The sequence below is a fragment of the Yinghuangia soli genome (genome assembly GCF_021502675.1).
Taxonomy (GTDB): domain Bacteria; phylum Actinomycetota; class Actinomycetes; order Streptomycetales; family Streptomycetaceae; genus Yinghuangia; species Yinghuangia soli.
In genome coordinates, this window is sequence record NZ_JAKFHA010000013.1 from 64,366 (window position 1) to 120,860 (window position 56,495).

54 protein-coding genes are annotated in these 56,495 nt (G+C 73.0%); 34 read left to right on the plus strand and 20 right to left on the minus strand.

From position 1 onward, the window contains the following. The first annotated feature begins 227 nt into the window (after positions 1-227). The 5 genes from LZ495_RS21745 to LZ495_RS21765 are packed head-to-tail and all read left to right on the plus strand — an operon-like array spanning position 228 to position 3,853. Positions 228-1,034, plus strand: a complete 807-nt coding sequence (locus tag LZ495_RS21745; protein WP_235054429.1) for an alpha/beta hydrolase — start codon at positions 228-230, stop codon at positions 1,032-1,034. After that, positions 1,031-1,612 (plus strand): hypothetical protein, encoded by a 582-nt coding sequence (locus LZ495_RS21750; protein WP_235054430.1) that lies wholly within the window; start codon positions 1,031-1,033, stop codon positions 1,610-1,612. The genes LZ495_RS21745 and LZ495_RS21750 overlap by 4 nt, the downstream gene beginning before the upstream one ends. Beyond that, positions 1,612-2,556 (plus strand): MsnO8 family LLM class oxidoreductase, encoded by a 945-nt coding sequence (locus LZ495_RS21755; protein WP_235054431.1) that lies wholly within the window; start codon positions 1,612-1,614, stop codon positions 2,554-2,556. Before LZ495_RS21750 ends, LZ495_RS21755 begins: the two co-directional genes overlap by 1 nt. Positions 2,557-2,606: 50 nt before the next feature. Next, positions 2,607-3,320: a hypothetical protein gene (locus LZ495_RS21760; RefSeq protein ID WP_235054432.1), complete on the plus strand. Its 714-nt coding sequence runs from the start codon at positions 2,607-2,609 to the stop codon at positions 3,318-3,320. Positions 3,321-3,376: 56 nt separating this feature from the next. Continuing rightward, positions 3,377-3,853, plus strand: a complete 477-nt coding sequence (locus LZ495_RS21765; protein ID WP_235054434.1) for a hypothetical protein — start codon at positions 3,377-3,379, stop codon at positions 3,851-3,853. A 12-nt stretch (positions 3,854-3,865) separates the two neighbouring features. Here the strand turns inward: LZ495_RS21765 and LZ495_RS21770 are convergent, their stop codons facing one another. The 5 genes from LZ495_RS21770 to LZ495_RS21785 form a co-directional block, all read right to left on the minus strand. Then, complete coding sequence (locus tag LZ495_RS21770) at positions 3,866-4,486, minus strand: nucleoside triphosphate pyrophosphatase (RefSeq protein WP_235054436.1); 621 nt, start codon at positions 4,484-4,486, stop codon at positions 3,866-3,868. A 161-nt stretch (positions 4,487-4,647) separates the two neighbouring features. Further along, entirely contained in the window at positions 4,648-5,124 is a 477-nt protein-coding gene (locus tag LZ495_RS21775) for a hypothetical protein (protein WP_235054437.1), read from the minus strand. A 142-nt stretch (positions 5,125-5,266) separates the two neighbouring features. Next, the gene (gene mmpB, locus LZ495_RS45330) at positions 5,267-5,386 is read right to left on the minus strand and encodes a morphogenic membrane protein MmpB (RefSeq protein ID WP_372498618.1); all 120 of its coding nucleotides are present in this window, start codon (positions 5,384-5,386) and stop codon (positions 5,267-5,269) included. A gap of 198 nt (positions 5,387-5,584) precedes the next feature. Next, complete coding sequence (locus LZ495_RS21780; protein ID WP_235054439.1) at positions 5,585-5,782, minus strand: acyl-CoA carboxylase subunit epsilon; 198 nt, start codon at positions 5,780-5,782, stop codon at positions 5,585-5,587. A gap of 74 nt (positions 5,783-5,856) precedes the next feature. After that, complete coding sequence (locus tag LZ495_RS21785) at positions 5,857-7,443, minus strand: acyl-CoA carboxylase subunit beta (RefSeq protein ID WP_235054441.1); 1,587 nt, start codon at positions 7,441-7,443, stop codon at positions 5,857-5,859. Positions 7,444-7,564: 121 nt separating this feature from the next. Between LZ495_RS21785 and LZ495_RS21790 the strand changes: the two genes are divergently transcribed. The 3 genes from LZ495_RS21790 to LZ495_RS21800 all read left to right on the plus strand — a co-directional run bounded on the left by LZ495_RS21790 (position 7,565) and on the right by LZ495_RS21800 (position 10,491). Next, positions 7,565-8,425, plus strand: coding sequence for a biotin--[acetyl-CoA-carboxylase] ligase (locus tag LZ495_RS21790; protein WP_235054442.1), 861 nt, complete (start codon positions 7,565-7,567; stop codon positions 8,423-8,425). 179 nt (positions 8,426-8,604) lie between these two features. Next, a complete protein-coding gene (locus LZ495_RS21795; RefSeq protein ID WP_235054444.1) occupies positions 8,605-9,147 on the plus strand; it encodes a PH domain-containing protein in 543 nt (180 codons plus the stop codon). A 30-nt stretch (positions 9,148-9,177) separates the two neighbouring features. Beyond that, on the plus strand, positions 9,178-10,491 hold the full coding sequence (locus LZ495_RS21800; RefSeq protein WP_235054446.1) for an adenylate/guanylate cyclase domain-containing protein: 1,314 nt from the start codon (positions 9,178-9,180) through the stop codon (positions 10,489-10,491). Positions 10,492-10,498: 7 nt separating this feature from the next. Here LZ495_RS21800 and LZ495_RS21805 read toward each other — a convergent pair whose 3' ends face one another. Further along, entirely contained in the window at positions 10,499-11,644 is a 1,146-nt protein-coding gene (locus LZ495_RS21805; RefSeq protein ID WP_235054447.1) for a hypothetical protein, read from the minus strand. Between the two features lie 205 nt (positions 11,645-11,849). Then, positions 11,850-12,314 (minus strand): SRPBCC family protein, encoded by a 465-nt coding sequence (locus tag LZ495_RS44945; RefSeq protein ID WP_235054448.1) that lies wholly within the window; start codon positions 12,312-12,314, stop codon positions 11,850-11,852. A gap of 698 nt (positions 12,315-13,012) precedes the next feature. On the opposite strand from LZ495_RS44945, the gene LZ495_RS44950 reads away from it, so the two are divergent. Next, positions 13,013-14,713: a sensor domain-containing diguanylate cyclase gene (locus LZ495_RS44950; protein ID WP_308268514.1), complete on the plus strand. Its 1,701-nt coding sequence runs from the start codon at positions 13,013-13,015 to the stop codon at positions 14,711-14,713. Positions 14,714-14,756: 43 nt separating this feature from the next. On the opposite strand, the gene fdhD is transcribed toward LZ495_RS44950, so the two are convergent. Beyond that, a complete protein-coding gene (gene fdhD / locus LZ495_RS21820; protein ID WP_235054449.1) occupies positions 14,757-15,581 on the minus strand; it encodes a formate dehydrogenase accessory sulfurtransferase FdhD in 825 nt (274 codons plus the stop codon). 194 nt (positions 15,582-15,775) lie between these two features. Here fdhD and hutH point away from each other — a divergent pair, with 194 nt between their 5' ends. Both hutH and LZ495_RS21830 read left to right on the plus strand, forming a co-directional pair. Further along, complete coding sequence (gene hutH, locus LZ495_RS21825) at positions 15,776-17,350, plus strand: histidine ammonia-lyase (RefSeq protein ID WP_235054450.1); 1,575 nt, start codon at positions 15,776-15,778, stop codon at positions 17,348-17,350. 47 nt (positions 17,351-17,397) lie between these two features. After that, complete coding sequence (locus LZ495_RS21830; RefSeq protein WP_235054451.1) at positions 17,398-18,453, plus strand: MurR/RpiR family transcriptional regulator; 1,056 nt, start codon at positions 17,398-17,400, stop codon at positions 18,451-18,453. Between the two features lie 36 nt (positions 18,454-18,489). Here LZ495_RS21830 and LZ495_RS21835 read toward each other — a convergent pair whose 3' ends face one another. After that, positions 18,490-18,873: a hypothetical protein gene (locus LZ495_RS21835; protein WP_235054452.1), complete on the minus strand. Its 384-nt coding sequence runs from the start codon at positions 18,871-18,873 to the stop codon at positions 18,490-18,492. A 256-nt stretch (positions 18,874-19,129) separates the two neighbouring features. Here LZ495_RS21835 and hutU point away from each other — a divergent pair, with 256 nt between their 5' ends. The 8 genes from hutU to LZ495_RS21875 all read left to right on the plus strand — a co-directional run bounded on the left by hutU (position 19,130) and on the right by LZ495_RS21875 (position 28,931). Further along, positions 19,130-20,809 carry a urocanate hydratase gene (hutU, locus tag LZ495_RS21840; RefSeq protein WP_235054453.1) on the plus strand — a complete coding sequence of 560 codons (1,680 nt, stop codon included), beginning with the start codon at positions 19,130-19,132 and terminating at the stop codon, positions 20,807-20,809. A gap of 11 nt (positions 20,810-20,820) precedes the next feature. Next, entirely contained in the window at positions 20,821-22,107 is a 1,287-nt protein-coding gene (locus LZ495_RS21845) for an allantoate amidohydrolase (RefSeq protein ID WP_235054636.1), read from the plus strand. Then, positions 22,104-23,441, plus strand: coding sequence for a formimidoylglutamate deiminase (locus LZ495_RS21850; RefSeq protein ID WP_372498619.1), 1,338 nt, complete (start codon positions 22,104-22,106; stop codon positions 23,439-23,441). Before LZ495_RS21845 ends, LZ495_RS21850 begins: the two co-directional genes overlap by 4 nt. A gap of 327 nt (positions 23,442-23,768) precedes the next feature. After that, on the plus strand, positions 23,769-24,947 hold the full coding sequence (hutI, locus tag LZ495_RS21855) for an imidazolonepropionase (RefSeq protein WP_235054454.1): 1,179 nt from the start codon (positions 23,769-23,771) through the stop codon (positions 24,945-24,947). A gap of 221 nt (positions 24,948-25,168) precedes the next feature. Then, on the plus strand, positions 25,169-26,362 hold the full coding sequence (locus LZ495_RS21860; protein WP_235054456.1) for an acyl-CoA dehydrogenase family protein: 1,194 nt from the start codon (positions 25,169-25,171) through the stop codon (positions 26,360-26,362). A gap of 242 nt (positions 26,363-26,604) precedes the next feature. Continuing rightward, entirely contained in the window at positions 26,605-27,585 is a 981-nt protein-coding gene (locus LZ495_RS21865; RefSeq protein WP_235054458.1) for a DUF998 domain-containing protein, read from the plus strand. Next, positions 27,582-28,379: an alpha/beta fold hydrolase gene (locus LZ495_RS21870; RefSeq protein WP_235054459.1), complete on the plus strand. Its 798-nt coding sequence runs from the start codon at positions 27,582-27,584 to the stop codon at positions 28,377-28,379. Before LZ495_RS21865 ends, LZ495_RS21870 begins: the two co-directional genes overlap by 4 nt. Positions 28,380-28,442: 63 nt before the next feature. Next, the gene (locus LZ495_RS21875; RefSeq protein ID WP_235054460.1) at positions 28,443-28,931 is read left to right on the plus strand and encodes a YflT domain-containing protein; all 489 of its coding nucleotides are present in this window, start codon (positions 28,443-28,445) and stop codon (positions 28,929-28,931) included. A gap of 15 nt (positions 28,932-28,946) precedes the next feature. Here the strand turns inward: LZ495_RS21875 and corA are convergent, their stop codons facing one another. Beyond that, entirely contained in the window at positions 28,947-30,035 is a 1,089-nt protein-coding gene (corA, locus tag LZ495_RS21880; RefSeq protein WP_235054462.1) for a magnesium/cobalt transporter CorA, read from the minus strand. A gap of 526 nt (positions 30,036-30,561) precedes the next feature. Between corA and LZ495_RS21885 the strand changes: the two genes are divergently transcribed. Further along, the gene (locus LZ495_RS21885) at positions 30,562-31,170 is read left to right on the plus strand and encodes a suppressor of fused domain protein (protein WP_235054463.1); all 609 of its coding nucleotides are present in this window, start codon (positions 30,562-30,564) and stop codon (positions 31,168-31,170) included. A gap of 84 nt (positions 31,171-31,254) precedes the next feature. Here LZ495_RS21885 and LZ495_RS21890 read toward each other — a convergent pair whose 3' ends face one another. Then, positions 31,255-31,689, minus strand: coding sequence for a universal stress protein (locus LZ495_RS21890; RefSeq protein ID WP_235054465.1), 435 nt, complete (start codon positions 31,687-31,689; stop codon positions 31,255-31,257). A 139-nt stretch (positions 31,690-31,828) separates the two neighbouring features. Here LZ495_RS21890 and LZ495_RS21895 point away from each other — a divergent pair, with 139 nt between their 5' ends. After that, positions 31,829-32,335 carry a MaoC family dehydratase gene (locus LZ495_RS21895; RefSeq protein ID WP_235054467.1) on the plus strand — a complete coding sequence of 169 codons (507 nt, stop codon included), beginning with the start codon at positions 31,829-31,831 and terminating at the stop codon, positions 32,333-32,335. 219 nt (positions 32,336-32,554) lie between these two features. After that, a complete protein-coding gene (locus LZ495_RS21900) occupies positions 32,555-33,043 on the plus strand; it encodes a hypothetical protein (RefSeq protein ID WP_235054469.1) in 489 nt (162 codons plus the stop codon). Positions 33,044-33,058: 15 nt separating this feature from the next. Here LZ495_RS21900 and LZ495_RS21905 read toward each other — a convergent pair whose 3' ends face one another. Further along, on the minus strand, positions 33,059-34,060 hold the full coding sequence (locus LZ495_RS21905) for a ribokinase (protein WP_235054471.1): 1,002 nt from the start codon (positions 34,058-34,060) through the stop codon (positions 33,059-33,061). Beyond that, a complete protein-coding gene (locus LZ495_RS21910) occupies positions 34,050-34,451 on the minus strand; it encodes an NUDIX hydrolase (protein ID WP_235054472.1) in 402 nt (133 codons plus the stop codon). The genes LZ495_RS21905 and LZ495_RS21910 overlap by 11 nt, the downstream gene beginning before the upstream one ends. A 128-nt stretch (positions 34,452-34,579) precedes the next feature. Between LZ495_RS21910 and LZ495_RS21915 the strand changes: the two genes are divergently transcribed. From LZ495_RS21915 to LZ495_RS21930, 4 genes are all read left to right on the plus strand, one after another. Beyond that, entirely contained in the window at positions 34,580-35,218 is a 639-nt protein-coding gene (locus LZ495_RS21915; protein WP_235054474.1) for a DUF6758 family protein, read from the plus strand. 99 nt (positions 35,219-35,317) lie between these two features. Further along, positions 35,318-36,166, plus strand: coding sequence for a PHP domain-containing protein (locus LZ495_RS21920; RefSeq protein WP_235054638.1), 849 nt, complete (start codon positions 35,318-35,320; stop codon positions 36,164-36,166). A gap of 154 nt (positions 36,167-36,320) precedes the next feature. Continuing rightward, a complete protein-coding gene (locus LZ495_RS21925) occupies positions 36,321-37,406 on the plus strand; it encodes an S-(hydroxymethyl)mycothiol dehydrogenase (protein ID WP_235054476.1) in 1,086 nt (361 codons plus the stop codon). Then, on the plus strand, positions 37,403-38,026 hold the full coding sequence (locus LZ495_RS21930; protein WP_235054478.1) for an MBL fold metallo-hydrolase: 624 nt from the start codon (positions 37,403-37,405) through the stop codon (positions 38,024-38,026). The genes LZ495_RS21925 and LZ495_RS21930 overlap by 4 nt, the downstream gene beginning before the upstream one ends. A 28-nt stretch (positions 38,027-38,054) precedes the next feature. On the opposite strand, the gene LZ495_RS21935 is transcribed toward LZ495_RS21930, so the two are convergent. Then, positions 38,055-38,348: a DUF8834 family protein gene (locus tag LZ495_RS21935; protein WP_235054479.1), complete on the minus strand. Its 294-nt coding sequence runs from the start codon at positions 38,346-38,348 to the stop codon at positions 38,055-38,057. 322 nt (positions 38,349-38,670) lie between these two features. Between LZ495_RS21935 and LZ495_RS21940 the strand changes: the two genes are divergently transcribed. Then, positions 38,671-39,777 carry an NYN domain-containing protein gene (locus LZ495_RS21940; RefSeq protein WP_235054481.1) on the plus strand — a complete coding sequence of 369 codons (1,107 nt, stop codon included), beginning with the start codon at positions 38,671-38,673 and terminating at the stop codon, positions 39,775-39,777. Positions 39,778-39,792: 15 nt separating this feature from the next. Here LZ495_RS21940 and LZ495_RS21945 read toward each other — a convergent pair whose 3' ends face one another. Then, positions 39,793-40,680, minus strand: a complete 888-nt coding sequence (locus LZ495_RS21945; protein ID WP_235054483.1) for an alpha/beta fold hydrolase — start codon at positions 40,678-40,680, stop codon at positions 39,793-39,795. A 148-nt stretch (positions 40,681-40,828) separates the two neighbouring features. Continuing rightward, entirely contained in the window at positions 40,829-42,505 is a 1,677-nt protein-coding gene (locus LZ495_RS21950; RefSeq protein WP_235054484.1) for a DEAD/DEAH box helicase, read from the minus strand. Between the two features lie 392 nt (positions 42,506-42,897). Between LZ495_RS21950 and LZ495_RS21955 the strand changes: the two genes are divergently transcribed. Then, a complete protein-coding gene (locus tag LZ495_RS21955; RefSeq protein ID WP_235054485.1) occupies positions 42,898-43,602 on the plus strand; it encodes a ferritin-like fold-containing protein in 705 nt (234 codons plus the stop codon). A 144-nt stretch (positions 43,603-43,746) separates the two neighbouring features. Here the strand turns inward: LZ495_RS21955 and LZ495_RS21960 are convergent, their stop codons facing one another. The 3 genes from LZ495_RS21960 to LZ495_RS21970 all read right to left on the minus strand — a co-directional run bounded on the left by LZ495_RS21960 (position 43,747) and on the right by LZ495_RS21970 (position 45,393). Then, complete coding sequence (locus LZ495_RS21960) at positions 43,747-43,974, minus strand: DUF3107 domain-containing protein (protein ID WP_235054487.1); 228 nt, start codon at positions 43,972-43,974, stop codon at positions 43,747-43,749. A gap of 242 nt (positions 43,975-44,216) precedes the next feature. Further along, positions 44,217-44,858 (minus strand): TetR/AcrR family transcriptional regulator, encoded by a 642-nt coding sequence (locus tag LZ495_RS21965; RefSeq protein WP_235054489.1) that lies wholly within the window; start codon positions 44,856-44,858, stop codon positions 44,217-44,219. Positions 44,859-45,099: 241 nt separating this feature from the next. Beyond that, the gene (locus LZ495_RS21970) at positions 45,100-45,393 is read right to left on the minus strand and encodes a hypothetical protein (RefSeq protein WP_235054490.1); all 294 of its coding nucleotides are present in this window, start codon (positions 45,391-45,393) and stop codon (positions 45,100-45,102) included. 268 nt (positions 45,394-45,661) lie between these two features. Here LZ495_RS21970 and LZ495_RS21975 point away from each other — a divergent pair, with 268 nt between their 5' ends. The 5 genes from LZ495_RS21975 (at position 45,662) to LZ495_RS21995 (ending at position 53,494) form a co-directional block, all read left to right on the plus strand. Continuing rightward, the gene (locus LZ495_RS21975) at positions 45,662-46,612 is read left to right on the plus strand and encodes an alpha/beta fold hydrolase (RefSeq protein WP_372498620.1); all 951 of its coding nucleotides are present in this window, start codon (positions 45,662-45,664) and stop codon (positions 46,610-46,612) included. Positions 46,613-46,620: 8 nt separating this feature from the next. Continuing rightward, positions 46,621-48,543, plus strand: a complete 1,923-nt coding sequence (locus LZ495_RS44955) for a DUF3152 domain-containing protein (protein WP_308268526.1) — start codon at positions 46,621-46,623, stop codon at positions 48,541-48,543. A gap of 203 nt (positions 48,544-48,746) precedes the next feature. Continuing rightward, positions 48,747-49,925: an adenylyltransferase/sulfurtransferase MoeZ gene (moeZ, locus tag LZ495_RS21985; protein ID WP_235054491.1), complete on the plus strand. Its 1,179-nt coding sequence runs from the start codon at positions 48,747-48,749 to the stop codon at positions 49,923-49,925. 171 nt (positions 49,926-50,096) lie between these two features. Further along, entirely contained in the window at positions 50,097-51,692 is a 1,596-nt protein-coding gene (locus tag LZ495_RS21990) for a hypothetical protein (RefSeq protein WP_235054492.1), read from the plus strand. A gap of 224 nt (positions 51,693-51,916) precedes the next feature. Further along, positions 51,917-53,494: a hypothetical protein gene (locus LZ495_RS21995; RefSeq protein WP_235054493.1), complete on the plus strand. Its 1,578-nt coding sequence runs from the start codon at positions 51,917-51,919 to the stop codon at positions 53,492-53,494. Between the two features lie 72 nt (positions 53,495-53,566). On the opposite strand, the gene LZ495_RS22000 is transcribed toward LZ495_RS21995, so the two are convergent. Further along, complete coding sequence (locus tag LZ495_RS22000; RefSeq protein ID WP_235054494.1) at positions 53,567-55,948, minus strand: lysylphosphatidylglycerol synthase transmembrane domain-containing protein; 2,382 nt, start codon at positions 55,946-55,948, stop codon at positions 53,567-53,569. 122 nt (positions 55,949-56,070) lie between these two features. On the opposite strand from LZ495_RS22000, the gene LZ495_RS22005 reads away from it, so the two are divergent. After that, complete coding sequence (locus LZ495_RS22005) at positions 56,071-56,451, plus strand: MGMT family protein (RefSeq protein WP_235054495.1); 381 nt, start codon at positions 56,071-56,073, stop codon at positions 56,449-56,451. The last annotated feature ends 44 nt before the right edge of the window (positions 56,452-56,495 follow it).

Here is a 56,495-nt window from a genome sequence, read left to right on the forward strand (position 1 = left end):
GGGGGCGGGGGGGGGGGGGGGGGGGGGGGGCGGGGGGGGGGCGGCCCCCCCCCCCCCCCCCCCCCCCCCCCCGCCCCCGCCCCCGCCACCTTGGTTCGCGCCTTTGCCGTCCTCGGCTTCGCCGCTGGACGTACACCAAGGCCCGCGAAGCGCCTTCCCCGTCAGTACGCGTACCTCTACGAACACCCCCGTCCGCGCAGCGGACGCCCAGCCCTGAGGAGACCCCCATGACCGCCCCCGTCACCTGGCAGTCCGCCGCCATCCGCAGCCTCGGCCACGACATCACCGTCCCGGTCCGGATCTACCGGCCGAAGAACGCCGACGCGCACGCAGGTCGCTTGGTCTGGGCCCACGGCGGCAGTTGGCGGTCCGGATCGGTCGCCGACTGGCATCCGGCGCTCGCGGATCTGGCCCGCCGCACCCGGGCCACGGTCGTCGGCGTCGACTACCGGCTGGCCCCTTGCCACCCGCACCCCGCGGCCTTGCGCGACCTCCTCGCTGTCCTCGCCTGGGCCGACGAACAGGCGCCCGGCGAGCCCGTCGCGGTCGGCGGCGACAGTGCGGGCGGCACGCTCGCCGCCTCGGCTGCGCTCGTACGCCGCGACCAAGGCCGCCCGCTGGCCGCGCAGTTGCTCGCGTACCCGCCGCTCGACCCGGCCTGCCGGGCGGCCTCGTACCACCGCGATCCGCGGGCCTTTCCGTCGCGCGTGGTGCTGCGCGAGGCTTGGCGGGACTACCGCGGACCGGGCGCGGTCGAAGCCGTCCGGGCCGGCGAGTACAGCACTCCCACCGAAGCGCACGACCTCGCCGGTGCCGCGCCCGCTGCGCTCGTGGTCGGCGCCCTCGACCCGGTCGTCGACGACGTACGCGCCTACGCCCACGCCCTCAGTCGCGACGAAGTCCCCGTCCGATACGAGGAATTGCCCGGCATCGGCCACGGTGTGTTCCTCGCCTCCACGCACTTCCGCAGCCGCCTCGCCACCGCGTACCGCGACGTACTGGCCGTCCACACAACGCAAGGAGTCCCGCGATGAGCACCGACGACGACGCCTCCACCGCCCGCACGGACCACCACCGCGCGCTCGTACGCCACTTCGCCGACCTGCGCGACGGTACCCACGGGCACGACCCCGCCTCCCCGCAGCGCACCCGGGCCGGAAAGGAGCAGCTCTTCCGGACCGCCGTCGACTTGCTCGACCCCTACGCCCGCCAGGCGCTCGCCGAAATCGACGCCGAACTCCTCCTCGGTACGGGCGAGATCACCGCGACCGGTGTCCGTCCCGCCCCCGCGGGCGGTCTGGTCGCGCACTGGGAACTCGGGTGGCCCGAACAGCGCACCACCGCCCTCGACCCGATCCGGCTGACCGCTTTCTACGGCGCCGGCTTCCACCACCCGCACCTGCAGGGCGGCACGGTCGGCCAATGGCCGCTCAACATCTTCACCCCGCGGGACGCTGCCGCCGAACTCCCGGTCCTGCGTGCCATCGCCGCCGCCGACCTGCACAACCTCGTCTTCCGGCGCGACCACCGCATCATTCCTGCCACGACCCGAGGCGCCGCTCAAGGCACCGCCCAAGACGCCACGAGCGACGCCACCCGAGGAGCATCCTGATGAGCGGCACCACGACCCTCCGCCTCTCCGTCCTCGACCAGTCGCCGGTCGGCACCGGCCAGACCCCCGCGGACGCCCTCGCCGCGACCGCCGCTCTCGCCCAGGAGGCCGACGAACTCGGCTACCACCGCTTCTGGGTGGCCGAGCACCACGACACCGAGGGGTTCGCCGGCACCGCCCCCGAAGTACTCGTCGGCATGCTCCTCGAACGCACCCGGAACCTGCGCATCGGCAGCGGCGGCGTACTGCTGCCGCGCTATCCGGCACGCAAGGTGGCCGAGACCTTCCGCGTCCTGTCCGCACTGCACCCCGGCCGCGTCGACCTCGGCATCGGGCGCGCCGGCGGCCCGGCCCGCGATTTCCCGGACCGGGTACGCGAGCTGCTCCGCCACCTCGCCCCGCAACCCGGCGACCCGGCGTCGACCCCACCCCCAGCCTCACCCCCGGCCCCACCCGTGTGGCTGCTGGGCGCGGGTACGCAGTCCGCGCGCCTCGCCGCCGAACTCGGCACGAGCTTCGCCTTCGCCCACTTCTTCAGCCCGGACCATGGCCCCATCGCGTTCGCCAGGTTCGCCGAAGGGCCCACCGGCCGCGCATCGGAGCATCGCGCGCTGGCCGTACGCGTCATCGCCGCCGACACCACCCGCGACGCGGACGCCCTCGCCGACGCGTACCTGCTGTGGCGCTCCCGCAAGGACCTCGGCCACGACGAACCGCACCCCACCACCACCCACGCCGCGCGCCACCGCTGGACCACCGACGAGTCGGCCCGTGCCGCCGCCAATCGCGCGGCACTGATGCACGGCACCGCCGACGACGTGGGCCCCCGCCTGCTCGAACTCGCCCGCGTCCACGGCGTCGACGAGCTGATCGTCAACACCCTGACCCACGACCCGGAGGCCCGCGCGCACTCGTACCGCCTGCTCGCCAAGGCGCTGCTGTGAACGCCGGGCAGTAGAGTCCGGCAATCGCCATCGTCGACGGGGAAGCGGCCATGAAGCAGTCCGGCACGTTCCTTACCGGCCCCTATGCCGCCTGGCGCATCGACGCGGAGCAGGACGCGGACGGCAATGTGATCGCCGTGGTGGCCGGAGCGGGCGAGGACGGCCGTACGAGGTCCGCCGATTTCTGGTTCGCTTCCTTCGCCGACATGCACGAGGCGTTCGCCGAACAGCGCGCGCAGATCGCGTGGGACATCCAGAGCCTCCTGTGGCACCGGCCCGAGGGCCTGGATGCGCCCGCGGTCTCCTGGGACCCGCTGGTGGAGGACGACGCCCTCCTGGAGGCGCAGATCCTGTGCGTGCAGGCGGACTTGGTGGTCGGCACGGTCGGGATCCTGCTGGAATTCCGCACCGCGCTGCAGTACCGGACCGGCAATACCGCACTCATCGTCGTACGCAGGGCCGAGAGCCTGCAGTACGCGATGCCGGCTCCGTCGGAACGCCCCTACGCGCGCGTCGTGATGGGCTCCGGCATCCAAGGGCCGAAGCAAGCAGGCGAACCGTTCTCGCTGCACCTGTCCTGCTCTCCGGGACCGGACGTGCATGTCACCGGACGAAGCGTCGAGTTCTACCTCCTGGAAGTGCCCGGCCTCGGAGGCACGCCGCCTGATTACGCCGACGGGGCACGCTTCCGGGCAGGCCTGCCCGGATGGGGATCGTCGGCATCCGTCCTCGCGAAGTCCGAGATCGGGCCCGCGGCTGGCTGAGCGGCGTGCCGATCAGGTGCAGAGCCGATGACGTGTACGCCAGGAAAGGGAGACCCATGGGCGAGATCGACTTCTACGTGGCGGCTGTGTGCTCCCGGACCGTGCTCGGGGTGGGAGCCGGCGCGCAGCCTGCCGATGTGGCAGCCGTGCTCGGTGACTCCTACCTGGACGATCGCAGCCGCCGCCGACTACGCCGGGACTACGGCCTCGTGGAGTTCTTCTTCGAGTTCGAGCCGGCGACGGATTGGCGGTGCCGGGGATTCTCGGTGCAGGTCCATCGCCTCGACCACGGTGACGAGTCGATCGTCCCCGAGGCGGTACGGGAGGCCTACGGCGAACTGCACGACCGGGTCGGCGAGCAGCGCCTCGCGGACGCGCTCCGCGCCGCGGGTGCCGAGATCGTCCCGTACGAGGAGCGCAGCGACGGACCCGGATGGTCGCGGTTCCGGGTGGGCTCGGCCTCGGTCATCTCCGAGTCCGAACCGGGCAGCGGAGATCCGGCGTTGGTCTGGTCGATCCACGTCTCGGCGTGACGCCCGCGGCCGTCAGGTCCAGAGGTCGGTGATCGAGGTGCCCAGGTCCGCCAGCAGCGTGCGGAGCAGCGGCAGCGACAGCCCGATCACGTTGCCCGGGTCCCCGTCGATGCCGTCCACGAACGGTGCGGAACGGCCGTCCAGCGTGAACGCGCCTGCGACGTGCAGCGGTTCGCCGGACGCGACGTACGCCTCGATCTCCGCATCACTCGGCGTCCCGAACCGCACCACGGTCGACGCCGTCGCGGAAGCCTCGCGGCCGCTCGCGGTGTCGATCACGCAGTGGCCGGTCTGCAGCACGCCCGCGCGGCCGCGCATCGCGTGCCAGCGGGCGGTGGCCTCCTCGGGCGAGGCGGGCTTGCCGAGGGCCTGGCCGTCCAGCTCCAGGACCGAGTCGCAGCCGATGACCAACTCGCCATCGGTGCACAGCGCCGCGACCGTACGGGCCTTCGCCTCGGCGAGGACCAGGGCCAGTTCGCCGGGGGTGGCCGCGGTGAGCGCGTCCTCGTCGACACCGCTGACCCGGACCTTGGGATCCAGCCCGGCCTGCCGCAGCAGCCCCAGCCGGGCGGGGGACGCGGAGGCGAGGACCAGAAGACGGGCCGGGGTACGGGAGGCAGCGCGCTCGGACATGCGGACCAAAGTAGCCGAGCTCACCGCCCCCGCGAGACCGGCCCCGAACACCCGGCTCCTCCCGAAGCCGCCGCCGACCCGCCCGTCACCGCCTTACCCATCCCCGCCTACCTGCCTCCGCCTACCCGTCTTCCCCGTCGCCGTGCTACCCGACTTCCGCCCTATCCGCTGCCGTCCAAGTACTCCGCCCGCCACGCGGCCAGCCACGTCTCGTAGTCCTCGGGCCCGCCGAAAGTCAGATCCTCGACATGCGTCACCACCAGCGGCGCGGCGGGTTCGGGGCGGGTGACCGTGTACTGCCAGCGGATCCGGAACACGTCGCGGTTCGATGCGGTGATCTCCAGCTGCAGGACGGCCGTGAACGTGACCCCGAGGTCCTCCGCGTGCGGCACGACGTCCGGCGGCCCGGTAAGCCGCCACGCGAGGCTCCCGTCCGGCAGCCCTTGCAGCACCGGGAACGCATGCCCCATCAACTCCGCCGCATCCGCGTCCTCCGGATCGAACGGGGCCAGGAAGGCATCCAGATCCTCGGCGTCGAACTGGTCCTGCAGAAGCTCGGTGAACCGGGCCGGCAGATCGGCGACCTGCCGCGCATGCCGCCACCGGGCCAGGAGTACGCCCGCTTCTTCGTCGTCCATGGCATCGTCCCCGTGCTGCGCCTGTCGCCTGTCGCGGAGCTGTCCACGATTGCGGACCGAAGCTCAAACGCGCGGGACCTGCAGGGCGATTCGCAACCCGTTCACCCGATTGAATGACCAATCCGGCAACCGTGGCGTCGCCTCAGAGCGCCAAGAGCGCGATGACCAGGATCACCACGACCGGCAGCACCATCACGACGCGCCGCAGATGCTCGGCGGCGCGTCGAAGTTCCTCCGGGGGTTCCTCACGGATGCGACGCATGGTGTCCATGGTCCGCGTTGAGTCCGCTGTGCTCTTGAGTACCGATACTCAATTCACATGACCAGCCCGGTCACCCGAAGACTATGCGCCGGCCCCCGCCCACCCACCCGCAGGTAGGCGCGCAGGGGCCGAGGACCGGAGACTCAGTCCCCGTCGTCGCAGATCTCGCGAGCGTGGCCTTTTGAACCGTGGTGGGGCTCAGCGGGCCCAGCCGCTGGCCTGCCAGGCGCCCGGGCCCGGGTGGAGTGGGGTGCGGACCAGGCGGGCGGGGGTGTTCCACTGGGACGGGGGCGCGGGGGACTCCGGGGGGCCGCCGGCGGCGGCCCTGGCGGCGACCACGGCGACGATCGCGGCGAGTTCCTCGGGGGTCGGCTCGCCCCTGACTATCTTGATCATGACTGCTCCTGCTCGCTGATGGCGGCGGGTGCCGTGTACCCGCTGGGGATACGCGGCACCCGCACCGCGCCGGATTACAGCGGGATGTTGCCGTGCTTCTTCGGCGGCAGCGTCTCGCGCTTGCCGCGCAGCGCGCGGAGCGCCTTCACGACGTGGGCGCGGGTGGTCGACGGCATGATGACCGCGTCCACGTAGCCGCGCTCGGCCGCGATGTACGGGTTGCAGAGCGTGTCCTCGTACTCCTGGATCAGCTCGGCGCGCCGCACGTCCGGGTTCTCGGACGCGGCCAGCTCCTTGCGGTACACGATGTTCGCCGCGCCCTGCGCGCCCATGACCGCGATCTGCGCGGTCGGCCACGCCAGGTTCACGTCGGCGCCCAGGTGCTTGGAGCCCATGACGTCGTACGCACCGCCGTAGGCCTTGCGCGTGATGATGGTGACCAGCGGCACGGTCGCCTCGGCGTACGCGTAGATCAGCTTCGCGCCGCGCCGGATGATGCCGTTCCACTCCTGGTCGGTGCCGGGCAGGAAGCCGGGCACGTCGACCAGGGTCAGCACCGGGATGTTGAACGCGTCGCAGGTCCGCACGAAGCGCGCGGCCTTCTCGGACGCGTCGATGTCGAGGGTGCCGGCGAACTGCATCGGCTGGTTCGCCACGATGCCGACGCTGTGCCCCTCGACGCGGCCGAAGCCGACGATGATGTTCGGCGCGAAGAGCGGCTGGACCTCCTGGAACTCCGCGTCGTCGACGACATGCTCGATGACCTTGTGCATGTCGTACGGCTGGTTCGCGGAGTCCGGGATCAGCGTGTCGAGCTCGAGGTCGTACTCGCTGGTCTCCAGGTCGGCGACCTCGGGGAACGCCGGAGCCTCTTCGAGGTTGTTGCTCGGCAGGTACGAGAGCAGGCCCTTGACGTACTCCAGGGCGTCCTTCTCGTCGCCGCCCATGTAGTGGGCGTTGCCGGACTTGGTGTTGTGCGTGCGCGCGCCGCCCAGGTCCTCCATCGAGACGTCCTCGCCGGTGACCGTCTTGATGACGTCCGGGCCGGTGATGAACATCTGCGAGGTCTGGTCGACCATCACGATGAAGTCGGTCAGCGCGGGGGAGTAGACGTGGCCGCCGGCCGCCGCGCCCATGATGAGCGAGATCTGCGGGATCACGCCGGACGCGATGACGTTGCGGCGGAAGATCTCGCCGTACAGGCCGAGCGAGACGACGCCCTCCTGGATGCGCGCGCCGCCGCCCTCGTTGATGCCGATGATCGGGCAGCCGGTCTTGATCGCCAGGTCGAGGACCTTGACGATCTTCTCGCCGTACACCTCGCCGAGCGAGCCGCCGAAGATCGTGACGTCCTGCGAGAACACGCACACCTGGCGGCCGTCGACGGTGCCGTAGCCGGTCACCACGCCGTCGCCGTAGGGGCGGTTCTTCTCCAGGCCGAAGTTGGTCGACCGGTGCCGGGCGAACTCGTCGAGCTCGACGAACGAGCCCTCGTCGAGGAGGTACTCGATGCGCTCGCGCGCGGTCATCTTGCCCTTGGCGTGCTGCTTCTCGACCGCACGGGCCGAGCCCGCGTGCACGGCCTCATCGATGCGGCGACGCAGGTCGGCAAGCTTGCCGGCCGTGGTGTGGATGTCGGGATCGCCCTGTACCGGGTCCATTGCGCGGGCTCCTGTCAAGTCGAACTGCGGCGATCCGTAGCGTAGCCGCGCCCGGAAACACGTTCTCACCGCCCCGGCTCAACGGCATCTCCGCCCCCTTCCGCGCCCTAATGTGGGCGGCATGAACGAGGGCAACACACAAGGCGGCCCGGCCGGCTCGCCGTGGACCGATCTGGACCGACCGCCGCTGCGCGAAGCCGAGTTGCGCCGCGCCTTCGAGGGCGGCGGAGGGCTGTGGCGCGAGGTGCAGGTGGTCGCCGAGACCGGCTCCTCCAACGCCGACCTCGCGGCCCGCGCCGCCGAGGACGAGGGCCTGGTGCTGGTCGCCGAATACCAGAACGCCGGACGCGGGCGCCTGGACCGCCAGTGGACCGCCCCGCCGCGCTCCGGCATCTTCGTGTCCGTGCTGCTCCGTCCGGACGACGTGCCGGTGCAGCACTGGGGCTGGCTGCCGCTGCTGGTGGGCGTCGCCGCGGCGCAGGCCACCAGCCGGGTAGGCGGCGTCGACGTACGCCTCAAGTGGCCCAACGACCTGCTGATCGGCGAGCGGAAACTGGCCGGCATCCTCGCCGAGCGCGCCGGCTCGTCGGTCGTGGTCGGCATGGGCCTGAACGTGTCGCTCCGCGAGGAGGAGCTGCCTGTGCCCGGCGCGGTCTCGCTGAGCCTGGCCGGCTCCATCACCACCGACCGCGACCCGCTGCTGCGGGCGGTTCTGCGCGACCTGGAGACCTGGTACGGGCGCTGGCGCGCGGCCGGCGGCGACGCCCGGGCGAGCGGCCTGCACGCCGCGTACACGCAGGCCTGCGCGACCATCGGCCGCCGCGTCCGCGTCGACCTGCCCGCCGGCCAGGCCCTGGTCGGCACCGCGACGGGCATCGACAACGACGGCCGCCTGATCGTGGCCACCCCGGAGGGTCCGCAGGCGGTCGGCGCGGGCGACGTCGTCCACGTACGCCCCGCCGACGAGGCACCGTACGTCTGACCGGGCATTGGGTGCGGCGGCCGGCCGTCCGGCCTGCGGCCGCACCCGCTCGGCGCCCTGCATACCCACCCGTACGTGGTGGGCGTGTCACCGTGCCGCGCCGACGCGACCGGCGGACAATTTCCGGCAGGGGACGGCGCAGGTACGCGCAGGTACGTGCAGGTACGGAGGTGGGGGCCTTGGCGGTCGGGAAACCCGCGGAGCGGCCCGGCGGGCCGCTGCCCGAAGCCGGCGTCCCGCTCGTCTTCCGCGAGCACTGGCGCGTGCTCGTCCGGCCCGTCGCCGTCCTCTTCCTGGTCGTCGGCGCGGCCGCGTTCCTCGCCTCGATAGCCCCGGACCGGGACGGCCGCATGTGGGCCCGGCTGGCGGTCCTCGTGCTCGCCCTGGCCGCGGTCGCCCGCTGGACCGTGGTGCCCTGGCTGCGCTGGCTCACCGACAAGCACGTCGTCGAGGACGGCCGCCTGGTGGTCCGCAGCGGCCTGGTCACCCAGGAAGGCCGGGCCATAGCGCTCGCCCGCGTCCAGGACGTCACGTTCACCCAGGACTCCCTCCTGGAGCGCGTCCTCGGGATAGGGACCCTCGTGGTGACCCCCGACGACGGCCGCGAGCCGATGGAACTGGTCGGCGTCGGGCACGTCGAGCAGGCCCAGGCGCAGCTGCTGCGCTTGGTGGACCTCGCCCGCGACGCCGCTTACTACGCGGGCCGGGACGGCACCGGCTGACCGGTGTGATGCCCGCCACGTAAGGTGGGCATGACGAGACACCCTGACCCCACGGTGGAGCGCATGCCCGAAGAGAGTGCCGGCGAAGGGCACCCGATCGACGGCCGGACGACCCCGGCCGGCGGCCGCGAGACCCCCCGCCGCAAGGACGCCGAGGCGTCCAATGACAGCCGGGACGGCAAGGACCACATAGTCCTGCCGGACCTCGACGATGCCGAGGCCGTGCAGCACTCGATCTCCGACATGGAGGAGATCGTGCTCGGCGCCCCGCGCCGCTATACCTCCGGTCAGGTCGCGCACATGGTCGGCGTCCCGCTGGAGGAGGCCCGCCGGCTGTGGCGGGCCCTGGGCTTCCCGGACTTCGGTCCGGCCCGCGCCTTCACCGACGCCGACGTCGAGGCCCTCAAACACCTGCTGGAGCTGGTCCGCACGGGGCTGCTCCCGGAGCCGGTGGCCGCGCAGTTCGTGCGCTCGGTTGGCCAGACGATGGCCCGGTTCGCCGAGTGGCAGACGGAGGCCTGGGTCGAGTACATCGGCGGCGAGCTGACCGGGGCGCGCTCCGAGCAGGTCGTCGGCGGTGCCGGGGACGTCATGCCGGAGCTCGAGCCGCTGGTCCTGTACGCGTGGCGCCGCCACCTCGCCGCCGCGACCACCCGCGTGATGGAGTCGCTCACCGACCACAACACCGTCGGGCAGCGGCTCGCCGTCGGGTTCGCCGACCTGGTCGGCTTCACGCGCCTGTCGCGCAACCTCTCCGAGGCCGAACTGGGCCGCCTGGTCCAGACGTTCGAGGACGCAGCTTCGGATGTCATCACCGCGCTGGGCGGCCGTCTCGTCAAGACGCTCGGCGACGAGGTGCTGTTCGTCGCGTTCAAGCCGGAGTCCGCGGTGGAGCTCGGGCTGCGGCTCGTCGAGGCGATGGCCGACGAGCCGATACTGCCCGAACTGCGGGTCGGCATCGCGTACGGCCAGGTCCTGTCCCGGATGGGCGACGTCTTCGGCACCACGGTCAACCTGGCCAGCCGGCTGACCGCGCTGGCGCCCAAGAACACCGTGGTCGTGGACCGCGAACTCGCCGCGGCGCTGGGCGAGGGGCCCGGGTACGACCTGCAGCCCATGTGGCGGCGCCCGGTGCGCGGCCTCGGCCTGGTCGAGCCGTGGACCGTGCAGCGCCTGGGCGTCCGCGACAAGCAGCCCGACGGGCCTGCGCCGGTCTCGGAGGTCGAGATGGTCGTCGACGTGGATGTGGACGTCGACGTCATCGACGAGGTGAACGACGTGAACGGTGTGGACGCGGGCGTGGACGGCACCCCGATACCGGACCAGGCGGGCCCGATCGCCTGACGGCGGGTCAGGGCCAAGTGCCCGGGCCCGCCACGTAGCCGGGCTTGTCCGCCTTCCGTTTGCGGATGTCCGCCAGGAAGGCTGCCGCGTCCGGGACGTCCATCAACTTGGCGAAGGCCCAGGCCAGTTCGGCTTCCGATGTGCCGGCCGGCCAGCATGCGAGGAACGCCGGCCATATACCCACGTTGCGCGACATGAGGCGGAACAGGCTCACCGTCGTGTCCAGGGACAGGGTGAGCAGCGCCCGTACGGCCGGAGCTCCGTACGTGTGCACGGCCTGTTCGAAGATCGGGTGCCCGACGAGGTCCCACTTGACGAAGCGGTCCTTGAACGCGCGGATATTGCCTTCGATCGCCGCGGTCAGCCGGGGCATGTCGGCGACCGTCGCGACCGCGGACGACCGCGCCGCGGCGAGCGGCGCCGCCATCGCCTGGTGCTGCTCCTCCAGGCCCGCGCCCATCGAGGCGCGCAGTGCCCGGTCGGACTCGTCCGCGGCCCGGTGCCCGCCGTTCATCGTGCGACGCGCCGCGTCCCGGGCCGCGAAGTCCGCGGCCAGCAGCGGGAGCAGGGTGTTCCGCAGGGACAGCGAACTGCGCACCTCCGCCTCGATCTCGTCGATGCGGGCGAGCGGCGCGGACAAGGCGGGCGTGATGTGGCCGAGTTCGGCGAGCCGGGCGGTCCGCAGGTCGTCGAGGACCGACGACCGTACGGCACGCTCGACGGCCGCGGCGTCGATCTCCAAGGCGAGTGCGGTCAGTTCGCGGCCGATCGCGGTGGACCCGACGGTGTCCGCGAGCATGCGGAGGATCTCCGGGGTGCGCCGGGACAGTTCCCGTTCGGTGGGCCGCGGGGTCGCGTCGCGCAACCGGGCGTACGTCTGGTCCGCCAGGGCGTGCAGGGCTGCCCGTCCCGCCTCGCGGAACCGGTGGGTGTGCTCGCGGGCGTACGCGCGCACCTGCTCCCGCCACCAGACGCGGCGGTCGTCGGTGGCGATGTTCCCGAACGCCTGCAGCAGCACCTGCGGGCCGTCCCACCTGGCGGGCAGCGCCCGTTCGGTGTCCTCGACCCAGCGGCGGGTCGCCTCCTCGGCAGCCCTGCGCAGGTACGACTCGTCGACCGGAGGGGGGACGGGACGCGGCGTCGGCGTCGGCACAGGATCCGGGCCGGGAGCAGGCCCCGGGCCGGTCGGCGGGCACGGTTCAGACCCCGGGTCCGCGTCCGGGGCCGGCTCCGGCTCGGGTTCGGGCTCCGGGCATGGATCCGACGTCGTTTCCGGCATGCTTCCTCCCCAGGGTCGCGTGACCGCACCGACGCACCCGCTCCCCTGGCTGCGTTCGGCCCTGTCCGGAGTCTCGCAGCTAGTGGCTCAGTCTGCGGCGCAGTTCGCGCAGGGCGGGGCGGAACATGTCGCGTTCCAGGCGGCGTACTTGGTCGCGCGCTGCGTCCGCGCCGTCTTCGGCGTAGTCGTAGCGCACCGACCACACCACCCGGGCCATGGTGCCGCCGATGATCGACTCGACGCGCACGGTGGCCAGGCACGGCCCGGTCAGCTGCAGCCCGCACGGCTGCCGCTCCAGATCGAGCACTTCGTAGGTGTAGCGGCAGCCGGTGTCGTCGTGCTCGACGAGCCGCTCGCGCAGCAGGGCGCCGCCGGGGGCCACGACCCGGCGGATGCCGGCCTGGGCCGGGTCCGGCGGGCTCCCGGTCCCGTCGGCGGCCAAGGCCATCGGGTACCACGCGGACGGGTCGCGGAAGTCGCGGAGCACCGCCCAAACGTGCGGTGCGGGCCGGTCGATCACGGTGGTGACGGAGAGCGTGGGCACAGTTCCTCCCGGCCCGCGCTGTCCGGTGCCGGGTGCGCCGGTCCGGCCGGGCCGCCGCGGACCGTGCACGCGTGACCGTACTCCGTCCGCCCGGCGCCCGGGAGAGGCCGAGCCCGACCCGGGCCGCACTCGACCGGCCACTGGCCCGACCGCTGCCCTGACCGGGCCTGCCCCAAGCGTTCCCAGGCCCCGTCTCCGCCCCCACCCCCGGGCGGCGCATTCCGGCGTTTCGGGATCTCCCCGCGATGTCGGGGCGGTCTGCGACGGTACGGGCACACGGCGTTGCCAAGTCGGGACGGAGGAGTAAGGTGCGAAGGGCGTGGACGGAGGGTCCCGTGGGGTCCGGGCCGAGTGCCGCGCCCGCGGGGAGCTCCCAGGGGGATGACCAACAGCTAGCGACGCATCTGTGACGCTTCGTCGACCGGATGCGACCTTTTTCTGCTGCGAATACCGCAAATAGCGACATACTCTGAGTGGTGTCGGGCGTGGCCGAACGACGGCCGACACGTGACCGGGAAGCCCGTGCTGCGGCGGTCCGCCGGCCGTTTTCCAGGCATCCCGGCGCTCGCGTCGGCACCCGTACGGAGGGCGAGGTGAGGAAAGTCGTAGCGCGCGCTGACCGCCAAGGCCACGGCCGCGACCGGCCCGACTCCGGTGACCCGGGTGCCGCGACCGGTGTCTCCGTACCCCCTGCGCCCGTGCCGCTCCCGCCGCCGGCCGCTCCGGCGGCGTCCGACGCCGCCCGGCGGCTGCATGCCGTGATGGAGCTGGCCCGGGCGCTGGCGACCGCGCACACCCTTATGGACGTGGTGCGCACCTCGGCCCGGCAGGCCCGGCTCGCGATGGATGCCGCGCTCGCCTCGATCTCGGTGTGGGAGCGCGACTCGGGGCACCTGCGGGTGCTGGTGAACGACGGCGACCTGGCCGAAGGGGAGGAGGCGCTGCCGAACGCCGAGACGTACGCGGTCACCGACTTCCCGGAGATCATCGATCACACCGCTTGGCCGAACGCGTGGTCGAATTCGGTCGACGAGCACGACTCCGAGCACGAGCGCGTCGTCGCGCTGCGGCGCCGCGGGCGGCACGGCTGCATGGTCGCGCCGATCATGGTCGAGGGCCGGGTGTGGGGTGAGCTGTATCTCGCCCGGCATGCCGACCAGCCGCGGTTCGATGCGGTGGACGCGGAGTTCGCCGCGGTGCTGGCCGCGCAGATCTCGGCCGGGCTGGCCCAGGCCGAGCACTACCAGCGCATCGAGAAGCTGGCGTTCACCGACCCGCTGACCGGGCTGGCCAACCGGCGTGCGATCGATGCGCGGCTGGATGCGGCGATGAACCGGCACTACCGCGAGGGCACCGTCGTCAGCCTCATCGTGTGCGACGTCAACGGCCTCAAGCGGCTCAACGACGAACGCGGCCACGACGTCGGGGACCGGCTCCTGGAGCGCTTCGCGGACCAGTTGTCGGCGTGCAGCGCGATGCTGCCCGGTTCGATGGCGGCCCGTCTGGGCGGCGACGAATTCTGCGTGCTGGCCGAGGGATTCAGCCCGGACGAGGTCGTCGCGGTGGCCGAGGACCTGTGCCGCCGGGCCTTGCGCATGCACGACGGCGAGGGCGTGGCGTGCGGCGTCGCCTCGACCGGCGACCCGGTCGGGCCGGTGACCAGCGCGGACCGGCTGTTCCGGCTGGCCGACGCCGCGCAGTACCGGGCCAAGGGCAGCCGGGCCATCCACCCGGTGGTCGCGGGCCGCGGGCAGCCGCCGGACCTGACCGTCTCGCTGGCCGGGGACGACGCCCCGGTCGCGGCCGAGCCGGCCGCGGGGCTGCCGCCGCGCGACCGCCGCCGGTTCCGCGGCGCGCTGCACAACGCCGACCCCGGCCGGCTGCTGGCCGCGGTCCTCGGCGCGCTCGACGAACGCGAGCCGGGCCGGGTGCACCGCGCGGACACCCTGGGCCGCCTGGAGATCGTCGCCGACACCTTCGCCCGCATGCTCGACGGGGTCTCGTGGTGGATCTCGTACGTCCCGCCGCAGGGCCGCGCGCTGCGCTCGGTGCGCTACTCGATCCACCGCATGACGGGGACGCCGAGCGCCGCCCGGGCCCGCTACGAGGCGCTGACCACCGAGTACGACCTGGCCGCCTACCCGGCGTCCGCCGAGGCGGTCCAGGGCGGCGGCTTCGTCCAGCAGGTGGGCGACGTGGGCAACGACCCGGCGGAAGAGGACCTGCTGCTGATCGGCGGCTACAAGGCGATGGTCGTCGCGGGCGGCACCAACGCCGCCGGCGGCTGGCTGGTCGAGGTGTTCACGGACGACCTGAGCCTGCCCGTGCAGGGGCTCGGCCCGGTCCTCCGCGCCCTCGTCGCGGTCGCCCTGACCGGCGGCGCCTCGCTCCCGGAGTGACCCGGGCGGCGGGGAGGGCTCGTACCCGGGCAGCGGGGACGGCTTACACGTCGATGCGTTCCGGGTGGGCGTAGACGTTGGCGCCTTCGCCGCGGAGGAAGCCGACGAGGGTGATGCCGGCGTCCTCGGCGAGTTCGACGGCGAGGGACGACGGGGCGGAGACCGCGGCGAGTACCGGGATGCCGGCCATGGCGGTCTTCTGGGTGAGTTCGAACGAGGCGCGGGCGCTGACCGCGAGGACGTGGCCGTGCAGCGGGAGGCGGCCTTCGCGCAGGGCCCAGCCGACGACCTTGTCGACCGCGTTGTGCCGGCCGACGTCCTCGCGGACGCAGACGAGGCGGCCGTCCGGGGTGAACAGGCCCGCGGCGTGCAGGCCGCCGGTGGCGTCGAAGACCTTCTGGGCGGCGCGCAGTTCGCCGGGCAGCCGGTACAGCGCGGCCGGGGTGATCCGCAGGGGGTCGGCGGCGACGTCGTGCCGGGACATGCGGCGCAGGCCCTCGATGCCGGTCGTGCCGCAGATGCCGCAGGCGCTGGACGTCCACACACCACGCTGCAGCCCGGGGTCCAGGGGCGGCACGTGGGCGGCGAGCACGGCCTCGACGACGTTGTAGGTGTTGCGGCCTTCCTCGTCGGTGCCCGCGCAGTAGCGCAGGCCGGCGAGGTCGCGGGTCTCGGCGACGATGCCTTCCGCGACGAGGAATCCGGCGACCAGGTCGAAGTCGTCGCCGGGGGTGCGCATCGTGACGGTGAGGGTCCGGCCGCCGACCCGGATCTCCAGCGGTTCCTCGGCGGCAAGCGTGTCGGTGCGCCGGGAGGTCGCGGCGCCGTCCAGGCGCAGGATCTTGTGGCGGCTGGTCACCCGGCCCACGAGCGGCCCCCTTGCATTCGTCTTGCCTTCGTCCGGCGGTCGATGGTCGTCCGTCCGGCGGCGCCGCGGTCGTCCGTCCGGCCTGCGGTCCAGGCAGGAACCCTACGTGCCGCCCGAGCCGCGGGCGAGGCGGGCCGCGGGACGGATTCCGCATCACCTCTGGTGCTGTCGTCATCTATGCACATAATGAGCTCGTGAATAAGGATCTGCACAACGGCTCCGTCCCTGCCGTCACCGTCGCCGAGGCCGGGCTGACCCCCGCCGACGTCATCGCGGTCGCCCGCGGCGCCGCCCGCGTCGACCTGTCCCCGCGCGCGCTCAAGGCGATGGCCGCGAGCCGGGCCGTCGTCGACGACCTGGCCGCCTCGCCGCGCCCGGTCTACGGCGTCTCGACCGGCTTCGGCGCGCTGGCCACCCGGCACATCAGCGCCGAGCTGCGCACCCGGCTGCAGCACTCGCTGGTCCGCTCGCACGCGGCCGGCATGGGCCCGCACGTCGAGCCCGAGGTGGTCCGCGCGCTGATGCTGCTGCGCCTGAAGACGCTCGCGTCCGGCCGCACCGGCGTACGCCCCGAGGTCGCCCAGGCGATGGCCGCGCTGCTCAACGCGGGCATCACGCCGGTCGTCCACGAGTACGGCTCGCTGGGCTGCTCGGGCGACCTGGCGCCGCTGTCGCACTGCGCGCTGGTGCTCACCGGCGAGGGCGAGGCGCACGGCCCGGACGGCGTGGTCCGCCCGGCCGCCGAACTGCTCGCCGAGCACGGACTCGCGCCGGTCGAGCTGCGCGAGAAGGAGGGCCTGGCCCTCATCAACGGCACCGACGGCATGCTCGGCATGCTGCTCATGGCGCTGGCCGACCTGGCCGCGCTGTTCACCGCGGCCGACATCACCGCCGCGATGACGCTGGAGGCGCTGCTCGGCACCGACCGCGTCCTCGACCCGGCGCTGCACGCCATCCGCCCGCACCCCGGCCAGGCCGCGAGTGCCGGCAACATGCTCCGCATGCTGGCCGGTTCGGGCATGACCGGGCACCACCAGGACCAGAAGCCGCGCGTGCAGGACGCGTACTCGGTGCGCTGCGCTCCGCAGGTCGCCGGCGCCGGCCGCGACACCCTCGCGCACGCCGCACTGGTCGCCGACCGCGAACTGGCCGCCGCGGTCGACAACCCGGTGATCCTGGACGACGGCCGCATCGAGTCGAACGGCAACTTCCACGGCGCGCCGGTCGCGTACGTCCTCGACTTCCTCGCCGTCGCGGTGGCCGACCTCGGCTCCGTCTCCGAGCGCCGCACCGACCGGCTGCTCGACCCGGCGCGCTCGCACGGCCTGCCCGCGTTCCTCGCCGACGACCCGGGCGTCGACTCCGGCCTGATGATCGCCCAGTACACCCAGGCCGCGCTGGTCTCGGAGTGCAAGCGGCTCGCGGTCCCGGCGTCGGTCGACTCGATCCCGTCGTCCGCGATGCAGGAGGACCACGTCTCGATGGGCTGGAGCGCGGCCCGCAAGCTGCGCACCGCGGTCGACAACCTCACCCGCATCCTCGCGGTCGAGCTGGTCGCCGCGGCCCGCGCCACCGACATGCGCACGCAGTCCGGCGACCTGGCCCCGGCGCCCGCCACGGCCGCGGTCATCGCCGCGCTGCGCGGCGCGGGCGTCCCGGGCCCGGACGCGGACCGGTTCCTGTCCCCGGAACTCGCCGCCGCCGAGGAGTTTGTACGCTCGGGCGCGCTGGTCCGCGCGGCCGCCGCGGTCACCGGACCGCTGGCCTGACCCGTCCGGTACGGAACGCGGACCACGCAGACGGGAGAGGGGGAGCCATGGACATGACGGCGGACGCACCGGCGGACACGCCGACCGGCCGGTCGGCGGGCACGCCGGCGGACCCGGGCCGCGAAGCGGCGGAAGGTGCCGGGGAGTTCCCGGCACCCGAGGAACCCGGCGCGGCCGGGGCCGCCGGCACCGCCGACGCCGACGGCGCAGCCGGTACCGGCGGTGCTGCCGGTACCGCGGCCGCGCTCGTCCGGGAAGGCCAGGAGAGCCCGTCCTCGCGTCTGCTCGCCCTGTTCGAGGAGCACCGCCTCACGCCCACCCAGCGGCGCATCGCGCACTGCCTGGTGCGGCATGCGGGGGAGGCCCCGTACCTGTCCAGCGTCGAGGTGGCGCAGCTCGCCGGGGTCAGCCAGCCGTCGGTGACGCGTTTCGCCGTCGCGCTCGGCTTCGACGGCTATCCGGCGCTGCGCGCCCGGCTGCGCACGCTCGGCCTGCCGGTGCGCACCGAGACCGAGGCGGAGGTGCACCGCAACGAGTACGTCGGCGCGGTGCACGCCGAGATCGCCAACCTGACCCGGCTCGCGGAGCAGCTCGCCGATCCCGGGCCGGTCGCCCGGGCCGCCGAACTGCTCGCCGATTCACGGCCGCTGGTGGTGCTGGGGCTGCGCACCGGCATGGCGCCGGCGCGCAGCTTCGGCTACTTCGCCGCCAAGGTGCTGCCGGACGTGCGGGTGCTCGACGAGGGCGGTTCGCTGCTCGGCGACCGGCTCGACCAGGCGCGCGCCGCGGGTGCGACCGGGGTGCTGTGCTTCGCGCTGCCGCGCTATCCGCGCGAGCTGACCGATGCGCTGCGCACCGCGAAGGACCTGGGGCTGCGCATCGTGACGATCGCGGACGGGCCGTTCGCACCGGCCGCGGCGCTGTCCGACGCGGTCCTGGTCGCGGGGGTGAGCGGCCAACTGGTGTTCGACGCGTGCGGGGCGCCGATGCTGCTCGGCCAGGTGCTGCTGCAGGCGATGTGCGACATCACCCCCGGGCGGGCGCAGGCCCGCCTCGAGGAGTTCGACCGGCAGGCGGCGGAACGCGGCCTGTTCGAGGCCTGACCGGCGATTTTGCCGCCCCCGGGCGGCCTCGGCGACCTACTGCCGGGGCCGCCCGGCGCTGTTTCCGGCGCCGTTCCGGGCGTTCTTCGGAGCGTTCTCGGGAGCGTTGCCGGGGGCGTTCTTGGGGGCGCGGCCGTGCTCGGCCTGCCAGGTGCGGTCCTTGGCGCCGGTACGCCCCCACACCAGGCCCACCATGACGCCCACCGCCGCCGCGCCGCCCGCGATCAGCGCGGTGTAGGCGTACCGCGGCGTGCTCAGCAGGAACCCGCCCGCGCAGAACATCAGCCCGGCCAGCAGCACCGCGACCACCACACCGGTCTCCCGCACCCGGGTGCGGGCGAAGGCCAGCAGGGCGAAGGCGGCGCCCGCGGCGAGGGCGCCGAGGGCCGTGACGCCCCAGATCAGCTGCTCGAGTTGCATCGCGTTCCGGCCCGACTCTCTTACGTATCGCTTACATAGTGGAAGAAATCTCCCAAAAGGGTAGCTCTGCCGTCCGGATCCCCTCTGTTCGGCACCCGGAAGACGAGATACATTCACTCTCGAAGGTTCTGAAGATTTCCATGCAAGATGTCCGTGCCGGGCGTCGCGCATGGTCCGGGACAGATACACAGCAGCCGCCCCGCGGACCCCGCCGACCCTCCGGCGCGGGCGGGAGGGGGCGAGATTGGGACGAGCGATGACGGACCCCACCCACGGCGCCCGACCGGTGCGCGCCCCGCGCGGCACCACGCTGAACACCCGCGGCTGGGCCCAGGAGGGCGCCCTGCGGATGCTCATGAACAACCTCGACCCCGAGGTCGCCGAGCACCCCGACAAGCTCGTCGTCTACGGCGGCACCGGCAAGGCGGCCCGCGACTGGCGCTCGTACGACGCCATCGTGCGCACCCTGCAGGACCTCAAGAACGACGAGACCCTCCTCGTGCAGTCCGGCCGCCCGGTCGGCGTCATGCAGACCCACGAGTGGGCGCCGCGCGTCCTGCTCGCGAACTCCAACCTGGTCGGCGACTGGGCCAACTGGGAGGAGTTCCGCCGCCTGGAGGCCCAGGGCCTGACCATGTACGGCCAGATGACCGCCGGTTCGTGGATCTACATCGGCACGCAGGGCATCCTGCAGGGCACCTACGAGACCTTCGCCGCGGTCGCCGCCAAGCGCTTCGGCGGCACCCTCGAAGGCACCATCACGCTCACCGCCGGCCTCGGCGGCATGGGCGGCGCCCAGCCCCTCGCGGTCACCATGAACGGCGGCGTCGCGATCTGCATCGACTGCGACCCGACCCGCATCGACCGCCGCATCGAGCACCGCTACTGCGACGTGCGCTGCGACACCGTCGACGAGGCGCTGCGACTGGCCGTCGAGGCCCGCGACGCGCGCCGCCCGCTGTCCATCGGCCTGCTCGGCAACGCCGCCGAGATCGTCCCGCAGCTGCTCGCGATGGACGCCCCGATCGACATCGTGACCGACCAGACCAGCGCGCACGACCCGCTGGCATACCTGCCGATCGGCGTCGACTTCGACGACATGGCCGAGTACGCCCGCAGCAAGCCCGCCGAGTTCACCAAGGCGGCCCGCGAGGCGATGGCCAAGCACGTCGAGGCCATGGTCGGCTTCCAGGACAAGGGCGCCGAGGTCTTCGACTACGGCAACTCGATCCGCGGCGAGGCCAAGCTGGCCGGCTACGAGCGCGCGTTCGACTTCCCCGGCTTCGTGCCGGCGTACATCCGCCCGCTGTTCTGCGAGGGCAAGGGCCCCTTCCGCTGGGCTGCGCTCTCCGGCGACCCGAAGGACATCGCGGCTACCGACAAGGCCGTGCTCGATCTGTTCCCGGAGAACGAGTCGCTGTCCCGCTGGATCAAGATGGCGCAGGAGAAGGTGCACTTCCAGGGCCTGCCCGCGCGCATCTGCTGGCTGGGCTACGGCGAGCGCGACAAGGCCGGCGAGCGCTTCAACGACATGGTCGCCCGCGGCGACGTGTCCGCGCCGATCGTCATCGGCCGCGACCACCTCGACTGCGGCTCGGTGGCCTCGCCGTACCGCGAGACCGAGGCCATGCTGGACGGCTCGGACGCGATCGCGGACTGGCCGCTGCTCAACGCCATGGTCAATGTCGCGTCCGGCGCCTCGTGGGTCTCGATCCACCACGGCGGCGGCGTCGGCATCGGCCGCTCGATCCACGCCGGCCAGGTGACTGTCGCGGACGGCACCAAGCTGGCCGGCGAGAAGGTCCGCCGGGTGCTGACCAACGACCCCGGCATGGGCGTCATCCGGCACGTCGACTCCGGCTACGACCTGGCCGCGGACGTCGCCGGCGAGCGCGGCGTGCGCATCCCCATGCGGGAAGGCGACGACGCGTCGTGACCTTCGAGCCCATGTGGGCGGACCTGCTGCCGGTCGGGCGCGACGCCCGCACCGGCGGCTACCGCCGCTTCGCGTGGAACGCCGCGGACCTGGAGTGCCGCGCGTGGTTCCGCGAGCAGGCCGAGCGCCGCGGCCTCGTGTACGAGGCCGACCGCAACGGCAACCAGTGGGCCTGGTACGCCGGTCCGGGCGCGGCGGCCGCCGCGCCCCGCCCCCGGGTGTCCCCGGCCCGCGCCCGCCCACCGGTCGTCACCGGCTCGCACCTCGACTCGGTGCCGGACGGCGGCGCGTTCGACGGCCCGCTCGGCGTCATCTCCTCGTTCGCCGCGTTCGACCTGCTGATCGAGCGCGGAGCGGAGTTCCGCCGCCCGCTGGCGATCGTGAACTTCGGCGACGAGGAAGGCGCCCGCTTCGGCGTCGCATGCGTCGGGTCCCGGCTGGCCGCGGGCGTGCTCACCCCCGAGCAGGCCCGCGCGCTGAAGGACGGCGACGGCGTCTGCCTGCCGGACGCCATGGCGGCGGCCGGCTACGACCCCGAGCGCATCGGCGCCGACCCGGAACTGCTGGACCGCATCGGCTGCTTCGTCGAACTGCACGTCGAGCAGGGCCGCAAGCTCGTGGACGTGGACGCCGCGGTCGGCGTGGCATCGGCCATCTGGCCGCACGGCCGCTGGCGGTTCGACTTCCGCGGCGAGGCCAACCATGCGGGCACCACCCGCCTGGAGGACCGCCGCGACCCGATGCTCACGTACGCGACCACCGTGCTGGCGGCCCGCAAGAAGGCCCGCCTCGCGGGTGCGGTGGCGACCTTCGGGAAGGTCGCGGTGGAGCCCAACGGCACCAACGCGATCGCCTCGCTGGTGCGCGGCTGGCTCGACTCGCGGGCGCCCGAGGAGGTCGTCCTCGACGAGGTCGTCGCAGCGATCGCCAAGGCGGCCGCGGACCGGGCCGAGATCGACGGCACCGAGGTCGACGTCGTGCGCGAGTCGTACACGCCGATCGTGGAGTTCGCCGGCGGCCTGCGGGACCGCATCGCGAAGAACCTCGGCGGCGCCCCCGTGCTGCCCACCGGCGCCGGGCACGACGCGGGCATCCTGTCCGCGACGCTGCCCACCGCGATGGTGTTCGTCCGCAACCCGACCGGGGTATCGCACTCCCCGGCCGAATCGGCCGAAATGCCCGACTGCCTGGCCGGTGTGGAAGCCCTTGCGGACGTGCTCGCCGACCTGCTCGTCGACGACAGCGCGGGCCGCGGCGGCACCGGCCACGACAACGACCGCAAGGAAGCGACCACGTGACCACCCAGCTCCTGTGGTGCGAGATCGTGCACACCCGCACCGGGGTCGAACGCGACACCGTCATCGAGATCACCGACGGCGTCATCACCGGCGTACGCCCGGACACCCCCGCCCCGCCGCCCGGCGCGGCCGTGCGGCGCGGGCTGACCCTCCCCGGCTTCGCGAACGCGCACTCGCACGCCTTCCACCGCGTGCTGCGCGGCCGCACCCAGGCCGGCTCGGGGACGTTCTGGACGTGGCGCGAGATGATGTACTCCGCCGCGGCCAAGCTCGACCCGGACACCTACCTCGCGCTCGCGCGGGCGGTGTACGCCGAGATGGCGTTGGCCGGCATCACCTCGGTCGGCGAGTTCCACTACCTGCACCACGGTCCCGGCGGCACCCCGTACGACGACCCCAACGCCATGGGCAACGCGCTGATCGAGGCGGCCCGGCAGGCAGGCATCCGCATCACGCTGCTGGACACCTGCTACCTGACCGGCGGCGTCGGCCAGAAGCCGGCCGGCACGCAACTGCGCTTCGACGACCGCGACGCGGACGGCTGGGCGGCGCGCGCAAGCGAGCTCAAGCCCGCCGAGCACGCCCGCATCGGTGCGGCGGTGCACTCGGTGCGCGCCGTGCCGGCCGACCAGATCCCGGTGGTCGCGGCCTGGGCCGCGGAGCGCGGCGCCCCGCTGCACGCGCACGTCTCCGAGCAGCCCGCGGAGAACCACGCGAGCCTGGAGGCGTACGGCAAGACGCCGGTCGAGGTCTTCGACGCGGCGGACGCGCTGGACCCGCGGTTCATCGCGGTGCACGCCACGCACCTGACCGACCACGACATCGCCCGCCTGGGCTCGACCGGCGCGGGCGTGTGCCTGTGCCCGACCACCGAGCGGGACCTCGCGGACGGCATCGGCCCGGCCGGGGAGCTGTCGCGCGCCGGGGTGCCGCTGTCGCTGGGCACCGACAGCCAGGCGGTCATCGACATGTTCGAGGAGGCCCGCGCGGTCGAGCTCGACGAACGCCTGCGCACCGGCAGCCGCGGCCACTTCACCACCGCCCGCCTCCTCGTGCACGGCACCGTGCTGGGCCAGGCCGCGCTGGGCTGGGAGGGCATCGGCCGCATCGAGGCCGGCATGGCGGCCGACCTCGTCACGGTCGGCCTGGACTCGGTACGCCTCGCCGGCACCGTGCCCCGCCTGGCCTCGGAATCGGCGGTCTTCGCCGCGACCGCGAGCGACATCACGCACGTGATGGTCGCGGGCCGCACGATCGTCGAGGACGGGCAGCACACGCTGGTCGAGAACGTGGCAGGCGAATTGGCGGCGTCGATCGGCGCCCTCGTCGAGTAGCAGCCGAGTGCGCCCGCAGTCACCCACCCCAAGACTGCGGGCGCGCGGCTGCCGAGCCGGACTTCCGAGCCGGACTTCCGAGCCTGACTTCCAAGCCGGACTGCCAAGCCGGACTTCCGCGAGCCGGACTTCCGAGCCTGCTTCCGAGCCTGCTTCCGAGCCCGACTTCCGAGCCCGACTTCCGAGCCCCGCCCGGACCCGGAACCCGCGGAACGCCCCCCTCCCGCCATTCGTTGTGGCTCGCAGGGGGCCCACCCGCTTTGCCTGCGCCAGACCTCGTTTTCCACTTCCCACAACCCGCCCCGCCGCAGCCTCCGGAGCCCGCCCGTGCCGTCGCTTCTCCTCGACAACATCGGTTCCCTCGTCACCAACGACCCCGCGCTCGGCGAAGGCCCCCTCGGCCTCCTCCGCGACGCCGCCGTGGTCGTCGACGGCGGCCGCGTCTCCTGGGTCGGCCCCGCCGCCGCGGCCCCCGACGCCGACGCGCGCCACGACGCCGAGGGCCGCGCCGTCATCCCCGGCTTCGTCGACTCGCACGCGCACCTCGTCTTCGCGGGCGACCGCACCGCCGAGTTCGCCGCCCGCATGGGCGGCCAGGCGTACGCGGCCGGCGGCATCCGCACCACCGTCGCGGCCACCCGCGCCGCGTCCGACGACGCCCTCGCCGCCAACCTCGAACGCCTGGTTGACGAGGCCGCCCGCCAGGGCACCACCCTCATCGAGTGCAAGTCCGGCTACGGCCTGACCGTCGACGACGAAGCCCGTGCGCTCAAGCTCGCACACCGGGTCACCGACGAGGTCACCTACCTCGGCGCCCACGTCGTCGCCCCCGAGTACGCCGACGACCCCGCCGCCTACGTCGACCTCGTCACCGGCCCCATGCTCGACGCCTGCGCCCCGCACGCCCGCTGGGTGGACGTCTTCTGCGAGCGCGGCGCGTTCGACGGCGACCAGGCCCGCGCGATCCTCTCCGCCGGCATGGCCCGCGGCCTGACCCCGCGCGTGCACGCGAACCAGCTCGGCCACGGCCCCGGCGTGCAGCTGGCCGTCGAGCTCGGCGCCGCGTCCGCCGACCACTGCACGCACCTGACGGACGCCGACGTCGACGCGCTCGCCCACGGGCAGACGGTCGCCACCCTGCTCCCCGGCGCCGAGTTCTCCACCCGCGCCGTCTACCCGGACGCCCGCCGCCTGCTCGACGCGGGCGCGACGGTCGCGCTGTCCACCGACTGCAACCCGGGGTCGAGCTTCACCACCTCGATGCCGTTCTGCATCGCGGTCGCGGTCCGCGACATGCGCATGACGCCCGACGAGGCCCTGTGGTCGGCGACCGCCGGCGGCGCGGCCGCCCTGCGCCGCACCGATGTGGGACGCATCACCCCGGGCGCCCGCGCCGACCTGGCCGAGCTGGACGCGCCCTCCCACGTGCACCTGGCCTACCGGCCCGGCGTCCCGCTGGTCCGCACGGTGTGGCGCGAAGGCGCCCTGGTCACGGCCGCCCGCTGACGCAGCGCCGACGCACCGCCGACGCGGGGCCGGAGCCCCGCAGACCGCGGCCCTGGGCTGACAATCCGTCAGACTTTGGGTGACCGGTGTTACGGGGGTCCCCCTTCTCGGGACCCCGCCCGTCGTACATACTCCCGAGTAACCCTCACGACCAAGACGCGTGGCCGGGACCCGCCTGCGAGCAGGCCCGGACATGCGCGTACACGAGAAGGAGGCGCCTGGTGGGCCGCCTTGCGCAGACCGACGGGCTGACCGACGTCCAGCGGGAGATCCTCTCCACCGTCCGCACCTTCGTGGACAAGCAGATCATCCCCGTCGCGACCGAACTCGAGCACCGGGACGAGTACCCGACGGAGATCGTCGAGGGCATGAAGAAGATGGGGCTGTTCGGCCTCATGATCCCGGAGGAGTACGGGGGCCTCGGCGAGTCGCTGCTGACCTACGCGCTCGTGGTCGAGGAGATCGCACGTGGCTGGATGAGCGTGTCCGGCATCATCAACACGCACTTCATCGTCGCGTACATGATCAAGCAGCACGGCACGCAGGAGCAGAAGGACTACTTCCTGCCGAAGATGGCCGAGGGCGAGATCCGCGGCGCCTTCTCGATGTCCGAACCGCAGTGCGGGTCCGATGTGTCGGCGATCCGCACCAAGGCGGTCAAGGACGGCGAGTTCTACGTCATCAACGGCCAGAAGATGTGGCTGACCAACGGCGGCTCCGCCAACCTCGTCGCGGTGCTCACCAAGACCGACGAGGGCGCCGACTCGGTCTACAAGAACATGACCACCTTCCTGATCGAGAAGGAGCCGGGCTTCGGCGAGACCCGTCCGGGGCTGACCGTGCCGGGCAAGATCGAGAAGATGGGCTACAAGGGCGTCGACACGACCGAGCTGGTGCTCGACGGCGTGCGCGTGCCGGCCGACCGCATCCTCGGCGGAGTCCCGGGCAAGGGCTTCTACCAGATGATGGACGGCGTCGAGGTCGGCCGCGTCAACGTCGCCTCGCGCGGCTGCGGTGTCGCGCAGCGCGCGTTTGAACTGGGCGTGCAGTACGCGCAGCAGCGCGAGACATTCGGCAAGCAGCTCGCCGAGCACCAGGCGATCCAGTTCAAGCTCGCCGAGATGGCCACCAAGGTCGAGGCCGCGCACCAGATGATGGTCATGGCGGCCCGCAAGAAGGACGCCGGCGAGCGCAACGACCTCGAGGCCGGCATGGCGAAGTACCTGGCCTCGGAGTACTGCAAGGAGGTCGTCGAGGACTCCTTCCGCATCCACGGCGGCTACGGCTTCTCCAAGGAATATGAGATCGAACGCTTGTACAGGGAAGCCCCGATGCTCCTGATCGGCGAGGGCACGGCCGAGATCCAAAAGATGATCATCGGTCGCCGGCTGCTGGAGAACTACAAGCTCCGCTGAGTCCCGCGGCGCGCCGCGAAGGCCCTGGCACCTTTTAAGGGCCAGGGCCTTCGCGCAGCATCGACGCATCCCGGTACAGGCGCTCGATTTCGTTGCGATCCTCCGCGCGAGCGCGGCCACTACCCCTTCAGCCTGGGGCACCCGTCGGGCTGGCGATGTCGGCCGAACGAGTGACTCGCTGCCGGAAATCAGGCACTTCGGCGGCGTATGACCCGACCCCGCCGTGAGACGCTGAACGGGTCATGACCTTGCTCCGCCCGCACCCCCGCACGCGTCTCCTCCTCGCTGCGATCCTGCTGGCGGTCGCGGCGGTCGCCTACAGCTCCTGGGTGCTGGAGATCCTCCTGCCGACCCGGCTCAGCTCGGTCGACGGCTACGCGAGCGAGCTGTTCGCCGCCGACCAGCCGTACCGCTGGGTGTTCGGCAGCCTCGACATCCTCGCCGGGGTCTGCGCCGTCGCGGCCGCGCTGCTCGTCCTGCCACAGGTCGCAGGCCCGCGGACCGGCAGGCGCCCGGCCCACCTCGGCTGGGCCCGTCTCGGCTGGGTGCATCTCGGCTGGGCAGCCCTCGCCGTCTTCGGCATCGCCACCCTCCTGGACGTGGTGTTCCCCCTCGACTGCGCCCCCTCCCTGCCGGCCTGCGCGGCCTTGGAGGAAGGCGGCCTCGCCTCCTGGCGCCACAACGTGCACCTGGTCACCAGCGTGATCGCGAACGCCGCCGCGATCGCCGCGATCGGCGCGCTCTGGCTCGCCGCCCGGCACCGCGACGCGCAGCCCTCGCACCCCTCCCACCCCTCCCACCCCACCCACCCCGCCGAGCCCGCGCGAGCCGCCCAGCCGGTGCAGCCCGTACCGCCGCGCCGCGCCGGCATGCTGCTCTTCTGGACGGTCCTCGTCCTCGCCCTCGCGACCGCCGCGCTGAGCCTGCACGGCATGCGCATCGCCGTCCCGGACGTGCTCGCGCACGGCGGCCAGGGCGTCCCGCAGCGCCTCGGTGTGGCGATGATCGCCGTATGGCTCGCGGTCGCCGCCGCGTCGCTGCACCGGGCGGCGCGGGCGGCCGGGGATGATGGCCGCACCGGCCCGCAGGACGCGCGGCGCCCGGGAGGATCGGGGAGCGGAACATGGCACGCGGAGTCGGGCGGCCGCCGGGCGAATTCGTCGACGTCGGCGGAGTCGTCCTCCACGTCGTCCGGGACGGGCGGGGCGGCGGACCGTCGGTGATCGTCACCAGCGGACTGGGCGGCGCCTGGTTCGACTGGGACCTCGTCGCACCGGAACTGGCCGCGGCCGCGGACTGCCGGGTGGTGCGCTTCGACCGGCCCGGCCTCGGGTTCAGCGCGCCGGATCCGCGCGCGCCCACGCTGCGCGGCGAGGCGGACCGGATCGCCGCGCTGGCCGCGCGGCTGTCGCTCACCGGCCCGTACGTCCTGGTCGCGCATTCGTTCGCGGCCTTCCACGCCGAGGCGTTCGCGCGGCTGTATCCGGATCTGACCGCGGCCCTCGTGCTGGTGGACCCCAGCGTGGAGTCGGCCCCGCGGCCGCGCCCCGCGCGCGAGGCGCGGCTGGCCGCGAGCCGGGCCGCCGGGGCGGCGTTCCGGGTCTCCGGCCTGAGCCGCCCGGTGGGTCCGGCGCTGCGGCGGCTGACCGTGCTGGCGCAGGCGCGGCGCGGGCGGGACGTGGCCGATCCGCGGTGGATGCGGATGGCGTACGGCTCGGGGAGGTTCCTGACCGCGGCGTTCGTGGAGAACACCACGTACCTGGACGAGGCGGCCGAGCTGATCGACCTGCGCCGCCGGCTGGACCTGCCCGACATCCCGGTACGCGTCCTCGCGGGAGCGGGCGGCCGCGAGACGCTCGCCGCGCGGGCGAAGTGGCTGCGGGCGCAGCGCGCGCTGGCCGCGCTGGCCCCGCGCGGCCGCTGCGACGTCCTGGAGGACGCGGCGCACCTGCTGATGATGGACCGCCCGGACGCGGTGGTGGCGGCGGTGCGCGAGGTGCTGTCCGAGACCAAATGACCTGGTGTCTTTCCCGGCAGGCCGGGTAATCGGGTGGAACGCCGAGCCGACCGAGAGGACACCATGTTCGGACAGGAGAAAATCCCCGCCGCTGCCGGAGGCCGGCCCGCCGGGGGAGAGTCGATCGCCTCGTACACCGACTACGCCGGGGCCCAGCGCGCCGTCGACTACCTGTCCGACAACGAGTTCCCGGTCGAGCACACCTCGATCGTGGGCGCCGACCTGCGCCTCGTCGAGAACGTCCTGGGCCGCCTCGACGCCAAGAAGGCGGCGCTGGCCGGGGCCGCCAGCGGCGTGTGGTTCGGTGCGCTGATCGGCTTGTTCCTGGGCATCTTCGCGGAGCGCGCCACCAGCTGGATCTGGATCGTGCTGATGGGCGTGGTGTGGGGTGCGCTGGCCGGTGCGCTGTTCGGCTGGATCGGCTACCGCAGCATGGGCGGCAAGCGCGACTTCGTGTCCACCAGCCAGCTCGTCGCGGCCCGGTACGACGTGCTCGTGGAGCCGGCCTTCGCCGAGCAGGCCCGCAACATCGTGGGCCGGCTCAGCCTGTAGCCGCGGGCGGCCCCGCTACAGCCACCCGTTGCGCCGGAACCCCCGGTGGATCATGAGGCACACCGACAGCGTCACCGACAGGACGGTCGGATAGCCGTACTTCCACTGGAGTTCGGGCATGTGCTCGAAGTTCATGCCGTAGATGCCGGCCACCATGGTCGGCACCGCGAAGATCGCCACCCAGGCCGAGATGCGGCGCATGTCCTCGTTCTGCGCGACCGTTACCTGGGCGAGGTTGGCCTGCAGGATCGAGGTGAGCAGTTCGTCGAATGCGGCGATCTGCTCGCTGACCCGGGCCAGGTGGTCCTCGACGTCGCGGAAGTACTCGCGGATGTCGGGATGCACCTGCCGCATGGGCCGTTCGGCGAGGATCTGCAGCGGCCGGGCGAGCGGCGTCACGGCCCGCTTGAGTTCGAGGAGCTCGCGCTTGAGCTGGTAGATGCGGCCCGCGTCGCCGTTGCCCTTGCCGCCGAAGACCTCGTTCTCGACGTCGTCGATGTCGTCCTGCAGCAGCTGGGTGACGTCCAGGTAGGTGTCCACCACCCGGTCCGCGACCGCGTGCAGGATCGAGGACGGGCCGGCCGCCAGCAGCTCCGGGTTCTCCTCCAGGCGGTGCCGCAGCTCGCCGAGGCCGCCGTGCAGGCCGTGCCGGACGGTGATGACGAAGTCCCGGCCGAGGAACACCATGATCTCGCCGGTCTCCACGACCTCGCTGGTCGCGGTCAGGTGCTCGTGCTCGACGTACCGCACGGTCTTGAAGACCGCGAAGAGCGTGTCGTCGTACCGCTCCAGCTTGGGCCGCTGATGGGCTTTGACGGCGTCCTCGACGGCCAGCGGGTGCAGGTCGAAGCGCTCCGCGATGCCCGCGAGTTCGTCGGCGCTGGGCTCGTGCAGGCCGATCCACACGAAGCCGTCGCCGCGCGTGTGCACGTCCTGGATCGCCGCGTCGGGCGCGGTGCAGCCGTGCTGCCGGCGGCCGTCCCGGTAGACCGCGCAGTCCACGACGCAGTTGCCCGTCACCGGATCGGGGGCGGCGGTGCGCACCGGGGCGCGGCGCGGCATGACGGGGCGTACGGCGGCACGCAGGTCGCGGATCATCGACATGGCGGGCTCCTTCACAGGAGGGCGCGCGTCAAGGCAGGCGTCGGTCCCGGGCGCACGGATGCGCGGACGGGTACGGCGTTTGCCCCGGTGCGGGCGGCGACAACGGGACAGGCAAATCCGGTCCTGCGGCCTGGCCGGGCAAAGTACGGGAAGGCGTCCGGTGCGCACCGGACGCCGCGGCCGACGGGTCGGCGGACGTCACGCGATACCGGGCGGCATCACGGGTACGGCAGGCAAGGGGCCGGGCTGCGGCGGCTCAGAAGGCGGCGAGGACCTCGGTGGCGGACCGAGGGAGATCGGGCGAACCGCCGGTACTGCAAGAGCTGGTATGCACCACAACCACCTCCCTGGGCCGGTCCCCGCTGGGGGTACGCCTGCGCATGCTCATCTGCTCGCACGACATGTCGTCCGACATGCGGCACAACAGCGCCGACTGCACGGGAATTCCGCGCGATCCGGCAAATCAGGGTAGCAGGCAGCGAGTTGCCGGACGGGGGCGTTGCGGTGAACCGCGTACGATGCGCGCATGTTCGACATGACGCCGCACCACGACCTGCCCGACCCCGTCCCGGCGGTGGAGGCGCATCTGGCGGCGGCGTTCGGCGAGCCGTCCGGCCGCGCGGGCGTCACCTTCGTGGGCGTCGACCCGATCGAACTGCTGCGCTTCGGTCCGGACGAGTCGGGCGTGGTGCGCTACGCCACGCTCGGCATGTCCCGCGCGCCGATGACCGACCCGGCCGCCGCGCTCGCCGATCCGGTCCGCGGCCCGCGCGCCGAACTCGTCCTGTCGGTCCGCGGCGCGCAGGACTCGGTGCTGCGTCCGCTCGCCGTGCTGGCTGCGTCCCCGCAGGTCGAGGGCCTCGTGGTGGCGCCGGGCGCGTCGCTGGACGTGGGCGGGCCGCTGTGGGAGGGCAGCGCGTTCACCGCGGTCCTGGTCGCCGAACCGGGCGGCCTGGTCGCCGACCTCGCCCTCCCGGAGCCGGCCGAGCCGGTCCGCTTCCTGCCGCTCCTGCCGATGACCGCGGCGGAGACCGCGTGGAAGCGCGTGCACGGCGCGGAGGCGCTGCAGGAGCTGTGGCTCAAGCACGGCACCGACCTGCGCGACCCCAAGCGCCGCGCGGTCCCGCTCTCCTGACTGCGCTTCAGCCCCGGCCCGATCCCTGTCCCGGCTTCGGCTCCGGCCCCAGGTCCGGCTCCGCTCCGGGCTTCGGCCCCGGCCTCAGGGGACGAGCATCACCGGGCACGGCGCTCGGTGCACCACCGCGTCGCTGACGCTGCCGAGCATCAGGCGCGCCAGGCCCTTGTGGCGGCGCGCGCCGAGCACCAGCAGGTCGGCGCCGTACTCCTTGGCGTGGTCCACGACGGCGTTGGGCACGTCGGCGCGCAGCGTCTCGCCGGCCCAGCCCTCGACCTCGGCCACCCCGGCCTCGCGCAGCACGGCGACGGCGTCGGTCACGACCTTGGCGGCCTCGGCGTCCGTCTCTTCCTCGACGATCCCGGCGGCGCCGGTGCCGCCCGCGTCCACGACGTCGACGGTCTGGACGTGCAGGACCCGGACGGCCGCACCGAGCGGTCCGGCCAGTCCGGCGGTGCGGGCGAGTACTTCGGCGGTCTCGGGCGTCGCGTCCACCGCGACCAGAATGCGTGCATACATACTTGCAATATACATCTATTCATCCACGGGCCGTGGCGGCGCGCCGTGCCGCGGAGGGGTGCCTACCTGCTGGTAACCCGGGTCGGGGATGATGTGCCGCAGAACCCCACGGGGCTCCCCGAGAGAGGACCGCATAACCATGCAGTTTGGCCGCTACTACGAGGAGTTCGAGGTCGGTGCGATCTACAAGCACTGGCCCGGCAAGACGGTCACCGAGTACGACGACCACCTGTTCTGCCTGCTCACGATGAACCACCACCCGCTCCACATGGACGTCAACTACGCCGAGAAGACGACCGACTTCGGCAAGAACGTCGTGGTGGGCAACTACATCTACTCGCTGCTGCTCGGCATGTCCGTCCCGGACGTGTCCGGCAAGGCGATCGCCAACCTGGAGATCGAGTCGCTGCGGCACGTGGCGCCGACCTTCCACGGCGACACGATCTACGGCCAGACCGAGGTCCTGGACAAGTGGGAGTCCAAGTCCAAGGACGACCGCGGCGTGGTCTACGTCGAGACCAAGGGCTACAAGCAGGACGGCACGCTGGTCTGCATCTTCCGCCGCAAGGTCATGGTCCCCAAGACCTCCTACGGCGAGGCGCGCGGCGGCGAGCAGCCCGGCCGCCCCGAGCTCCGCGAGGCCTGATCCGCGGGCGGCCCACCCGCGCCGCCCCTGGCAGTCCGCACCCCGAGGCCCGTCGACCGCACCCGCGGCGGCGGGCCTCGTCGGCGGGTCTTGCGGGCGGGCCGCGGGGCCGGGCCCTGCGGGCCTTGTGCCGCCGCAGGCCATCCGCCAGTCTGGCCGCCCAAGATCACATCCGGTGCCGGTACCGGGAACCGACAGAGCCACGCCGCGGGGGACGCCATGCAGCGCGCAAGCAGCACACCGATACGCGGACCGCTGGCCGTCGCGGCCGCGCTGACCGGCGCGGTGGCGTTCGCGGTGTTCGCCGGATGCTCCTCCGGCGGCGCCGCGTCGAAGCCGCCGGCGACGGCCCCCGGCACCGGGACGGCCACCCCGACACCAGGGCCTGCCACGGGCACGCCCACCGCAGCCGAGTCCGAGACGCCGGCGCCGTCGTCGACCGGCACGCGTCCCGCGACGGGGACCGCCACGGCCAAGCCGACGACCACCGGCAAACCCGCCACATCGGCCAAGCCGCGGTCGTCGACGCAGGTGCCCACAGCACCCAAGGACCGCCCGACCCCCACGGCAGCGCCGGTGGTCGACTCGGCCGCGCAGGTCATCGAGGACATTCGGAACGGCAAACGCACCGGGGACGTACTCATCGGCCCCGACGACTACCCCACGCCGACGCCGTACACGCCACCGCAGGTGACACCCGCGCCGTGACGCACCTTCGGCGCTTCAGAGCAGCGGGAGGCGGTCCGGTGTCGGGTACGACGGCTGCGCGCCCTCGGCGGTGACCGCCGCGGCGCCCGCGCGTACCGCGTAGCGGACCGCGTCGAGAAGGCTGTCGCCGCAGGCCAGGCGCCAGGCGAGGGCTCCGGTGAAGGCGTCGCCCGCGCCGGTGGTGTCGACCGCTTCGACTGCGGGCGCCGGGACGTGCGCGGGCTCGCCGTCCCCGTCGATGCAGATCGCGCCGGCCGCGCCGAGCGTCAGCACCAGCGACCGCGGGCGGGCGTCGACCGCGTGCGTGCCGCGCATGATGCGCCGGGCGCGGTCGACGGGCGCGAGCGCGGACTCCGCGGTGCCGTCGCCGGGACGGGCCGCCGCGTCGAGCGCCTCGTGCTCGTTGACGACCAGCGGATCGCACAGCCGCCACACGTCGGTCGGCGCGGCCCACGGGCCCGGCGAGAGGTTCAGGACCACGCGGGTGCCCGCGCGGCCGCAGCGCCGCATGATCTCCGCGACGGTCTCGTGCGGGATCTCCAACTGCAGGGACACCACGGCCGCGGCGCGCAGCGCCGGTTCGAGGGCCTCGGCGGCATCGGGGCCGAGCCGCCCGTTGGCGCCGGGGGAGACGGTGATGGCGTTTTCACCGCGCCCGTCGACGGTGATCAGCGCGACGCCGGACGGGCCGGGCTCGGTGCCCACCAGCGAGACGTCGACCCCGTCCCGGCGCAGGCCGTCGACCAGCATGCTGCCGTGCGCGTCCGAGCCGACGCGTCCGGCGAACGCCACCTGCGCGCCGAGCCGCGCGGCCGCCACCGCCTGGTTCGCGCCCTTGCCGCCGGGGTGCACGGCGAGATCGCCGCCGAGCACGGTCTCGCCGGGCCGCGGGTGGCGCGGCACGCGGACGACCAGATCGGCGTTGACCGAGCCGACGACCAAGAGCCCGGCCTCATGCCCGGCGCCATGTCCGGCCTCATGCCCGGCCCCATGTCCGGCCCCCTGGTCAGCGGACACCGGGGACGTTCCACTCGCGCAGCGCGTCCAGCAGCCCGCCGGTGAGCGGGAGCAGCAGCAGTTCCTCGGGGGACGCCCAGCGCACGTCCTCGGCGTCGTCGCCCGCCCGCAAGGTGCCGCCGTGCACGATGCAGGCGTAGTCGCGGATCTCGTACACGCCGCCGTCCGGCGCGGGCCGCAGGACGCTGCCGACCAGCGGGCCGACGGTGGCCTGCAGCCCGGTCTCCTCGGCCAGTTCGCGGGCCAGGGCCTGCGCGTCGGTCTCGCCCTCCTCGACGCGGCCGCCCGGCAGCGACCACAGCCCCTTGCCCGGGGGCGTACCGCGGCGGATGAGGAGGAGGCGCCCCTCGCCGTCCAGGACGATCGCACCGACACAGGGAGTTGCCCGCATATCGCGAGCGTATCCGCCGTTCGGGCGGATGCGCCGCCGTACACCCCGCGTGTCCGCCGCGGAACACGCGGCCCCCAATGGGGTGATCGTCCTTGACGCAGCGCCTCCGGCAAGGGACCGTCGTGCGTATGAAGGGCGAGCCGAGTTGCCCGCGCTGCGGTGGTCGGGTCCGTCCCCCAGGCCTCTTCGCCGAGACCTGGCAATGTGAGCTGCACGGATCCGTGCCGCCCCTGCAACCGGTGGTCCCGCCGAGCGTCGAGGCGCTCGATGTCGTGGTCCGCCGCTCCCGCGTGCCCGTCTGGCTGCCGTGGCCGCTCCCGGTCGGCTGGCTCTTCACCGGCGTCGCGCACGCCGGCGACGACCGCTCCGGTCCGCGCGGCGTCGCGGTGGCCTGCACCGGGCCCGCGCCGCTCGGCGGCCCCGGTGAACTGGTCCTGGTCGCCGAGGAGCTCGGCGTCGGCCTGGGCGCCCGGTTCGCGGGCCTGCCGGGGCCCGACCCCGGGCAGGGCCTCGTCGACAAGAACCTCGCCCCCGCCAAGGTGATGGCCGCCGGCCGCCCGACCGCGCTGTGGTGCGTGCCCGGGACGCCGGACGACCGGGCGGCCTACGCCGGCGAGGCGATGGGCCTGTGGCTGTGGGCGATCCTGTGGCCGGGCAAGGCCGGGCACCTGGTGTACGACGACGTCGTGCTCACCGATCTGCGGGACGCCGGCGCCGAGTTGGACCTGCTGCCCTGCGGCGCGCTCTCCCCGCAACTGCTCACCTGACCCCGGCTGCGCGTCCGCCTGCCGGTCGCCCCGACACATCGCCCACCGCGCGAACTAGGGTTGATCGTCCCGACCGGCCCCGACCCTCGCGAGGTCCGCGTGCGCATCGACCTGCACACCCACAGCACCGCGTCCGACGGCACGGACAGCCCCACCGCGCTCGTGCACGCCGCCCACGCCGCCGGGCTGGACGTCGTCGCGCTCACCGACCACGACACGACGGGCGGCTGGGACGAGGCGGCCGCGGCGCTGCCCGACGGGCTGACGCTGGTCCGCGGCGCGGAGATCAGCTGCATCGACGGCGACGGCATCAGCCTGCACATGCTGGGCTACCTCTTCGACCCGGACGAGCCGGAGTTCGCGCGGGCGCGCGAGCTGGTGCGTACCGACCGGGTGCGCCGGGCGCGCGCGATGGTCGAGCGCTGCATCGAGCTGGGCGCGCCGATCACCTGGGAGCGCGTCGTGGAGATCGCCGGGGCCGGCGCGGTCGGCCGCCCCCACGTGGCGACCGCACTGGTCGAGGCCGGCGTGGTGCCGGACGTGTCCGGCGCGTTCACCCCCGAATGGCTCAAGGACGGCGGCCGGGCCTTCGTCGGCAAGTACGAGATCTCCGCCGCGGACGCGGTCCGGATGATCCGCGCGGCCGGCGGCGTCGCGGTCTTCGCCCACCCGGGCGCCACCAAGCGCGGCCGCACGGTCTCCGACGCCACCATCGAGGAACTGGCCGAGGCCGGCCTCGGCGGCGTCGAGGTCGACCACGCCGACCACGACGACGCCATGCGCACCCACCTGCGCGGACTCGCCCGCGCGCTGGACCTGGTCACCACCGGCTCCAGCGACTACCACGGCACCCGCAAGACCATCGAGATCGGCCGCTACACCACCGGCCCCGAGGCGTTCGAGGCCATCGCCGGCCAGGCCGCCGGAGTGCCGCTGCTGCGCTCCTGACCACCGCAAAGCCTCCGCCGCGCGGGCCGCGCACCCTCCCCGATCCAGACCCGGCGCGTTCGCGTAGTGCGTCCCCCTGACTCGCACTGCGCAACGCCGTTACAGTGCGGAACGTATCCAGAGTTACGTCCGCAGTTACGGAGGGGAGCGGCAGATGAGCCGACTGGTTCGCGGGGTCGTCGCCCGGGGCAAGGGCGCGCCGGTGAGCGTCGAGACGATCGTCGTCCCGGACCCGGGGCCGGGCGAGGCACGTGTGAAGGTGCAGGCGTGCGGTGTGTGCCACACCGATCTGCACTACCGGGAAGGCGGCATCAACGACGAGTTCCCGTTCCTGCTCGGCCACGAGGCCGCAGGCGTGGTGGAGTCGGTCGGCGAGGGCGTCAGCGGCCTCGCACCCGGCGACTACGTGGTCCTGGCGTGGCGGGCGCCGTGCGGCGAGTGCCGCTCGTGCCTGCGCGGCCGGCCCTGGTACTGCTTCGACTCGCGCAACGCCGTGCAGCCGATGACGCTCGAGGACGGCACGCCGCTCAGCCCTGCGCTCGGCATCGGCGCGTTCGCCGAGATGACGCTGGTCGCGGCCGGGCAGTGCGTCAAGATCGACCCGGCGGCGCGCCCCGAGGCGGCCGGCCTGATCGGCTGCGGCGTGATGGCCGGCTTCGGTGCCGCCGCGAACACCGGCAACGTGCAGCGCGGCGACTCGGTCGCGGTGATCGGCTGCGGCGGCGTCGGCAACGCCGCGATCGCCGCCGCGCACCTGGCCGGCGCCCGCAAGGTCATCGCGGTCGACATCGACGACCGCAAGCTGGAGTGGGCCAAGGGCTTCGGCGCCACCGACACCGTCAACGCGGGCTCCACCGACCCGGTCGAGGCCATCAAGGCGCTGACCGAGGGCAACGGCGCGGACCTGGTCGTGGAGGCGGTCGGCCGCCCCGAGACCTACGAACAGGCCTTCTACGCCCGCGACTTGGCCGGCACTGTGGTCCTGGTCGGGGTGCCCACCCCGGACCTGAAGATCGAGCTGCCGCTGATCGAGGTCTTCGGGCGCGGCGGTTCGCTCAAGTCGTCCTGGTACGGCGACTGCCTGCCCACCCGCGACTTCCCGATGCTCATCGACCTGTACCTGCGCGGCCGCCTGCCGCTGGACAAGTTCGTGTCGGAGACCATCAAGCTGGACGAGGTCGAGGCCGCGTTCACGAAGATGCACCACGGTGAGGTCCTCCGCTCGGTGGTCGTCCTGTGACGATCGAGCACCTCGTCACTTCCGGCGTCTTCTCGCTCGACGGCCAGGACTTCGACGTCGACAACAACGTCTGGCTGGTCGGCGACGCGCACGAGGTCGTGGTGGTGGACGCCGCGCACGACGCGGACGCCATCGCCGCGGCGGTCGGCGACCGCCGGCTCGCCGGGATCATCTGCACGCACGGGCACAACGACCACATCAACGCGGCCGCGGCCCTCGCCGAGCGCTTCGGCGCGCCGGTGCACCTGCACCCGCAGGACCGCATGCTGTGGGACGCCGTCTACCCGGACCGCGCCCCCGACCACGACCTGGCCGACGGCCAGGTGGTGAAGGTCGCGGGCACGGAGCTGCGCGTGGTCCACACGCCGGGGCACGCGCCCGGCGCGGTGTGCCTGTACGCGCCGGAGCTCGGCACGCTGTTCTCCGGCGACACACTGTTCCGCGGCGGCCCGGGTGCGACCGGCCGGTCGTTCTCGTCGTTCCCGGTGATCCTCGACTCGCTGCGCGACCGGATCCTCACGCTGCCCGGCGACACCCGGGTGCTGACCGGGCACGGCGACGAGACGACGGTCGGCGCCGAGGCGAAGGACTACGACGCCTGGGTGGCCCGCGGGCACTGAGCCCGCCGCCGGCAAGCGCGCGGCTCGCTCACGAGCCGCCGGTCGCGTGCCGGGATCGTGCAGGCACGGCAAACGCCGAAGGCGCCTCACCCGTTCGGGTGAGGCGCCTTCGGCGGTTTTGGAATAAGACGGCCGGCGGCACCGGAGGTGCCGCCGCGGCGGTCGCCGCGATCGGCCGGATGTACAGGGACTCGCCGCGGGCCGCGGCGTGCGCCACGGCTTCGTTGACCGCGTCGATGTCGAACGTCGCCGGCTTGGCGTGCGTCCCAGTGGTCTTGCTCGAATCGTCGGTGCGGGTGAGGTTCGTGATTCGGTAGCGCATACGCGCCTCCTCTTCTTCCTCGTCTGCGGAGCCGAGTCCGGGCCGGAAAACGGCCAATCGAACACGACATAGCGTACAAATGACCCGTCGATCGCGCGCGGCGAAACAGGCGAGCCACCCGTGGGCACACGGGAGCCGCGCTGCGCGAATCGGCGAGTGATCTGCACAACACCGGATCCGGCCGAAGCATTCCCGGAACCGAAAAGTCACCGGTTCGCGACCCGCCGCCGCGGTCCCGGCACGCGGTCCGCAGGCCCCCGCGCGGGTGGCGCGTGCGGCGTACGCCCCCCGATACGGCCGCGGCGTAGGACAATACGAATCAATGGACCCGATGGATCAGTCGGCGACGCCGTCCCGCCCCGCGCCCGGGAACGCGTCCGATCCGACCGCCGCAGCCGAGCCGCCGCCGCATGCCCCGGAGCGGGCCCCGGACCGCGCCGCGGACGCCGTCCCGGAGGCTGCCGGGGCACCGGCCGCGGACCCGGCGCCCGAGGCGGCGCGTACCGCCGTGCCGGTGCGCCTGGTCTCCGCGCCCCCGCACGCGGGCACGCACGCGCTCTTCGTCGACGTCGGCTACGTCTATGCCGCGATCGGCCTGCTGGTCGCCGGGACCGCCGAGCGCCGGGCCTTCCGCGTCGATGCGGAGTTCCTCATCAGCTCGCTGATCGACGAGGCCCGCGCGGTCTTCCCGGAAGGCCGCCTGCTGCGCGTCTACTGGTACGACGGGGCCCGCAACCGGGTGCCGACCTTCGAGCAGAAGCAGGTCGCCGAGCTGCCCGACGTCAAGGTCAGGCTCGGCAACCTCAACGCGCACAACCAGCAGAAGGGCGTCGACTCGCTGATCCGCAGCGACCTCGAGTCCTTGGCCCGCAACCGCGCCATCGAGGACGCGGTCGTGGTGAGCGGCGACGAGGACCTCGTGCTGGCCGTCGAGGCCGCGCAGTCGTACGGCGTCCGCGTGCACCTGTGGGGCATCGAACCGGCGTACGGCATGAACCAGGCCGAGCCGCTCGTGTGGGAAGCCGACGTGACCCGCACGCTGCACCACGACTTCTGCGCGCCGTGCGTCTACCAGCCCGCCGGCACCGGCCCGTCGGCCGCAGCGGCGGCCTCGGCGAGCGCCGCGGCCTCGGCCGCCGCTGCGTCCGGTGCGCTGCCGACCGGCGGCACACCGCCGACGTTCGACCAGGTCTGGCGGCTGGGCGGCAAGATCGCCGAACGCTGGCTGGGCGCGCGCGGGCGCGAGGACATGGCCGGGCTGATGCCGGGGCCGCGCCTGCCGGAGAACGTCGACAAGGCCCTGCTCGTCGACGCCGAAGGCGAACTGCAGTTCTCGCTGCGCCCGCACGAGGACCTGCGCCGCGCTTTGCGCAACGGTTTCTGGGACCGCCTGAACCAGGAGTTCGGCCCCCTGCACGGCGACAGCTGAGCCGTCCGTGCCCCGTCAGCCCCGCACGGCTGCCGCTGCGTCCCAGAAGTCGGCGAGCACCTTCGCGGTCGCCTCCGGGCGCTCCGCGTTGGGGGAGTGCGCGGCGCCGTCCACCACCGTGTGCGGGACGCCCAGCCGCGCTGCCGTCTCCGCCTGCCACGGCACCGGCCACGCGTAGTCGCGGGTCCCGGACACCACCGCCACGCGCAGCCCTTCGGCGACGCATCGGGCGAGTTCGTCCGTGCGGTCCGGTTCGGTGCGCAACTGCCGTGCCACCGCGGCCAGTCCGGCCGGGGCGTTGGCGAGCCAGCGGGCCTTCATGTACGCCGCGATCCGCGGATCGGCAGGCGGCAGCACCCCCGCCTCCGCATCCATCTGCCGCATGGCGTCCCAGACTTGCTGCAGCGAAAAGGCGGCGAGCGCGTCCTCCAGCATGACCAGCCGCGGCGTCTCGGTCGCCCGGACCGCCGCCGGGCCGGTGCTCATCAGCGTCAGCGACGCCAGCCGCGCGGGCGCGTCCAACGCCGCGGAACGCCCCACCAGGCCGCCGTACGAATGCCCCACCAGGTGCACCGGCTCCCCGCCGAGCAGCGCATCCTGCACCGCCCACAGGTCCGCGACCGCCTCGGCGCGCTCGTATGCCGCCGGGTCGGACGGCCCCGCCGTCTCGTACTGGCCGCGCTGGTCGAGCGCGACGGTCCGGTAGCCGCGGCGCGCCAGCGGGTCGAGCAGCGCGATGAAGTCCTCTTTGCCGCCGGTGAACCCCGGCACCAGCAGCGCGGTCCCCACCGTCGGCAGGCCGTCCGGCGGCGCGGCGTCGAGGTACGCGAACTCCCCGCGCGGCGTCGCACCCCGGCGTGCGCGCACGGTGCCGGGCAGATCGAGAAAGGGCGGCGTGCTCACCTACCCGAGGGTAACGGCCCATCCGCGGTCCGCCGAGATCCCGCGCCCCCGCCGCCCGGCGGCAGACGCACCGCGGGCGCGTACCGGGACCTCTCGGTCCCCGTACGCGCCCGCGCGGTACTTCAGTCGCTCTTCAGCGGCCCGTCGCTCAGTCCGTGCTCTCGGCGGCCGCACCGGCTGCCGCGTCGGGACGGCGGCGACGGCGGCGGCGGCGCGGCTTGTCGCCGTCCGCAGCGGCGTCGCCCGGCGCACCGGCCTCGCCCGCCGCAGCCGCGGCAGGCTCCACGGCCGCCTCGACGAACGTCGCAGCCGGAATCCCGGCCTTCGAGGCCGCGGACTTGCGGGACCGCGTGGTCTTCTTCGCCGTAGGCGCCTGCGCCTCGGCCGCAGCGGCCTCGACGACCGTCGGAGCGGCCTCGACCGCGGCATCCGCAGCGCCCTCGACCGCGACACCGTCGCTCAGGCGGCGACGGCGGCGGCTGCCCGGGGCCCGGCGGCGGCTCGGCTCGGCGGCCTCGTCGCCCGCACCCGCCTCGGCACCCGCACCCGAGCCCGAACCGCCGCGCCCGCCGGAGCGGCCGCCCGGCCGGGTCGACCCCCCGGAGGACCGGCCGCCGCGGCCGCGGCCGCCCTTGCCGGTCTCGCCCAGGTCCTCGACCTCTTCGGCACCCAGACCCGCACGGGTCCGGTCGGCGCGCGGCAGCACGCCGGTGGCCGACTCGGGGATCTCCAGGTCGGTGTAGAAGTGCGCGGACGTCGAGTAGGTCTCCACCGGCTCCGGGAACGGCAGTTCCAGGGCCTTGTTGATGAGGCCCCAGCGCGGCATGTCCTCCCAGTCGACCAGGGTGACCGCGACGCCCGAGGCACCCGCGCGGCCGGTGCGGCCGATGCGGTGCAGGTACGTCTTCTCGTCCTCCGGGCACTGGTAGTTGACGACGTGCGTGACGCCGTCGACGTCGATGCCGCGCGCTGCGACGTCGGTCGCGACGAGCACGTCCACCTTGCCGTTGCGGAACGCGCGCAGCGCCTGCTCACGGGCGCCCTGGCCCAGGTCGCCGTGCACCGCCGCGGCCGCGAAACCGCGGTCGGTCAGGCCCTCGGCGAGGTCCGCGCAGGTGCGCTTGGTCCGGCAGAACACCATCACCAGGCCGCGGCCCTTGGCCTGCAGGATGCGCGAGAGCATCTCCTGCTTGTCCATGGCGTGCGCGCGGTAGACGTGCTGGCTGACCGAGGCAACCGTGGTGCCCTGGTCGTCCGGCGCGGACGCGCGGATGTGCGTCGGCTTGGTCATGTAGCGGCGGGCCAGCGTGATGATCTGCCCCGGCATGGTGGCCGAGAACAGCATCGTCTGGCGGACCGCGGGCAGCCGGTCGACGATCTTCTCGACGTCCGGCAGGAAGCCGAGGTCGAGCATCTCGTCGGCCTCGTCCAGGACCAGCATGCGGACCTGCGACAGGTCCAGGTGGCCCTGGCCCGCCAGGTCGAGCAGCCGGCCGGGGGTGCCGACGACGACCTCGACGCCCTTCTTGAGCGCCTCGACCTGCGGCTCGTACGCGCGGCCGCCGTACACGGACAGCACGCGCACCGAGCGGACCTTGCCGGCGCCGAGCAGGTCGTTGGTGACCTGGACGCACAGCTCGCGGGTGGGGACGACGACCAGCGCCTGCGGGCTCTTGCCGGGCAGCGCCGCGGCGCGGCCCGCCTCCACGTCGGCAGCGGTCACGACACGCTGCAGGACGGGGATGCCGAAACCGAGGGTCTTGCCGGTGCCGGTCTTCGCCTGGCCGATGACGTCGCTGCCGGCCAGGGCGACCGGGAGAGTCATCTCCTGGACGGGGAATGCTTCGGTGATGCCGAGGCTCTCGAGGGCCTCGGCAGTCTCGGAAAGTACGCCGAGTTCTCTGAATGTGGTCAGGGGTCCAGCCTCTTCTGTGTGTAGGGCCGCTGTTCTCTCTCCGAGGCGGGTCAGGACCGCGTTGCCGTAAACAGGCTTCCGAGCTGGACCTCAATGTCCGCATTTGAGCCTGTGGCACGACACGGGACCTCGGCCTCGGGCAGCAGCCCGAGCGGGGCGGTCGGAGCCGATCGTCCTCCGACCGGGCATCCGCGTTCCCTACCACTGTACCCGCCGGGCTGCTCGAAATGGTGTGAAGAGTGATAGGGGCAACGCGCGCATCGGCTATAGCGGCGGCCCGCGGGCTGGCTACGCTCGGTGCCATGACTGAAGGAACGCAGCCCGAGACCGCCGTCGGAAATGACGCGGGGCCGGCCGCCAGGGCCGCCGTGTTGGAGCTGCTGGGGGTGCTCGCATACGGCGAGATCACTGCCTTCGAGCGGCTGGCCGAGGATGCCAAGATGGCGCCGTCGGTCGACGACAAGGCCGCGCTCGCCAAGATGGCGGTCGCGGAGTTCCACCACTTCGAGCGGCTGCGCGAGCACATCGCCGGGCTGGGCGCCGACCCGGCCGAGGTGATGGCCCCCTTCGTGAAGCCGCTGGACTCGTTCCACCGCCACACCGCGCCGTCGGACTGGCTCGAAGGCCTGGTCAAGGCGTACGTCGGCGACGGCATCGCGGCGGACTTCTACCGCGAGGTGGCCGTGCACCTCGACGCGGACAGCCGGGCGCTGGTCGAGGACGTGCTGCGGGACACCGGGCACGCCGACTTCGTCGTCGAGACGGTCCGCGCCGCGATCGAGCGCGACCCGCGGGTGGCCGGCCGCCTCGCACTGTGGGGCCGCCGGCTGATGGGCGAGGCGCTCAGCCAGGCGCAGCGCGTCGCCGCCGAACGCGACGCCCTCTCCGCACTCCTGGTCGGCGGCCTGGCGGTGCCCGGCTTCGACCTGGCCGCGATCGGCCGCATGTTCACCCGCATCACCGAGGCCCATACGGAGCGCATGGCCGCCCTGGGCCTGGCGTCCTGACGCCCGGCGGCAGAGAAGCGGCAGAGAAGGGGACGTCCGGCCCGGCCGGAGGTCCCGGAAGACGCCCGAGGGGCGCGACCGCAGTTTGCGGGCGCGCCCCTCGGGCGTTGCAGTCTCCGCGGGACGCCGCGGACTGCGGAGAACTCAGACGGCGCCGAAGCCGACGCGGCGGACGCTCGGCTCGCCGATCTCGATGTAGGCGAGCTTGTCGGCGGGGACGATGACCCGGCGGCCCTTTTCGTCCGTCAGCGAGAGCACGCCCGCGGTGCCGGCCAGCGCCTCGGCCACCGCGCGCTCGACGTCCTCGGCACTGTCCGTGCTCTCCAGCACGATCTCTCGTCCGGCGTGCTGCACGCCGATCTTGACCTCCACGGCTGTCCCTCCGATTTCGACGAATGGGAGCGGCCATCGAACTGCGCGCGCCCTTACAGAACTGAAGGCTAATCGAGCCGGAAGGGTGCGAAGCCACACCGCGGGTACGCCGAGCGCGAACGGGGAGCGGGAACAACCGCGGACCGCGGGGGCCGCCGGGCAGGGGCCGGTGCGGGACGCGCGAAGGCCGCCCGCAGCGACGGTGTGATCGTCGTCCTGCGGGCGGCCTGGTGCGGCAGGCGTCAGCCGGCCGGGGTCTCGTCGCGGCGCGGGAAGCGCGAGATGCCGCGCCAGCCGAGCGTCGAGATGAGCTTCGAGGCGGTGTCGCGCGGGATGGCCACGCCCTTGGAGATCCAGTAGCGGGCCGTCACCTGCGCCATCCCGGTCAGGCCGATGGCCAGCAGCATCGCCTCGTCCTGGCCCAGGCCGGTGTCCTCGGCGATCACCTTGCTCACCGCGTCCGCGCACGTCTCCGCGACGCGCTCGACGCGGTCGCGGACCGCCGCCTCGTTGGTGAGGTCGGATTCGAAGACCAGGCGGAACGCGCCGCCGTGGTCGTCGACGAAGGCGAAGTACGCGTCGACCGTGGCGGCCACCCGCAGCTTGTTGTCGTGCGTCGACTCGAGCGCGGTGCGCACCGCGGCCACCAGGGCCTCGCAGTGCTGGTCGAGCAGCGCGAGGTACAGCTCGAGCTTGCCCGGGAAGTGCTGGTACAGGACCGGCTTGCTCACCCCGGCGCGCTCGGCGATGTCGTCCATCGCGGCAGCGTGGTAGCCCTGCGCCACGAACACTTCCTGGGCGGCACCGAGCAACTGGTTCCTACGCGCCAGCCGGGGCAGCCGGGTACCGCGCGGGCGGGAATCCGCATCCTGGATGGCTGTCACGGCGCTCCTCAGACGTTTACGAACCAGATCCTGCATCCCCCTTGACCATCCAGGGGACGGGCAGGTTGTTCCACCACGTCATCCTACTTTCGGGTAACCCGTCGTCGTAAGTTTCGTGGCGCAACGAACAGAGTTCTGGAAACAGTGTGCGCCTTGCAAGGCCCCGACCGGGACAAACCTGACGTTCTGTCAGAAATTCTGGGTCGATCGGCCATCCGGTCGCCTCCGCGTCACCCCCAGGTCAGCGGTATTCCTCCTCGTCCGGAGCCGCCACTCGGCGCTGGTCGGTGCCGTCCGCAGGGTCCACTCCATCGGGTACCGGTGCCCAGACCTGCTCGTCGTCGTCGACCACCGGGGCGCGCTGCTCGGCGACATCCGCCTCGGGCGCCTCCAGGCCGAGGTCGAGGCCCTCCGAGGCCGGGACGTCGGCCGGATCGTCGTGCGTGAGCCCGGCATCCGCCGCCGCATCCGGGTCGGCCGCGGCGAAACCGGGGATCTCGTCGGCTCGGGGGCCGGGTGCGTTCGCCATGTCCATGTCCCGCTCCTTCGCTCCTGCCGGTCTTCCCCATGATCCTGCCGGGGTGCGGAAATCTCGCGCGGTGGGCCGTGACGGCCCTCCACCGGAGTACTACCCGCGAAGTGGACGTTGCGCTCGACCGTCCATCGATATCGAACCGTTGCCTTCGTACGCGGGGGAAGTGCGGCCAAAAATGCGCATTCAAGGGCCAAATCACCCCCGGGTCCGAAGCCGATCACGCCCGCAACCCTTCCGCGCCGGTGACCGTCTCGTAATATTGGCGACCGTGACGACGACTCAGGCGGTATCCGACGCTCCTGCGGCGGCCTGGCCTGCGCGTATGGTCGCGGTGGCAGGCGAGGACACCACGGTGTCCGTGCGCCGGCATCCGGCGTACGACGCCGACCTGCCGCCCGCGGTGCTCGTGCACGGCCTCGGCGGCTCCTCGCTCAACTGGGCCCCGATGGTCGGCGAGCTCTCCGGGGTGCTGGCCGCCGAGATGGTCGACCTGCCGGGCTTCGGCTTCTCGCCGCCGCCGCACGACGGCGACTACTCGGTCTCGGCGCACTGCCGCGCGGTCGAGGGCCTGATCATCGGCATGGGCCGCGGCCCCGTCCACCTGATGGGCAACTCCATGGGCGGCGCGGTCGCCACCCGGCTGGCCGCCCGGCGCCCCGACCTGGTCCGCACGCTGACCCTCGTCTCGCCCGCGCTGCCCGACCTGAAGCCGCAGGCCACCGCACTGCCGACGGCGCTGATGGCGGTCCCCGGCTTCGCCGCCGCGCTGGGCCGCTTCACCCGCAACATGACGCCCGAGCAGCGCACGCGCGTCTCGGTCGGGCTGTGCTTCGGGCACCCCGAGATGCTGAGCACGCAGGAATTCGCCGACTTCGCCGCGGAATACAGGCGGCGCCTGGGGCTGCCGTACATGGTCGACGCCTTCACGCGGTCCGCGCGCGGCGTGGTCACGTCCTACCTCGAACGCGGCCCCCGCTCGCTGTGGCGGCAGGCCGCCGCGGTCCAGGCGCCCACGCTGCTCGTGTACGGGCGCCGCGACAAGCTCGTCGACTCGCGCATCGCGCGGCGTGCGCAGGGCACCTTCCCCGACTCCCGGCTCGTCATGGTCCCCGACTCCGGGCACGTGGCGATGCTGGAGCACCCGCGCGTGGTCGCGCGGGCGGTCCGCGACCTGCTGGCCGAGACCGGCAAACCCGCGAGCCCGGCGGAGGCCGGGTGAGCGGCGCCATGAGCAGGCACCCGGAGACGTCGCCGTACGACGCCTATGCGGCCGCGCCCTATGCGGCCGGCTCCTACGAGGCGTCGTACGCGGATCCGCAGTCCGCTTATGGGGCAGCTGCTTACGAGGCCGGGTACGCGGCCCAGCAGCACATAGCCGAGCAGGTCCCGGCGGCCTACCCGCAGCAGGCCTACCCCTACCCGGAGCCCCCGGACGCGTACGGGTACGACGCCTTGGGCGGCGCCGAGCACGGGTATGCGCAGGAGTACTACGCGCCGCAGCAGCACCCGGTGCAGCCGATGCAGGCGCAGTATCCGCAGGAAGCGCAGCCGCAGTACTCGGAGCACCTCGGGTACGCGCAGTACGGGCATCAGCAGCCCGGCGAGCAGGCCTACTACGCGGCGGAGCAGCAGCCGTACTACGTGGAGCAGCCGTACTACGAGGAGCCGACCGCGTTCCCGGCGGCGGCCGCGCAGCAGCAGATGCCGTACTGGGACGACCCGGCCTACTGGGAGGCCCCGGCCGACCCGGCGTATGCGCTCGACCCGCTGAACCCGGCGTACGGCATCCCGCAGCAGCAACAGCCGCAGCACTACGAGCAGCCGTACCAGCCGCAGCACGAGCAGCAGTTCCAGGAGTACCAGCAGCAGTACTTGGAGCCGTCGGCGTTCCCGCAGCAGGACGCGCAGTACGCCGGCCACCAGCACGAGTACGCGCACGGGTACGCCTACGACCCGGCCCCGGAGACGTACGTGGCGCCCGCGCCCATGTACGTGCCGGTGCCCGAGCCCGAGCCCGAATTCGACCCCGAGCCGGCCGCCTGGGAATCGACCGCGCTCATAGACCCGGTCGAAGACCTGCCGATGGACCTCGGCGTCATCGCGGACGACGTGGACGCGGTCGACCTCGCCGACGACTCGCCCCGCTACGACCCGGTCGGCGCGAGCCCCGCGGCGCCGTCCCGCACGGCCCACCCGCGCCCGATCCAGCCCGGCGGCCGCGCCGCCGCACGCCGGAGCCCGGCGCGCACCCCCGCCCGCAAGAGCCGCCGCCCGCTCATCGCGGCCGGCGGCGCCGTGGTCACCGGTGCCGTGCTGGCCGGTGTCGTCGTGATGCAGATGCCCGACGGCGGCTCGCAGGCGCAGGCCAGCGGCGACAGCACGCACACCGACGACCCGCGGGCCACCGACCAGGCGGCGTCCCGGGATTCCGAGCGGCCGCAGGTGCAGGCCGGACCGGGCGCGCAGGCGTCGCCCAACACCCCGGTGCCCGGCGGCACCGGAGCCCCCGGGCCGAGCACCCTGCCGATGCCGACGCCCGGTGCGCCGCTGACCACCACAGAGCGCATGAAGGTGCGCTTCGAGCTGGACCCGATGCTGGCGCTGTCCGGCAAGTTCGACACCGTCCCGGGCAAGCAGACGCCGGCGTCGACGTCCGGCCGCAAGACCTCGACGTACCGCATCGAGATCGAGCAGGGCCTGAACCTGGACGGCAAGTTGTTCGCGGAGGCCGTGCAGCAGACGCTGAACGACCCGCGCTCGTGGGCGCACGACAACCGGGCCTTCGTGCGCACCGACGGCAAGGCCGACTTCGTGATCCGGCTGGCCAGCCCCGGGACCACGCACAAGGTGTGCTCGGCGGCCGGCCTGGACACCTCGATACAGAACGTGTCGTGCGATGCGGGCGGCACGCCCTGGGTGATGATCAACGCGTGGCGCTGGGCGCAGGGCTCGCCGACGTTCGGCGACGACATGGTGTCCTACCGGCAGATGCTCATCAACCACGAGGTCGGGCACCGGCTGGGCCGGCTGCACGAGACCAAGGAGTGCATGCCGAGCGGGCTGGCGCCGGTCATGATGCAGCAGACCAAGACGCTGGAAGCCGACAACGGGGCGAGCTGCAAGCCGAACGCCTGGCCGTACCCGTCCTGACCCGGCCGTCCGACCGGGCCGTCCCGCCCCGCGCGTCAGCCGCGCCACCGCCGCCCCGCCCGTACCACCGGTACCGGGCCGCCGGCCGCTGCCGCTGAGACGGGTGTCTCAAGCTGCGGACCCCCTGTCCGGGAATCCAAAACGCCATGGCACTGTTGGTCAGGAGAAATGTCGCAGAAGTAGGTCTGACCATCGGAGTTCCCGTGTCGCTACCACCCCTGGTCGAGCCGGCTGCCGAGCTCACCGTCGACGAGGTCCGCCGCTATTCGCGCCACCTGATCATCCCGGACTTCGGGATGAGCGGGCAGAAGCGCCTGAAGAACGCGAAGGTCCTGTGTGTGGGCGCGGGCGGCCTCGGCTCCCCGGCGCTCCTGTACCTGGCCGCGGCCGGCGTGGGCACGCTGGGCATCATCGAGTTCGACACGGTCGACGAGTCGAACCTGCAGCGCCAGATCATCCACGGCCAGTCCGACATCGGTAAGTCGAAGGCGCAGTCCGCCAAGGAGAGCGTCAACGAGGCCAACCCGTACGTGAACGTCGTCCTGCACGAGGAGCGCCTCGAAGCGGACAACGTCATGGAGCTGTTCGCGCAGTACGACCTGATCGTCGACGGCACCGACAACTTCGCGACCCGCTACCTGGTCAACGACGCCTGCGTGCTGCTCAACAAGCCGTACATCTGGGGCTCGATCTACCGCTTCGACGGCCAGGCCTCGGTCTTCTGGGCCGAGCACGGCCCCTGCTACCGCTGCCTCTACCCGGAGCCCCCGCCGCCCGGCATGGTCCCGTCCTGCGCCGAGGGCGGCGTGCTCGGCGTGCTGTGCGCGTCGATCGGGTCGATCCAGGTCAACGAGGCCATCAAGATGCTGGCCGGCATGGGCGAGCCCCTGCTCGGCCGCCTGATGATCTACGACGCGCTGGAGATGACCTACCGCCAGGTCAAGGTCCGCAAGGACCCGGAGTGCGCGGTCTGCGGCAAGAACCCGACCGTCACCGAGCTCATCGACTACGAGGCCTTCTGCGGCGTCGTCTCCGAGGAGGCCCAGGAGGCCGCGCTCGGTTCGACCATCACGCCGCGGCAGCTCAAGGAGTGGATGGACGCGGGCGAGAACATCCACGTGATCGACGTCCGCGAGCCGAACGAGTACGAGATCGTCTCGATCCCGGGCGCGGTCCTCGTCCCGAAGAACGAGTTCCTGATGGGCAACGCCCTCGAGGGCCTGCCGCAGGACAAGCGCATCGTCCTGCACTGCAAGACCGGCGTGCGCTCGGCCGAGGTCCTCGCGGTCCTCAAGGCCGCGGGCTTCGCCGACGCGGTCCACGTGGGCGGCGGCGTCATCGGCTGGGTCAACCAGATCGAGCCGGAGAAGCCCGTCTACTGACGGTCTGTCATATCTCGTACCCCGCAGGCCTCTTCCGGTTTCCCGGAGGGGGCCTGCGGGCGTTTGCGGAGATGTTCGGTACCGACGGTGAAGCGGTCGGAAACTCGCTGGTTTGGGTGAGAGTCGGTCAGTAGCGTTCAGCTGCCATCCACACGAACCAGAGGGGGATTCTTGCGCGTTCAGCCGATCCGCGGCGTGCGCAGACGCACGCTTGGTGTCGCGACGGCCGCACTTGCGCTCGTCGCCGGCCTCGCCGGCACGGGCGTGGCGTCCGCCGACGAGACGCAACTTCCGGTGCCCACCGACCCTGCCACCAATCCGGCGACGGCCTGCACGGCCGCACCGCCGCTGGCCCTGCTCGGCATCAACAACGGTCTGACGCTGAGTGCCAACCTGGCTCCCGCGACCGAAGGCGGCACCGTCTCCGCCCGGTTCCGGGTCACACCGTTCGGCAAGACGGAACCGGTGCTCGCCGAGTACGCGTCCGGCGCGACCCCCGGCGGACCGGTCAATGTGCAGGTCCCGAGCGGCCTCCTGGCCGACGCCACCCGCTACCAGTGGTCGGTGCGTGCGGAACAGGGCACGGCGGCTTCGGAGTGGTCGGCGCCCTGCGGGTTCCGCACCGACTTCACGCCGCCCGGGACCCCGGGCGTCTCGTCCGAGGTCTATCCGGCGGAAGGCGGCGGGGCGACCGCCCGCACGCCCGGCGAGTTCGTCTTCACGCCGAACGGCGCCACGGACGTGGTGGCGTACCGGTATTCGCTGAACGAGCCCATTCCCGTCGGCAGCGCTGCCCAGGTCAAGGCGACCGGCACCGAGCGGATCGGCAAGGTCACGCTCACCCCCACCCAGTGGGGTACCAACATCTTGTACGTCCAGGCCGTGGACCGGGCCGGGAACGTCTCGCAGGCGACGGGCTACGCCTTCTACGTCGCGAGCCAGACCGGTCCGGACGCCGCCCGCGACTACAACGGCGACGGCCGCCTCGACCTGCTGACGACCGAGGCCGACGGCTCCCTCACCTGGCGCGCGGGACAGGGCGGCGGCGCGTTCGCCGCGCCTCAGCCGCTGATCGTGGGCGGGAGTCCCATGCCGCCTGGCTTCTACAAGGAGGCCGTGCCGGGCCTGCTCGGGACAGGCGGCTGGAACCAGGACGTCTTCTTCACGGAAGCAGGCGGTGGCATGCTTTCCCGCGGCTTCGGGAACGGCAGCTTCGACAACGGCGTCAGCGTCGACGCCTACGAGGTGTGGGACGTCGAAGAGCCGGGCCTTCCCTCGCACACGATCGTCGTCGGCCCCGGCAACGAGGATCAGCAGCCCCAGGTGCTGCTGCACTACGGCGATCACCTCTGGTCCTTGGGCGTCCTGCGCTACAGCAGGTACACCCCGACTCCGGTTCTGATCGGCACCTCCGGCTGGGCGAACCGGACCGTGGCCGCCGCGGGTGACGTCACCGGGGACGGCGTGGCCGACCTGTGGATCCGGGACAACACCACCGGGGCGCTGAGCCTTGCGCCCGGCGAAGCCGGGAACTCGGCCGCCTACGTGGACAGTTCGCGCTGGATCCAGGTCGCGGCCAAGGGCTGGACGCCCACCGCGCGGCCGCTGCTGGTCTCGGCCGGTGACGGCAACGGCGACGGCCGCCCCGACCTCTGGGCCACCAACGCGAACGGCGCCCTGCTGATGTACACGACGTCCGCGGACGGAACGCTGTCCGCGCCTACGCGCGTGGGCGGTGGTTGGACCGGGGTCACCGCTGTGGCCTGATCCGAGCCAGGCATGACCGAAGGGCTGCAGGCCCTTCACGTGGGACATGGGCAGGCCCCTCCGGGAATCCGGAGGGGCCTGCGGCATCTGGTCCGGCCTCAGGAATGGCCGGAAACAGGTCATCGAAAAATCTTGCTTGGAGCACAGCTCGCGACCGTGCAGAGTTCTCCGGAACACCCTGGTCGGCGTGCTGGGGATCCGTGGAACGGGGAGATCGACTGCACATGAAGACACGGTATTTGGGGCACATCGCGGTGGTGGCGTCCGCCGCACTGGCCTACGGAATGGCCGGAACCGGTATGGCTGCGGCCGACGAACTGCCGCTGCCGGCACCGACCGAGCCGGCCACGTCTCCCGCGCTGCCCTGCACAGCCGAGAGCCCGCTGCCCTGGCTCGGGCTCACCGACCAGATCCGCCTCGGCGTCAAGGCCCGTGAGGCCGAAGGCGGTTCGATCGGGGTCCGGTTCCGGATCACGCCCTTCGGTGCGGACGCACCGGTACTCGCCGACCGGCTCCAGGAGACGACGAGTGCGCAGGCCTCCGTCTGGGTGCCGACCAGCCTGCTGGCGGACGGGAAGCGCTACCAGTGGTCGGCCCGCGTCGAGCAGGACGGCGCGGTCTCGGACTGGTCGGCCCCGTGCGGCTTCCGTACCGACTTCGTCCGGCCGGCCACCGCCCCCATGGTGTCGTCGGTGCAATTCCCGGCGCAGGGCGACGAGAACGGGACGGTCCGGACCTCCGGCGAGTTCGCGTTCGGTACGTCCGACGCCGATGTCGCCTCCTACGTCTACTGGTTCGGCGGCGGCCCGCAGGGCACGGTGAAGGCGCGCGGAGAAGAGCGCACGGCGAAGATCACGTACACGCCGACGGACACCGGCCCCAACACGCTCAGCGTGTATGCCGTCGACCGGGCCGGAAACCGCTCGGACACCACCCAGTACCTGTTCTTCGTGGCCCCGCCCGCGGAACGCGACAAGGCGGGCGACTACAACGGCGACGGCCTCGTCGACCTGGTGACCGTCGAGGCCGACGGCCAGGTGTCCCTGCGTGCCGGACGGGCCGGCGGCGGGTTCGCGGCGCCCAAGCCGATGGGCGCGGTGGTCGCCGCCCCCGACCCGGCGTACCGCACGCTCACCGCGCGCGGGCTCGGCGTCAGCGAGACGTACGCGCAAGACCTCGTGGTGATCCGCGACTCCGGCGTCACCTTCGGCGGCAACGGCCTGGGCGGCGTGCGGCCGAACCCCACCAACGTGTACACGCCGTGGGACTTCCCCGGGGAGTGGAGCGATGTCGACGCGCTGATCACGATCGGCGACCCGGCCGAGCCCGAGGGCGAAGAGCCCAGGCACCACCCGCAGATGGTCGCCGTCGTGGACGACAAGCTGTGGCTCTTCGGGGAGTTGGGCGGCGGGTTCTTCTGGGGCGACCAGTTCGTCATCGGGGAGTCCGGCTGGGCGAACCGCACGGTGGCCGCCGCGGGCGACGTGACCGGCGACGGCGTCCCGGACCTGTGGGTCCGCGACAACACCACCGGGTCGCTGCACCTGGCACCCGGCGAGGCGGGTAATCCGGCGGCGTACGGCGACCCCGCGAAGTGGGTCCAGGCGGCCGCGAGCGGCTGGCTGCCCGCGGCGCGGCCGCTGCTGGTGTCGGCCGGCGACGGGAACGGCGACGGGCGCCCCGACCTGTGGGCGACCAATGCGAACGGCGCGCTGCTGATGTACACGGCGTCCGCGGACGGGACGCTGTCCGCGCCGACGCGCGTGGGCGGCGGCTGGACCGGGGTCCTCTCGGTCTCCTGACCCGGGCGTGCGGCGGGCCGGTGCTCCACGGGGGTGGGCACCGGCCCGTCGCGCTGCGCGGGAAAGACCGGCTCAGATGGCCTGCTTGCGCTGCAGGTAGGTGAACGCCAGCCAGCCCGGCAGGACCGGGAGCCAGAAGGTCAGGAAGCGGAACAGCAGGACGGCCGCGGTGGCGGTGTCGATCGGCAGTTTCGCGGTGGTCGTCAGGCCCGCGATCAGGGCCGCCTCGATCGCGCCGATGCCGCCGGGGACCGGGGCCGCGGAGCCGATCGCGTTGCCGGCCAGGAACACCACCGCGATCGCGGCGAAGCTCGCCGAGCCGCCGAAGGCGCGCACGCTGGCGTCCAGGCACAGGATGAACGACACCGTGAGCATGACCGTGCCGCCCAGGCCCGCGGCCAGCTTGGTGGGCGTCTGGAGGACGTCCAGCAGGCGCGGCACGATGCCGGAGAAGAGCGCGCCGAGGCGCTTGACGATGAAGCGCCGCAGCGGGCCGATGGCCATGACCAGCAGGCACACCAGGGCGAGGACGAGCAGGCCCGCGATGACCGCTCCCGAGGGCGCGAACGACGGGGTCTGCTCGGTGCCGGCGATGTAGCCGAAGAAGATCAGCAGGCCGATGTGGAAGACCAGGCCGCCCAGCTGCGAGACGCCGATACTGGCCGCCGCGAGCGCCGGGGGCACCCCGGACTTCTGCAGGTAGCGGGCGTTGAGGGCGACACCGCTGACCGCGGCCGGCATGACCAGCTTCACGAAGGATCCGGCCAACTGGACGATGGTCGTCCGCCACACCGAGAGGCGTTCCGGGACGAACCCGAGCAGCATCAGCGCGGCCGCGACGTAGCTGAGCGAGGAGGCCACGAAGCCGATCGCCGCCCAGCCCCAGTTGGCGCGTTCGAAGATGTCGCCGAGGTTGGCGTGGGTCAGCTGGGACAGCAGGAAGTACCCGGCGAACGCGGACGCCACGACCGTGACGAGGGTGCGCGGCCGGATGCGCTCCAGGCGGATCGGCTCGGCCTCGGCACGCGGCCGGAGCTCCAGGATCTGCTCGCGGATCCGGGACAGCAGGTTGGCGTCCTTGCGCAGCGCGGCGCGCGTCGAGCGGTTGAGCGCGACCTTCTGCAGCAGCGGCAGGCAGGCCGCGACCGCGTCGGCGCCCAGGCCGCGGGTCGCGGTGCGGACCGCCCGCTCCTCGCCGACCCGCAGGGCCAGCGCGGTCAGCATCTGCGCGGTGTCGATGCGCAGCGACAGGTCCCCGGACGCGATCTCGCCGGCCCGCAGGTCGGTCAGCCATGGCCGGTTCTCGTCGTCGACCACGAAGCTGTTGGTGCCGAGCCGGCGGTGGGTGAGCCGGTGCGCCTGCATCAGCGCGATCTGCCGCCAGATCTCGACGAGGAGGGCATCGGTGAACTCCTCGTCGTCCAGGCTCTCCAGGCTCCGCCCGGGGATGTGCGCATACGCGAGCAGCGCGGCGTCCGAGCCGACCTCGGTGGTGGCGACCAGCCGCGGGGTGCGGACGCCCGCGTCGGCGGCCGCGTAGGCCATCAGGGACTCCTGCTCCAGCGCCCGGCGCAGCGGCAGGAACGTGCGGCGCGCGGTGGTCACGCGCAGCCGGACGCGGCGGTAGAAGCGGTAGACCGCGCCCGCGGTCTGCTGGTCGCGGTCCAGCACGGTGACGTCGAGGAGCTGGTCGTCGGTCAGCCGGACGGCGTAGCGGCGGGTCTCCTCGGGGCCGTCGTCGGTGCGCACCGCGGAGGCGGCGACCAGGCCGAAGCGGCGCAGTGCGGCGACCACGGCGTCGGCGGGCGGGCGCCGGTTCGGCACCCCGACCGCGTACATCGTGGCGTACGCCATGGTCCGGCCGAGGAGCACGCTGGTGAGCAGCGCGAGCGGCGTCGTGTAGCCGCCGACCAGCACCGTGGCGGCGTTGAGGGCGAGCAGCGTCCAGACCAGGGCCTGCCATTTGGGGCGGCGGACCAGGCCGACGGCAGTGATGTAGCCGACGATCGGCGCGAGGTAGCCGTGCACCGGGTCGGTGAGGCCGCCGCCGGGCAGCGGCCGGGTGAGCGCCGCCTCCAGGGCGTCCGGAGCGGGCCCGGTGACCCACCAGTCCAGGCCGAGCGCGGCGAGGTACGTCAGGGCCGCGGCGATGACGCCGTCGGCGACCCGCAGGCCGTCGCGGCGCAGCAGGCGCTCGACGCCGTAGGCGACCGGGACGACGAGCACCGCGACCGCGAAGACGCCGCCGGACAGGTTGAGCAGCAGGCGGGGCAGGCTGTTCTGCGCGCCCCGCACGATGTCGGACTCCAGGCCCGAGGTGGTCTCGCGGGCGATGCTGCCCAGGAAGAACACGACGGCCAGGCAGAGGATGCCGAACACCACGCGCAGCAGGTCGCTGGTGCGGTGCACGCGCGCCGGCTGCGAGGGCTCGACGACGAGGGCGCGCCCGGTCACGGGGGCACCCGCGTGAGATGTGTCCTCATGGTCTCGAATCACCAGTCACCGCCGCCTTGATGGTGGCATGGAGTGCCGGGATTCCGCGGGTCGGGACAGTGCGGCATGGCACGATGCGGGACGTGACTCTGCCCACGCCGATCGCCGAACGCGTCCTCGACCTCGTCGCCCGCATTCCCGCCGGACGGGTGATGGCGTACGGGGACATCGCCGCCTGGTTCGCCGACGAAGCCGCCGACGGCCCCGAAGCCGGGCCGGATACCGAGCCCGATGCGGTGAAGCTCGGCCCGCGCCAGGTCGGCCGGGTGATGTCGCACTTCGGCGGCGGCGTCCCGTGGTGGCGGGTGCTGCGCTCGGACGGCACGCACGCGCCGGGGCTGGCCGAGGAGGGCCTGCGGCGGCTGCGCGCCGAGGGCACCCCGCTGCGGGCCGGCGGCACGCGCGTGGACATGGCGAAGGCGCGCTGGGACGGCGTGGAACGCGGCGGCCGGGGCCCGGCGTGACCGTGTGTGCGCCGTGGCGCGGGGGTCCCGTGTGATCTGATGGG

Excerpts from the sequence above, each read along its gene's own strand:
- LZ495_RS21745 (WP_235054429.1), top strand. The coding sequence starts at position 228 with ATGACCGCCCCCGTCACCTGGCAGTCCGCCGCCATCCGCAGCCTCGGC.
- LZ495_RS21750 (WP_235054430.1), top strand. The coding sequence starts at position 1,031 with ATGAGCACCGACGACGACGCCTCCACCGCCCGCACGGACCACCACCGC.
- LZ495_RS21755 (WP_235054431.1), top strand. The coding sequence starts at position 1,612 with ATGAGCGGCACCACGACCCTCCGCCTCTCCGTCCTCGACCAGTCGCCG.
- LZ495_RS21760 (WP_235054432.1), top strand. The coding sequence starts at position 2,607 with ATGAAGCAGTCCGGCACGTTCCTTACCGGCCCCTATGCCGCCTGGCGC.
- LZ495_RS21765 (WP_235054434.1), top strand. The coding sequence starts at position 3,377 with ATGGGCGAGATCGACTTCTACGTGGCGGCTGTGTGCTCCCGGACCGTG.
- LZ495_RS21770 (WP_235054436.1), bottom strand. The coding sequence starts at position 4,486 with ATGTCCGAGCGCGCTGCCTCCCGTACCCCGGCCCGTCTTCTGGTCCTC.
- LZ495_RS21775 (WP_235054437.1), bottom strand. The coding sequence starts at position 5,124 with ATGGACGACGAAGAAGCGGGCGTACTCCTGGCCCGGTGGCGGCATGCG.
- mmpB (WP_372498618.1), bottom strand. The coding sequence starts at position 5,386 with ATGCGTCGCATCCGTGAGGAACCCCCGGAGGAACTTCGACGCGCCGCC.
- LZ495_RS21780 (WP_235054439.1), bottom strand. The coding sequence starts at position 5,782 with ATGATCAAGATAGTCAGGGGCGAGCCGACCCCCGAGGAACTCGCCGCG.
- LZ495_RS21785 (WP_235054441.1), bottom strand. The coding sequence starts at position 7,443 with ATGGACCCGGTACAGGGCGATCCCGACATCCACACCACGGCCGGCAAG.
- LZ495_RS21790 (WP_235054442.1), top strand. The coding sequence starts at position 7,565 with ATGAACGAGGGCAACACACAAGGCGGCCCGGCCGGCTCGCCGTGGACC.
- LZ495_RS21800 (WP_235054446.1), top strand. The coding sequence starts at position 9,178 with ATGACGAGACACCCTGACCCCACGGTGGAGCGCATGCCCGAAGAGAGT.
- LZ495_RS21830 (WP_235054451.1), top strand. The coding sequence starts at position 17,398 with ATGGACATGACGGCGGACGCACCGGCGGACACGCCGACCGGCCGGTCG.
- LZ495_RS21835 (WP_235054452.1), bottom strand. The coding sequence starts at position 18,873 with ATGCAACTCGAGCAGCTGATCTGGGGCGTCACGGCCCTCGGCGCCCTC.
- hutU (WP_235054453.1), top strand. The coding sequence starts at position 19,130 with ATGACGGACCCCACCCACGGCGCCCGACCGGTGCGCGCCCCGCGCGGC.
- LZ495_RS21845 (WP_235054636.1), top strand. The coding sequence starts at position 20,821 with ATGTGGGCGGACCTGCTGCCGGTCGGGCGCGACGCCCGCACCGGCGGC.
- LZ495_RS21865 (WP_235054458.1), top strand. The coding sequence starts at position 26,605 with ATGACCTTGCTCCGCCCGCACCCCCGCACGCGTCTCCTCCTCGCTGCG.
- LZ495_RS21875 (WP_235054460.1), top strand. The coding sequence starts at position 28,443 with ATGTTCGGACAGGAGAAAATCCCCGCCGCTGCCGGAGGCCGGCCCGCC.
- corA (WP_235054462.1), bottom strand. The coding sequence starts at position 30,035 with ATGTCGATGATCCGCGACCTGCGTGCCGCCGTACGCCCCGTCATGCCG.
- LZ495_RS21885 (WP_235054463.1), top strand. The coding sequence starts at position 30,562 with ATGTTCGACATGACGCCGCACCACGACCTGCCCGACCCCGTCCCGGCG.
- LZ495_RS21890 (WP_235054465.1), bottom strand. The coding sequence starts at position 31,689 with ATGTATGCACGCATTCTGGTCGCGGTGGACGCGACGCCCGAGACCGCC.
- LZ495_RS21895 (WP_235054467.1), top strand. The coding sequence starts at position 31,829 with ATGCAGTTTGGCCGCTACTACGAGGAGTTCGAGGTCGGTGCGATCTAC.
- LZ495_RS21900 (WP_235054469.1), top strand. The coding sequence starts at position 32,555 with ATGCAGCGCGCAAGCAGCACACCGATACGCGGACCGCTGGCCGTCGCG.
- LZ495_RS21910 (WP_235054472.1), bottom strand. The coding sequence starts at position 34,451 with ATGCGGGCAACTCCCTGTGTCGGTGCGATCGTCCTGGACGGCGAGGGG.
- LZ495_RS21915 (WP_235054474.1), top strand. The coding sequence starts at position 34,580 with ATGAAGGGCGAGCCGAGTTGCCCGCGCTGCGGTGGTCGGGTCCGTCCC.
- LZ495_RS21925 (WP_235054476.1), top strand. The coding sequence starts at position 36,321 with ATGAGCCGACTGGTTCGCGGGGTCGTCGCCCGGGGCAAGGGCGCGCCG.
- LZ495_RS21935 (WP_235054479.1), bottom strand. The coding sequence starts at position 38,348 with ATGCGCTACCGAATCACGAACCTCACCCGCACCGACGATTCGAGCAAG.
- LZ495_RS21940 (WP_235054481.1), top strand. The coding sequence starts at position 38,671 with ATGGACCCGATGGATCAGTCGGCGACGCCGTCCCGCCCCGCGCCCGGG.
- LZ495_RS21950 (WP_235054484.1), bottom strand. The coding sequence starts at position 42,505 with ATGACTCTCCCGGTCGCCCTGGCCGGCAGCGACGTCATCGGCCAGGCG.
- LZ495_RS21955 (WP_235054485.1), top strand. The coding sequence starts at position 42,898 with ATGACTGAAGGAACGCAGCCCGAGACCGCCGTCGGAAATGACGCGGGG.
- LZ495_RS21970 (WP_235054490.1), bottom strand. The coding sequence starts at position 45,393 with ATGGACATGGCGAACGCACCCGGCCCCCGAGCCGACGAGATCCCCGGT.
- LZ495_RS44955 (WP_308268526.1), top strand. The coding sequence starts at position 46,621 with ATGAGCAGGCACCCGGAGACGTCGCCGTACGACGCCTATGCGGCCGCG.
- LZ495_RS21995 (WP_235054493.1), top strand. The coding sequence starts at position 51,917 with ATGAAGACACGGTATTTGGGGCACATCGCGGTGGTGGCGTCCGCCGCA.